This is a genomic window from Paraglaciecola sp. IT1134, assembly GCF_058068185.1.
The window spans coordinates 864,582-922,252 of record NZ_CM176486.1; the positions used below are offsets into that span (position 1 = coordinate 864,582).

Genomic DNA, 57,671 nt, shown 5'->3' on the forward strand with positions numbered 1-57,671 from the left:
CATGATACGGTTTTCATCGGTTATGTGGGTGGCAGCCAGCCCTGCAGCCGCCGGCTCTATGGCCAGGCGCATATCGACGAATTCAGAGATGATGGGCAGGGAGCCTTTACGCTCTAATATCCAGTTGAGAATATCAGGATCAGATAGATTCCACTGAGACTCGGGCAATACTATGGTGCCGCGCCTTGGGCGAGCATTTAGCATACCCTTGGCGGTCAGCATTTTTACCGCTTCACGAAGTACCGTTCTGCTGGCGTCAAACGACTCACATAGTGCGGCTTCGGCTTTTAACGGCTCTCCCTGAGGATGCTCCCCCAAGGCAATTGCCCTGCCTAACGATTGCACTATGTGGCGGGTAAAGTTGCCGCTAAACATTCTGCTGGCCATGTTATTTCCTATTTCTTGTTATTAATTGATTATTCATCATTGATTTTTTGACCCCGCTATTGCCAACTGGCAAATGGGTTCTTCTAGCCCCTGATAGGGGGTTTCGAATACAAATACGTTTCCGTCACTCGATGGGGGATTTTGCGACTCAGTTGACAAACCGTCAGTGGCTGAGGTGACAAAAAGATGTTGCAGACTGGGCCCACCGAAGGTTACGCAAGACGGTTGTTTGCAAGGCACGGCTAACGTTAATACCAGTTGCCCGTCGGGCGCGTAACGTTTAACACTTGAACTCCCCCACTGGGCATTCCAAAGAAAGCCGAGCGTGTCAACACATGAGCCATCGGGAAAGGCGTCGTCAGCTGTGTGCACCCAGGGGGTGAGATCTTTGAAATCCCCACTTAAAGGATCGAATTGGCCGCGGCTGATCAGATGTTGGGCCGAGTCGGCAAAATACATGGTTTTGCCATCCGGGCTCCAACATAGGCCGTTGGCAATGTGCACATTGCCCAGCATTTTTTTAACCTGAAAATCCTGATCCAGACGATACAGTCCGCCACGTAGATGACCCTGCCCTTCGAGCATAGTGCCGGCCCAAAAACGCCCTTGACGGTCTACCCGACCGTCGTTCATCCGGGTATGAGGTAAATCCGCCTCGATTTCACTTATCCAGAGTAGCTGTGCACTTTGTGGCTGAAAAAACGCGAAGCCGTTTTCAAAGGCACATATCAGCCAGTCTGGGTGCTGGGTCAGGCCAAACGAACAGAGTCGTTGCGGGCAAGCATAGCGCTTTATGTTGCCGCTAAAATCCCAATAGTAAAGTTGTCTGGCTAATATATCTGTCCAATAAAGGCACTGTAGGCGGTGATCCCAAATAACGCCTTCTCCCAGGGAATTGTGGACTTCGATTTGTGTGACCAGACCAATAGACTCATTCATCGGCGTTATCATTCCAGTTAATCGAGGCAAGAGCTTGTAGGCCTAATAAGGTTGCTTCTTCGCTACTGAAATGTTCAGTGGTGATACCCATATATTCCAAGGCTTCCATATATAAGCGGGCGATATGATCAGAGCCGATAACGGCCACATGGGAAAATATATGGAAATCCTGCATGGCGGCTTTGACATCACAACCAATCAGCAAACCTGACAGGTAACCAGCGGCTTGCGCATTGCTGTACTTATCAATCACCTGAAAGGCTCTGGTGGCGAATACGGTATGTAACAAATTGCTCGAGTCACGCATACCAACTTGCAAGCCATGGGTAAAACTGCTGTCACACCAAGTGAAATTTGACCCGGCTGTGAGCAATACGCTGTGGTGATTCAATACTTCATAGAGTTCACCCACCGGACTGGTGATAAATGAGGCAATTTTTTGCTCTTTAAGAAGGACCCATTTCGTATGGGTACCAGGCAAGCAGATAAGCCGTTCGTGACCACCCACGCTATGCTGGGATAAAAAACCAAAAATCTGGGTTTCTTCACCGCGCATAATATCCGGCAGTTTATGTTTATTTACACAAGATAAGCCGGGTAATATAGTGATTTTCACCCCTCGGGCAGTGAAATGCGTGGCCGCCGCTAACATATGTTGCTTGTCAGTGGGACAACTGACATAAGAAGTTTGTTTCCAGCCTATCTCTGCACCTACTGTGCCGATCAAAAACACCGGCACATTGCCATATTGACCGAACCAGGGCTGGCATAAGCTGAAAAACGCCTGTTCGGGCTCCTTTGCGTGTTTGATGCCAGGCCCAGTCGTGCGCTCCAATACGGTTAAGTTCTGCTGATTGAAACGGCACAGGTACAACCGACAAACACTGGTGCCCCAGTCGCCTAAGATAATAATGTCAGAGCGACGGGTCACCTAGGTACGGCCCGCATCAATAATGAATTGTTGACCTGTGATCATGGCGCTGTCTTGTGCGGCAAGAAATAATGCCAAATTGGCCACCTGAATGGGCTCCAAAGCCCCATGCAAGGCTACGGATTTTTGCCATTCCTTGTCGGCCTCGGGAGTCAGCCAAAGATCCAGTTGACGGTCAGTTGCCACCCAACCGGGAAGAATAGTATTGACCCTGATCCCGTATTCACCGTATTGGTTGGCCAATGACTTACTCAAACCGTTGAGTGCTGCTTTGGCAGCCACATAACCGGGCATTTGCTTGGGCCCAATCAATACGTTAATCGAACTGAGATTGATAATATTGCCGCTATGTTTGAGACGCATTAAACGCAGCGCACTTTGACAAGCAAAAAAAGTGGAATCCAAATTGATCGCCATACAATCACGCCAACCTTGTTGATCAATTTCTAAAGGAGAGTGACGTGTGTCATTTGCGACATTGTTGATCAGTATGTCCAAGCCATGATGTGAATCGTTGATGCTGGCTATAAATTTCTGCAAAGCATCGATATTTGTCATGTCCAAATGTTCAAAAGTAGGCCGTCTGCCCAGACTGGCATGCATTTTCTCACACAGCGCTAACCCTTTATCTTGTTGAATATCGATAAAGATAACGTCTGAATGCTGGCGCATAAAAGCTTCCACCATTACCGCGCCTATACCAGTGGCACCGCCAGTTATCAGTATCACCTTGCCAGTCAAACTGGGATAGATGGCAGAATTATTCATTGCTCACTCACGTGTTGAAATTAGGTTTCATTATTATAACAGCCATGATTGAATGCCTCATTGGCAGTAATGTCTCACGGTTTATATATAATATGATATTACTTATTTTCAATCTTAACTTACTTCATTTACATTTTTAACCTTCTCTTACATATCTATTCTTTGGACACTTTAGCCTGAATAACAAACGACTCACGCGGTCTAACGGCCAATTTTCAGAGGTGGGGTGACGCTATTCTGCGCCAGTGTTTAGTTTTTGCCTTGTTATCAAACACTTCCATCTAAGCCATGATTTCTGTGGTTTACCACCACCCAAAATTGAAAATTTTAACCCTTGACATGTTGGACAGGTGATACCTAAACTGTGCATCGTGGGTAAAAGTGGCGAAAAGTGGATCTGAAGGCTCATTTCTGATGAGGATCAGTTCAAAATCAGCAAAAAAACAACAATAGAAGGCTTGGGGAATGTTCCGCGGCGCTAACGCAATCAATCTGGATGTTAAAGGACGTGTCACGATACCTACAAGGTATCGTCAATCCTTATTGGATGATTGTCAGGGACAACTGGTCTGCACCATAGATACTCAGCAGCCATGTTTGCTGCTTTACCCACTTCCTGAATGGGAAGAAATCGAACTTAGACTTAGTCGTTTATCCAGTATGAATACCCATGAACGCCGACTTCAGCGTCTGCTATTGGGTTATGCCATGGAAGGTGAGATGGACAAAAATGGTCGTTTGCTACTCAGTGCGCCGTTACGCCAGCATGCACATTTAGACAAACAAATCATGTTAGTCGGCCAGTTCAACAAGTTTGAGTTGTGGGATGCAGAAGTATGGCAACAACAAATCCAACAAGATGTGGCTATTGAGCAGGAAGCGTCATTTGAGTTAACCGAGCGCCTGCAGGACTTTTCCTTATAATGAACATTGAATTTTCCCATTTATCCGTTTTGTTAAACGAATCCATCGACGGGCTTAATATCAAGCCTGAGGGTGTATACTTGGATGCCACATTTGGTAGAGGCGGGCATTCCCGGCAGATCCTCAGCCAATTGTCAGACAAAGGCCGTTTGATTGCCCTGGATCGGGATCCTGCCGCTATTCAAGCCGCACAGTCCCTGGCGGATGATCCGCGTTTTAGTATCCAGCATAACAATTTTTCCGAAATGGCATGCGTCTTAAAAGAACTGGGTCTGTATGGCAAAATTGATGGGATCTTGATGGATTTAGGGGTTTCCTCACCGCAGTTAGATGATGCACAGCGGGGTTTTAGTTTTATGCGTGAAGGGCCTTTGGATATGCGCATGGATCCCTCTCGGGGATTGAGTGCTGCCCAATGGTTGGCGGTAGCTGATGAACAGGACATCACCCAGGTCATTAAAGAATTTGGTGAGGAAAAATTCGGTAAACGTATCGCCCATGGCATTGTAAATGCCAGACAGGAAGGCGCCATTACCACCACTGCGCAACTGGCAAAAATCATCGATTTAGCCGTACCGGTCAAAGATAAATTTAAACATCCGGCCACCCGCAGTTTTCAGGCTATTCGTATCTATATCAACAGTGAACTGGACGAAATTCGCACCGGCCTCAAAGCGGCGCTTAACAGTTTAAATTCTGGGGGGCGACTGGCAGTGATCAGTTTCCACTCTCTGGAAGACCGTCTGGTGAAACGTTTTATCCGTGAGCAGAGCCGTGGTCTGCAAGTTCCCCACGGTTTTCCTGTGACCCAGGCACAAATTGATGCCGAAAAAGCCATGAAAGCCATTAGCAAAGCTATCAAGCCTTCGGCCGCGGAATTGAGCAAAAATGTGCGTGCACGTAGTTCGGTACTCAGGGTAGCCGAGAAACTATGACATCGACCGATACCAATTTTAAACTGGTCAATTTTTTGCTGACAGATTTAGCCCGCCATCCAGTGCGGGTTTTGTTGTTTCTATCGCTGCTGGTTAGCGCCGGAGCCGTGATCCTAAGTGCTCACCATAATCGCGAAATGTCCATTGCATTGGAACGTTTGATGCAGAAAAAAGATCAACTGGATGTTGAGTGGCGCAACCTTATTTTAGAACAAAGTGCCCTGACCGAACATAACCGAATTGAAACCCTGGTATCCAAGCAGTTGGATATGCGCCGTCCTGAAGCCGATGACGAAGTGGTGGTGAAAATCAAATGACACGTGTCAGCAAAACCAAAAATAACCCACAAGCCAAGCAGAATACTGCTCCTTTGGCGTTACAGTGGCGGTTTATATTGGTCGTTGGCGTGATATTGTTGGTATTTGTGGGTCTGTCTGCAAGGGCGGTTTATATCCAGGTTATCGATCCGGATTTGCTGATCCGCCAGGGTGATAGCCGTACACTGCGAACCCAGAACGTGCCGGTCCACCGGGGCATTATCACCGACCGCAATGGCCAAAAATTGGCAGTCAGTGTACCCGTGCGAGCTGTATGGGCCGACCCTAAAATGGTAGTCGAAAGTGGTTCTTTCGCCGACCAGCGGCGCTGGCAAGCCTTGGCTGAGGTATTGGGCCAAGATCATCAAAAATTAATTGCCCGAGTCAGTAATCCCAAAAAACGCTTTGTCTATATTCAGCGTCAGGTTTCACCGGCTATGGCTGAATACGTCGATCAGTTATCTATCAGTGGCGTATATTTGCGCGATGAATCTCGGCGCTATTACCCCACAGGTGAAGTATCTGCTCAGTTGGTTGGTTTTACTAATGTTGACGACCAAGGCATAGAGGGCATCGAAAAGTTATACAATGAATGGCTCACAGGTACCCCGGGAACCCGTAAAATTCGCCGGGATGGCAAAGGTCGTCAGGTTGAAATATTGTCACAGCAAGACGGTAAAACACCTAAAAATATTCAGTTAACCATAGATCAGCGGATCCAGGCCTTAGCTTACAAAGAACTGAAAAAAGCGGTGCAATATTACCGGGCGACGTCAGGTTCAGCAGTAGTACTAGATGTGCAAACGGGTGAAATTTTGGCCATGGTCAACAATCCGTCCTACAACCCCAATAATCGCAGTGACGTGTCGCCTCACCGTATCCGCAATCGTGCTATCACCGATGCCTTCGAACCTGGTTCATCGATCAAACCTATCGCCGTTTTGAGTGCTTTGGAATTCGGTGCTGCAGAGGTTGAGTCTGTAATCGATACCTCCCCAGGCTGGATGCGTCTGGGGGGCAGCATGGTGCAAGATTCGCGCAATTATGGCAAACTGGATTTGACTGGCATTATTCGACATTCCAGTAATATGGGCACCTCCAAATTGGCCTTGTCGGTACCCAAACAGTTTTTGATCGAGCAGTATTACAACATGGGGTTGATGAGTACCAGTGGCGCTAATCTGCTTGGGGAAAGCAGCGGGATTTTTCACGAGCGCAACCGTTGGTCGGATTTTGAATTAGCCACCTTGTCATTTGGCTACGGTCTGTCGGTGACTACAGTCCAGTTGGCTCGCATGTACAGTATTATTGGCAGTGGCGGCATTAAACGGCCGTTATCAATAGTGCACGGTGGCGCACAGGCTCAGGAGGAACGGGTATTTAGTGAACATGCGGCCAAACAAGTATTGGCTATGATGGAAAGCGTGATCCAAAAAGGTGGCTCAGGGCAAAAGGCCAGAGTGCCAGGATATAGGGTCGCCGGCAAAACCGGTACCAGTCGTAAAGCCGTGGCCGGCGGATACGGTGAACAATATGTCAATATTTTTGCGGGTGTAGCGCCGGTTTCTGATCCTCAACTGGCGGTAGTGGTCCTAATTAACGAACCCCGTGGTGATTTGTATTATGCCGGGGATACCGCCGCGCCAGTTTTTGCCAAGATTATGGCCAGCAGCTTGCAAATGCTTAACGTGCCGCCAGACGATAAAACAGTATCGTCCCTTGCATCATTAGTGGGGGGGACTGATGCCGGTTGATTTGACCAAACAGTTAACTTCCAATAGACAAAGTATCAAACCTTTGTTGGCCCAGTTTGCCATTGATGCGCCGGACATTGTGATTGACGGCCTGGTGCTGGACAGTCGTGAAGTGGCCATTCACAAGGTATTTGTGGCGGTTAAAGGTCATGAACGGGATGGTCGTGACTTTATCCCCCAGGCTATTAGTTTAGGGGCAAAGGTAATTTTGGCCCAATGTGATAGTCAAGACGAACACGCGAAGGTTGAGATGCGCGGCCAGTCGCTGCTCATTTCATTTTATCAACTGCCAGACAAGCTCTCTGCCCTGGCGGCAGCATTTTATGGCTATCCCGCCAACAAGTTGCAGATCATTGGGGTAACCGGAACCAATGGTAAAACCTCAACGGTGCAACTTACCAGTCAGCTAGCCGCCTTATCCGGCTTGCGAGTCGCCTCAATCGGCACATTGGGCTCAGGCATAATTGAACCCAATAACACTCAGGCCGACTTAAACCGTACGGTCAACACCACGCCCGACGCGATTAGCATGCATCAATTAATTGCCCAATTTGCTCAGGCCGACGTGGCCCAGGTGGCGCTGGAAGTGTCTTCCCATGCTCTGATCCAAAAACGTATCGGGGCATTAAAAATAGATGTGGCCGTGTTTACCAATTTATCCCGGGATCATCTGGACTACCACCACTCCATGCAAGCCTATGCCCAAGCAAAACGCCAGTTGCTAGAGCAGCAGGGGCTCAGATATGCAGTAATCAATGGTAATGATAACGAGAGTCAAAACTGGCTCGAGGCTGTGCCTGACGAAGTAACAGTGGTCGTTTTTGGCGTAGAGCTGAGCGTCACGGATGTTTTATTTGAACAAAAATATTGTTTTGCCCAGAATATTCAGTACCTCGCAGACGGTTGCCGTTTCAACCTGATCAGTTCCTGGGGACAGTGCGACATACAGCTGTCGTTATTAGGGAAATTTAATGTTTTTAATGTCTTGGCGGCTATTACTGCCCAACTTTGTCTGGGGTTGCCATTGGCACAATTGACAGCGGTTGTGGGGCAATTACGGCCGGTAACGGGTCGAATGGAGTGTTTCGGCAGTCCAAATCAAGCCAGTATAGTCGTGGATTATGCCCATACCCCGGATGCCCTTGAACAAGCCTTATTGGCATTGCGTGCGCATTGCCAAGGGAAATTGTGGGTGATATTTGGTTGTGGCGGCGATAGAGATAAAGGTAAACGTTCACTTATGGGGGAGATCGCAGAAAAACGGGCAGATAGCATCATTATCACCAATGATAACAGCCGTTCAGAAGACCCCCAAGATATCGCCAACGACATTTTGTCAGGTTGCCTTAATCCTCACAGGATAGCCGTAGAGTTAGACAGACGCCGGGCGATCGAAAGTGCCCTGGGACAAGCCAACAGTGGTGACCTTATTTTAGTGGCCGGTAAAGGCCACGAAGATTATCAGATCATAGGCAATGAGACACTGGCTTATGACGAACGACTTTTTGTAAAACACTTGTTTGAGAGGAATATATCATGATCCCGGTTTCACTTACTTGGATAGCTGACAAGGTGCAGGGCCGCATCCTTAATGACCCGCAAAACATTGCCAGCGCAACCCTAATCCAGGGAGTAAGCACGGATACCCGCACCATTGGCAAAAATGATTTGTTTATTGCGCTGCAGGGGCCGAATTTTGACGGCCACAAATTTATTGAGCAGGCGCAGCAAACTGGCGCCCTGGCGTTTATCGTGGCCCATAAAGTTGACAGCCAATTGCCACAAATATTGGTATCAGACACTAAGCAGGCATTAGGTTTATTGGCCAGCGCAGTCAAACAGAGCGTTAATCCAAAAACAGTCGCCATAACCGGCAGCAGTGGCAAGACTACGGTCAAAGAGATGGTGGCGGCGATCTTATCCCGTCGCGGCAAAGTGCTCTGTACCCAGGGGAATTTTAATAATGACATAGGTGTGCCGCTGACCTTGCTGCGCTTAGAAAGTGATCACGAATTCGCAGTGGTGGAACTGGGTGCCAATCATCTGGGTGAAATCGCCTATACCACTGAATTAGTTAAGCCTGATGTTGCTACCATAGTCAATGCCGCTGCTGCGCATCTGGAAGGTTTTGGAAGCCTGTTGGGTGTCGCTCGGGCCAAAAGCGAGATTTTCCGGGGTTTGGGCAAAGATGGTTTAGTATTACTCAACGCTGACAGTCAGTTTTATGCCTTCTGGAAGGGTAAGTTTGATCATTTACGTATGCAAAGTTTTGCCACCTCCGCTGCGGCGGATTTCCAAGCCCAGGATGTAGTAATGGGCTTAAATGGTTGCGCTGATTTTTTATTGCGCAGCCCTGAAGGGTCGGTATCCATATCCTTACCCTTACCTGGCGTGCACAACGTGAGCAATGCCTTAGCGGCCGCCGCACTTTGTCTCGAAGTGGGTGCGAGTTTGGAAGACATCAAAGATGGCCTGCAATACATGGCGCAAGTCAGTGGGCGTTTGCAAGTCAAACAACTCACCAGCCAAGTCAAAATACTCGACGATACCTATAACGCTAATGTGGCCTCAGTTAATGCTGCCATAGATTTATTGGCCAGTTTCGCTGGTCGCCGGGTATTGGTGCTCGGAGATATGGCTGAACTGGGCGAACGGGCGCGCTTCTACCATCAGCAAGTGGGGGAGTACGCTCTGGAAAAAGGCATAGATCAGCTGTATAGCGTTGGGGTACTAAGCCAAAGCGCCAGCGATGTGTTTGCTAAAAACGGTCGGCATTTCAGTGATAAAACCGCGTTAGTCGAGGCGTTAAACGAGTGTTTAAGTGGCGAAAAACGCGATATCAGTATTTTAGTTAAAGGATCTCGCAGTGCGCGCATGGAAGAGGTAGTAACCGCCTTGGAGAACTCCCCCGTGGGAAAGTTTGAACGTTTTCGGGAGCAGATTGCATGTTGATCCTGCTAGCCGATTGGCTGCAACAATTTCATCCTGGCTTCAGGGTGTTTTCCTATCTGACCTTGCGGGCTATTTTAAGCACACTGACGGCCTTGTTAATAGCCGTATTGATAGGTCCCAAAATGATCCGCTGGTTGCAACACATGCAGATCGGTCAAACCGTGCGTGATGATGGTCCCCAATCTCACTTGGCTAAATCTGGCACGCCTACTATGGGTGGCTTGTTGATCCTGGCAGCCATAGTGGTCAGTGTTTTGTTATGGGCGGATTTGTCGAACCGTTATGTATGGGTCACCCTAGTGGTGGTTGTGGGTTATGGCACGGTCGGTTTTATCGATGATTATCGCAAAGTCGTACGCAAGGATCCCAAAGGGCTGATTGCACGCTGGAAGTACTTTTGGCAGTCCGTGATCGCCATAGGTGTGGCTTGGTATCTTTATGCCAATCAGCAAAATCCGGCGGAAACCGCGTTACTGGTGCCATTTTTTAAAGATATCATGCCGCAAATGGGCATATTTTTTATGTTGGTGACCTATTTTGTGATTGTAGGCACCAGCAACGCGGTCAATCTAACCGATGGTCTGGACGGTCTGGCTATAGTGCCTACCGTGATGGTGGCCGGGGCCTTTGCTATTTTTGCTTATGCCACAGGTAACATCAATTTTTCGGCTTATCTAAACATCCCCTACCTGCCTCTGACCAGTGAACTGGTCATAGTCTGTACTGCCATAGTGGGGGCAGGGTTAGGATTTTTATGGTTTAACACCTATCCAGCCATGGTCTTTATGGGCGATGTGGGCTCATTAGCTTTGGGCGGTACGCTGGGGGTGCTAGCCGTTTTGGTGCGCCAGGAAATCGTGCTGATCATTATGGGTGGCGTGTTTGTGGTGGAGACCATGTCGGTAATTTTACAAGTCGGTTCGTTTAAATTACGCGGTCAACGGATTTTTAGAATGGCACCGATTCATCACCATTATGAGCTTAAAGGCTGGCCTGAACCTCGGGTGATAGTGCGTTTTTGGATCATTTCAGTGATCTTGGTACTCGTTGGTTTAGCCACCTTGAAATTAAGATAGGAGAGGGTGAAATAAAATGGCGTTTGCAACTCTGAAAAATAAAAATGTCGTAGTAGTGGGACTTGGCCTTACGGGCCTGTCTTGCGTGCGCTTTTTATTGGCTCAGAAAGCGAAAGTCAGCGCCATGGATACCCGACCCGCACTTGCTATCCAGTTGGATATCCCGTTGCAGTTGGGGGAATTGGACGAGCAGCGTTTAATCACCAGTGATTTAGTGGTAGTCAGTCCCGGCGTCAGTTTAAGCGAACCGGCAATTGAAGCGGCAATTAAGGCTGGCATCGACGTCATCGGAGATATCGAACTTTTTGCCAGATTCAACTGTACGCCTGTGTTGGCTGTGACGGGCTCAAATGGCAAATCAACGGTGGCATCTTTACTTGAGGTGATGTTCCAAGCGGCGGGAACGAAGGCGCTACTGGGAGGTAATATTGGTATTCCTGCGCTGGAGCTACTGGATAAAGACGCGGAATTTATTATCTTAGAGCTGTCCAGCTTTCAGTTGGAAACCCTAAGCTCACTGCGTCCACTAGTGGCCTGTATGCTCAACTTAAGTGATGATCATTTGGACCGCCATGGCAATTTGGCTAATTACCGCCAGGCAAAGTTAAAAATATACCAGACCGCCAAGTATGTTGTATCTAATCGCGATGATAGCAGTACCTGGTCGCTAGATGCTCAAGCAGACCTGCTGTTTGGTTTGAGCGCAACCACCGCAGGTTTTAGCTGGGATCAGGCCAAACAAAACATATTGTTTGATGGAGAAATTTTCCTCACCAGTGATGAATGTTTGTTAGTGGGTAAACATAATATGCTCAATATCCAAGCCGCAGCCGCCATGGCTATGCTAGCTGGTTTGCCTCTTGAGGCCATTAAACAAGGCGCAAAAACCTTTGGTGGCCTGGCTCATCGTTGTCAAACTGTATCTATGTATAATCAGGTGCGCTGGATCAATGATTCTAAAGCCACGAATGTGGGGGCGACCGTTGCTGCCATCTCGGGTTTGCGAGGCAGTGGTGCTGGCAAATTATTATTAATAGCCGGTGGTGACGGCAAAGGTGCCGATTTTTCGCCATTACGCCAACTATTCGCCCAGTCTGTGGATGTGCTGATCACCTTAGGTAAAGATGGTGCGCGCTTAGCACAACTCAAACCCGGCAGCCACCAGGTAGTGAGTCTTGATCTCGCGGTACAACTAGCGGCTAAACTTGCCAAACCCGCGGATATAGTGTTGTTATCCCCAGCTTGTGCCAGTCTGGATATGTTCACTAACTATGAGCAACGTGGTGAGCATTTTGCCACAGCGATAGAGGGGCTGGCTATATGAATATGTCCCAGGCTGCCAATCCCCTGCGTTTGATGTTTGCCCAGCGCCATGATGCCGTTAAACCTTCATGCAAACCTTATGACGTTAGTCTGTTGTTATTGGCCTTGGCGTTATTAACTATTGGTTTGGTGATTGTCACCTCGGCTTCTATGCCTGTTGGCGCCCGTCTGTTTGACAACCCCTTTCATTTTGCCATCCGTCACGGCATTTACATTATCTTGGCCATAGGCAGTGCCTTGGTGGTGATGCAAATTCCCATGCAATGGTGGCGGGTCAGCAATGTCTGGTTATTGTTATTTGCCTTAGTGCTGTTAATTGCGGTCTTGCTTGTCGGACGAAGTGTCAACGGTAGTACCCGTTGGTTGGCAATAGGACCAATAACCATCCAGGCTGCCGAACCGGCTAAATTATTTTTCTTTTGCTATCTGGCAGGTTACCTGGTCAGACGTTATGAAGAAGTCACGGAAAATATTAAAGGTTTCCTCAAACCCCTGGTGGTATTTTTTGCCCTGGCAGTATTGCTGTTAATGCAACCGGATTTAGGCACGGTAGTGGTCATGTTATGCACTACCATTGGTTTGCTCTTTTTAGCCGGTGCCAAGTTATGGCAATTTTTCGGCTTGGCTATAACAGGTAGTCTGGCGGTGACTTTTCTGATCATGTTCGAAGAATATCGCATGAAACGTATTACCTCATTCCTTGATCCCTGGGCGGATCCCTTTGGCAGCGGCTATCAGCTAACCCAGTCTTTGATGGCTTATGGCCGGGGTGATATTTTCGGCCAGGGTTTGGGCAACAGCTTGCAAAAACTCGAGTATTTGCCCGAGGCCCACACAGATTTTATTATGGCCATCCTCGCAGAAGAACTGGGATTTGCCGGGGTATTAACAGTATTGCTCATCATGTTGTGTATCGTGCTCAAAGCCATGAAGATGGGCAGCCTGGCACTGCAAAAAGAACGCCCTTTTGATGCCTACCTGGCTTATTCCATCGGTATCTGGTTTAGTTTCCAGACGGCCGTGAATGTAGGCGCCAGCGTCGGAATATTGCCCACCAAAGGGTTAACTTTTCCCTTGCTCAGTTATGGCGGGTCTAGCCTGATTGTAATGGCTGTCGCCGTGGCGTTGCTGGTGCGTATTGATTTTGAAATGCGGGTGGATGGTATCCAGGCAATAGATACAAGTGGTAAAGCTAAAACGAAACGTTCTGCTGCAGAGGGCAAAAAGCAGGTTGCAACTGTGCTCGATGACGTAGCTTACGCCGTGAAGGATAAAAAGAACTTTGCCAAGGATGGTGAGTCAGATGAATAAGACCTTATTAGTGATGGCTGGGGGCACCGGAGGCCATGTCTTTCCGGGTCTAGCCGTTGCTGACGCCCTGACAAAACTTGGCTGGCACATTCATTGGCTGGGCACTGCCCAGCGTATGGAAGCGCAAATCGTGCCCAAAGCTGGGTATGCCATCAGCTTTATCGATATTGCTGGTGTCAGGGGTAATGGCCCCTGGCGTTTGATCAGTGCTCCGTTCAAAATACTTAAGGCCGTGTTTCAAGCACGTAAAATTATTCGCCAAGTGCAGCCGGATCTGGTTTTGGGCATGGGCGGGTTTGCCAGCGGTCCGGGAGGAGTAGCGGCATGGCTGGCAGGTATCCCTTTGCTGTTGCATGAACAAAATGCCGTACCCGGGGCCACCAATAAATTATTAGCGCGTATGGCAACTAAAGTGATGACCGGCTTTGACCGTACCTTTGTTGCCCAGCGCCGGGCGCAGACGGACACCAAATACCTATGGGTAGGCAACCCAGTGCGGGCCGAATTTAGTGAACTAATGAGCAAAGGCAGCGTGCATTCACCTCTTAATATATTGGTAGTGGGTGGCAGTCTGGGCGCCAAGGCTCTGAACGAAGAGATCCCTAAGACTCTAGCCGTTTTTTCTGGTTTCTCTGTTCGCCATCAATGCGGAGCCGGACATTTGGTCTCAGTGACGGAAAATTACCAGTCTCAACTCCAACAGGGCTGCACTTGGCAGGCCTTGGAATTTATTGACGATATGCCAGAGGCATACCAGTGGGCAGATTTGGTGATTTGTCGCAGCGGTGCTTTGACCGTGGCCGAAGTTGCGGCGGCGGGTGTGGCGGCAATCTTTGTACCCCTGCCACATGCGGTAGATGATCATCAAACCAAAAATGCTCTGAGTCTGGTCAATCGCGGTGCCGCGTATTTATTAACGCAAACAGAATTACAACAGGGCGGGTTAAGCAGCATTTTACAAGAGTGTTTTAACCAGCCTCAACAGTTATTAGACATGGGCAAGATGGCCCGTAAATTAGCCAAATTAAATGCAGTACAGGATGTGACACATTGCTGCCAGATGTTAGCGGGGAAAGGGCAATGATAAAACCCGATAAAATTCATTATCATGTGCCAGAAATGCGCCGCATCAAACATATCCACTTTGTTGGTATAGGCGGTGCGGGCATGGGCGGGATTGCAGAAGTATTACTTAACGAAGGGTATCAGGTATCCGGTTCTGACCGGCAGGCCAATGGTATGACCGATCGTTTGTCGGCATTAGGGGCGACCATTTTTTTCGGGCACCAACCGGACAATGTTAGCCTGGCTAATGTGGTGGTGGTGTCCAGTGCTATCGATCCGACCAACCCTGAGGTGCAAGCCGCCAATGAGTTGCGTATTCCAGTGATCCGCCGGGCAGAGATGCTGGCTGAGCTGATGCGTTTCCGTCACGGTATTGCCATAGCCGGTACCCATGGTAAAACCACTACCACAAGTTTGATCGCTACTATTTTTGCTCACGCAGAGCTGGATCCAACCTTTGTCATAGGTGGCCTGCTCAACAGTGCCGGTACCAATGCCCGTTTGGGTTCGAGTCGTTACCTGATTGCCGAGGCTGATGAAAGTGACGCGTCATTTGTGCACCTGCAGCCTATGGTGTCAGTGGTGACCAATATAGAGCCGGATCATATGGAAACCTATCAAGGGGATTTCCTCAAGATGCAGGCTACCTATATCGACTTTTTGCATAATTTACCCTTTTACGGCCTGGCGGTCTTGTGTATCGATGATCCGGTGATCACCCAATTACTGCCGCAGATCAAGCGTAAGTACCTCACTTATGGATACAGCGAACAGGCTGATGTACGTGCCAGTAAGGTGACACACGGCTTCAATCAAAGTGAATTCACACTCATACGTCAGGGGCATCCTGAGGTGCAAGTCGTCGTCAATATTCCGGGCAAACATAACGTGCTCAATGCTTTGGCGGCGATTGCCGTGGCCACCGATGAAGGGATAGCGGACCAGGCCATCGTTGCGGCCCTGGCCAGTTTTTCCGGTATTGGCCGGCGCTTTGAAATGTTGGGCGAATTCCCTATGGGTGACGGTGATACCCTGTTGGTCGATGACTACGGCCACCACCCTACCGAAGTGGAGGTAACTATAGCCGTGGCCCGAAATAACTGGCCCAACCGCCGCTTGGTAATGGCTTATCAGCCCCATAGATATAGCCGTACCCGGGATTTATATGAAGATTTTGTGCGGGTCTTGTCTCAGGTGGACGTCTTGTTGTTGTTAGATGTTTATCCCGCAGGAGAAGAAGCGATCGACGGAGCAGACAGCAAGTCCCTGTGCCGTTCTATCCGTCAGCGCGGTCAACTGGAGCCAATATATGTGACCGACAAAGACGAATTACCCAAGTTACTGGCGGAAGTCTTGCAAGATCAGGACATATTGATGACCCAAGGGGCAGGTAATATAGGGCAGATTGCCAAACAACTACAGCAAATGAAACTGGATAAAAATGCGTTGTCTCAAGGATGGACGCTATGAGCCAAGCCAAGACAACAAACCAGGCTTTTGGCAAAGTGGCCGTGATGTTTGGTGGCAGCTCGGCGGAACGTGACGTTTCTTTGATGTCAGGCCAGGCAGTACTCGACGCCCTATTAAGTCTTGGCATTGATGCCCACGGATTTGATCCCGCAAAGCAGAGTTTGACCGAGTTAGTGGCAGCGGATTTCCAACGCGTATTGATCATGTTACATGGTCGCGGCGGCGAGGACGGCTCTTTGCAAGGGGCGTTGCAGCAACTGAATGTCCCTTATACCGGCAGTGGAGTACTGGGTTCGGCGCTGTGTATGGATAAAATTCGCAGTAAACAGGTATGGCAAAGCTTGGGGCTGCCCACCGCAAATTATGAAATTGCCGATAAAATAGACTTTGATGCCAGCGCTTGCGAGGCTATAATGGACCGCTTAGGGAACGTGGTTATGGTCAAGCCTGCACAAGAAGGCTCCAGTATCGGGATGGCTAAAGTTTCCAGCGCAGAGCAACTTGCGACTGCGGTTCAACACGCCTTTAAATTTGATGATAAGGTCTTGTTGGAGCAGTTTATTCAGGGTTCCGAGTACACAGTTAGCATACTCGCGGGTAATACTTTGCCCTCAATTAGCATGTCTACCCCCCGAGATTTTTACGATTATACGGCTAAATACCAAGCCGATAGTACTCAGTATTTTTGCCCCAGCGGATTATCTCATGAGCAGGAAGCCTTTTTAGCAGATTTGTCACTCAGAGCCTTCGATGCTTTGGCGGGATCCGGCTGGGGACGGGTTGATTTTATGCAGGACATGTTAGGTAAGTTTTATCTGCTGGAAGCTAATACTGTGCCGGGTATGACCAAGAAGAGTTTAGTGCCCTTGGCGGCCAAACAAGCAGGAATGAGCTTTGCCCAGTTATCGGCAGCGATATTGGCCACGGCTGATTTAGCAAAATGAGTGAGGCTTTAGCGCAAAATCAGCCTCCAACCAGCTACCGTTTTGTCGGTGGCATGGTATTTTTGCTGATTTTACTCGGTGTCATTATTTATGGTGCGCTGGCAATTAAAAGCTGGTCTGAAGATGAGCAACAGGCGCCGCTGAACGAAGTATCAGTGTCGGGAAAACGGTTGTATATCGAGGATATACAAATCGAGCGCCTAATTCGCCTATCGCAACCGGGCAGTTTTTTCGAACTGGATGTGGAGCAGGCACACAAAGACGTAGAGGCGATGCCTTGGGTGTATCGCGCTTCGGTACGCAAGAGATGGCCTAACAGCCTGAAGGTTTATGTCGTCGAGCAAAGTCCAGCGGCGCGCTGGAATGATGACTTATTGTTAAATCAGTATGGTGAAACCTTTGATGGGGCTATTAGCGCACAGCAACCATCACCGCTTATACCGAATTTATTTGGTCCTGGGGGCAGCGAACAAACTGCACTGCAAGGCTACCGAGCGATGCAGGCGTTATTAAAAGGGGCCGGACTTTATATTGACGAACTGGTGCTAAGCGAACGTTTTGCTTGGAACCTGAAGTTACAAAATGGCATCAGTCTGAATTTAGGACGCAAGGAATTTATCGACCGTCTGCAACGTTTTATCGATCTCTACCCCTTGTTGATCAAGCAGGAAAAGGCAGTAGATTACGTCGATTTACGTTACGACACAGGATTTGCTGTCGGGTGGAAACTCGCAGTCAAACAACCACAAGAGAGTTAGTGATAGTGAGAACAACACAAGATGTCTAAAGTTGCGGATAGAAAGCTGATTGTTGGCTTAGACATTGGTACCAGTATGGTCAAGGCCGTGGTCGGTGAATTGCTCGACAATGGCGGGATCAGTGTGATCGGCGTCGGCAGTCATCCAGCCAGAGGCATGGATAAGGGTGGAGTGAATGATCTGAACCTGGTTGTACAGTCTGTACAACGGGCGATGAGCGAAATGGAGTTAATGGCAGACTGCCGGGTATCGTCGGTTTATATGTCTATCTCAGGGCGACATGTGCAGTGTCAAAATGAGAGCGGCATGGTGCCCATAAACAACAAAGAAGTCACTCAGGAAGATGTGGATAATGTTATTCATGCCGCCCGCTCTGTGCCCATTGCCGCTGAACGCCGATTGCTGCATGTATTACCGCAAGAATTTACCATAGACGTGCAGGAGGGGATCAAAAACCCCATAGGCATGTCTGGGGTGCGCATGGAAGCTCAGGCCCACATTATTACTTGCGCAGACGATATGGCGAAGAACCTGGTGAAGTGTGTCGAACGATGTGAGCTCACCACAGATCAGCTGATATTCTCGTCTTTGGCGTCCAGTTACGCGGTGTTAACCGATGATGAAAAAGAATTGGGTGTGTGTGTGGTCGATATCGGCGGCGGCACTATGGATATGGTCATCTATACCGATGGTGCCATACGCCATACTGCTGTTATACCAGCGGCGGGAAATCAGATCACCAGCGATATTGCCAAGATTTTCCGCACACCGATTAGCCATGCAGAAGATATTAAAATTAGTTATGCCTGTGCCCTGAAAGATATGGTCAGCATGGAAGAAAATATTGAAGTGCATAGCGTGGGGGGCAGACCGTCTCGCGCCATGTCCAGGCATACCCTGGCAGAAGTGATCGAGCCGCGTTATCAGGAATTATTTGAATTAGTCCAGGCTGAAATCCGTGGCAGCGGCTTCGAAGAACAAATTGCTGCAGGTATAGTATTAACGGGTGGGACGGCGAAAATGGAAGGTGCCGTGGAATTCGCAGAAGAGATTTTCCAAATGCCGGTCAGGGTTGGCCATCCTTTGGGAATGAAAGGATTATCTGAATATGTGGAAGATCCGACCTTTGCCACAGCCATTGGTTTGTTGCAATACGGAAAAGAACACCTAAGCGCAAAAATTGCGGCTAAAAATAAAACGTCTGATGGCGTTTGGGAAAGAATACAGAGTTGGTTTAAGGGTGAGTTTTAAACTTCATCATTAAAACAGATAAAAGAACTACAGGCTGTAAACGTTAATTGTTTGCTTGTCTTAGCGCAAAAACCGGAGAGTAAAAAATGTTTGAATTAATGGATAGCCATAACGAAGAAGCCGTCATCAAGGTAATAGGTGTTGGTGGGGGTGGTGGTAACGCAATTGAGCACATGGTGGCACACAGTATTGAAGGCGTGGAATTTATCGCCATCAATACCGATGCCCAAGTATTGCGTAGCTCATCTGCCAATATTACCTTGCAAATAGGTTCAGGAGTAACCAAGGGCCTGGGAGCCGGGGCGAACCCTAATGTCGGGCGTCAAGCCGCAGAGGAAGACCGGGAAACCATCCGCCAGGCCATTGAAGGCGCGGATATGATTTTCATCACCGCGGGTATGGGCGGAGGCACAGGTACGGGCGCCGCACCTGAAGTGGCTAAAATCGCTAAAGAGCTGGGCATACTCACGGTCGCCGTGGTCACTAAGCCTTTCCCTTTTGAAGGGCGTAAGCGTACGGATTTTGCTGAGCAGGGTATTGAAGAATTATCCAAGTATGTTGATTCCCTCATCACCATCCCCAATGAGAAATTGCTCAAGGTGATGGGCAAAGGCACACCTTTACTGCAAGCCTTTAGTGCTGCAAATGATATATTACGGGGTGCTGTGCAAGGCATAGCCGAGTTAATTACTCGTCCTGGACTGATCAACGTGGATTTCGCCGATGTGAAAACCGTTATGTCTGAAATGGGAACGGCTATGATGGGCAGTGGCTCCGCCAGTGGTGAAGACAGGGCTGAAGAAGCATCTGAAGGCGCTATTGCATGTCCGCTGTTAGAAGACATAGATTTGTCGGGTGCTCGGGGTATTTTGGTTAATATTACCGCCGGTCCGGATTTCTCAATCGACGAATTCGAAACTGTGGGTAATGCAGTCAAAGCCTTCGCTTCTGAGAATGCGACAGTTGTAGTGGGTACGGTTATCGATATGGATATGACCGACGAACTGCGCGTTACAGTGGTAGCAACGGGCATAGGTGCAGAACGCAAGCCTGATATTTCTCTGGTATCGAATCGCAGTGCACGGGTCAGTGCCGACAGCAATGAATTTGCTTTGCACGTGCAAGCTAACGGTACCGATAATATGACGACTAGCGTCACAACCGAAAGACATCGCACGGTTGCCAGTGAAGATCGGGTTGATTCTGGGCATGATTTAGAATATCTGGACATTCCTGCTTTCTTGCGCAAGCAGGCTGATTAGCAGTAGGTTAAATGGAATCTATCCAGGAATCTTCTGTCATACAGTAGGTTAGGCTCGAGTAAGTGGTAAAATGGTGATTCACTTGATTTTAGTGAATATGACACTATTTTGACAACAGCGCCTATAGTTTCTATAATGTGTGCCGCTTTTTATGGGGTTAATACTTTGAGCCAAGAGAGAGATGATTAAACAACGTACGATCAAACAATCTGTTCAAGAGACGGGGATTGGTTTGCACAAAGGTGACAAGGTCACTATGACTCTCCGGCCTGCGCCGGCGAATACGGGTATTGTATTTCGCCGGGTTGACCTTGAGCCTTATGCCGATATTCCTGCTCGGGCAGATGCGGTTGGTGACACTATGCTGTGTACCTGTTTAAGTAATGCTGACGGCGTCACTATTTCGACCGTGGAGCACTTGGCATCCGCTCTGGCTGGGTTGGGCATAGATAACATCATTGTCGAAGTCGATAGTGACGAGTTGCCGATCATGGATGGCAGCGCCAGCCCCTTCATCTTTTTATTACAATCTGTGGGCATTGAAGAGCTAAATGCTCCCAAACAATTTATTAAGATCAAAAAAACGATCAGAGTCACAGACGCTGACAAGTGGGCCGAGTTACGGCCCCACGACGGATTCAGGGTCGATTTCAGAATCGATTTTGATCACCCGGCGATCAGCCAGACCCGCCAGCATATGGTGCTGGATTTCAATTCATCCTCCTATGTGGATGAAGTCAGTCGTGCCCGGACCTTTGGTTTTATGAAAGATCTGGAGTATATGAATGCCAACAACCTGGCGCTGGGTGGCAGCATGGCCAATGCGGTTGCATTGGATGAGTATCGGGTGCTCAATCCCGAGGGCTTGCGTTATAGCGACGAGTTTTTAAAACATAAAATACTCGATGCCATAGGCGATCTTTATTTGGGTGGACATAGCATAATTGGTGAACTGGTCGCTTATAAAACCGGACACGGGTTGAATAACAAGTTACTGAATGCCTTGTTGCAAAATCAATCCTGTTGGGAATTTGTCAGCTACGACAACAGCGAAGAATTACCGATTCGTTTCGCGTCACCAATTCTAGCGAATTAAGCTTAAGATTATTTGAATGCCGCGTTAAGCGGCATTTTTCGTTTAGATGTTCAGGCATTATTTATTGTTGGCCCTTTGCTAAAGTGCGGGTTAGCGCGAGATGTATAGTACCCACGAGGACAATATTCGATAATGAGTTTGACGTTACTTTATCGCACTAAAAAAGCCAGATATCTGTTTCGGCCGACTAAACGCCAGACTATGAGTTGTTTTCTGGTAGTCTGCGGTTTATTCCTGATATCCAGTCGATCCACTGATGCGCCTCAGGAAAAGCTGGCGCGCATCGCTCTGGCGCAGTCGGGCTTCGAGCAGCAGCAACGTGAACTGAACGAATTAAAAATCGCTACTGAGCAGCAACTTAGTCGTATAGTGAATAAATTAAGTGAAATTCAAAGCCAAATGGTTAAGGTCAATGCCTTGGGGACGCGTCTGGTGGAAGATGCTGACCTCAATCCACAAGAATTTAGTTTCAGTCTTGAGTCATCATCTGATCCCCTGACTGAGGGCCCTCACACCACGGAATTAGTCCACACTAACCTGCTTTCGCGTATCGACATCATGGTGGATGAAGTGAACAGTAAAGAGCAGCAACTCAGTGCTCTTGAATCTATCCTGATGAGTCACCATATCACTGAACAAAGTGCTTTAGCTGGACGCCCCATTGCGGCTGGATGGCTGTCGTCTTATTACGGTATTCGCACCGATCCTTTTACTGGCCAGCCGACTATGCATAAAGGCCTGGACTTCGCTGGAAGCGAAGGTGAATCTGTTGTAGCAACAGGTGCGGGTATAGTAACTTGGGCGGCGACGCGTTATGGTTATGGCGAATTAGTCGAAATTGATCACGGTAATGGATTAGTCACACGTTACGGTCATAATAAGCAGCTTAATGTTAAAATAGGCGACGTGGTGACTAAGGGACAATCCGTAGCCCTGATGGGTAACACCGGCCGTTCCACCGGTGCACATGTGCATTATGAAGTAATAAACAAAGGGCAACCTCAAGATCCATTGCCATTTGTTTATCGGGATTAGGTTTATCGACCCCAGCCTGTTATTTTAAGACTCGATTTTGGGATATGCGATATGCGATATGCGATATCCGAATTTAGGTATTAACGACAATCGGCCCTCTTTGAGCCGATTGTTTTATTTTTAGTCATGATATTTGTCTTTTTTTGGCGTATATCGTTATTCACTTATTAGATTGGAAGCTGTAAATCAATGTTTTCGAGTATTCTGACCAAAGTTTTTGGTAGCCGTAACGACCGAACTTTAAAAAAATTAGCTAAAACCGTTGAACAAATTAATCAGCTTGAAGGGGAATTTGAAGCGCTCAGCGATGAGCAAATCAAAGGTAAAAGCACTGAGTTTCAAACACGTCTGCAAGGTGAGCAAAACACTGATGACCTGTTGCCTGAAGCCTTTGCCTTAGTACGAGAAGCCAGTAAACGGGTTTTTGCCATGCGCCATTTTGATGTGCAAATGCTCGGTGGGCAAGTGTTACATGAGGGGCAGATTGCCGAGATGCGAACCGGTGAAGGTAAAACCCTGACCTCGACTTTGCCTGCTTATTTGAACGCAATTACGGGCAAAGGCGTACATGTGATCACAGTCAACGATTACCTGGCGCGCCGTGACGCAGACTGGAGTCGGCCCTTATTTGAATTTTTGGGTTTGACGGTCGGTTGTAACATTCCGGGTTTATCACATGAGCAAAAGCGTGAAGCCTATGCCGCAGACATTACCTATGGCACCAACAATGAATTTGGTTTTGACTATTTGCGCGACAACATGGCCTTTACTCCCAAGGACCGCGTACAAAGAGACCTTCATTTTGCCATAATCGATGAAGTCGATTCGATCCTTATAGACGAAGCCAGAACCCCATTGATCATCTCCGGCCAGGCGGAAGACAGTTCAGAATTATACCGTCAAATTAACCTCATCATTCCGGAGTTGCAGCAGCAAGAAAAGGAAGATGAGGAAGGCGAAACGGGGGATGGTGATTTCACCATTGATGAAAAGGGTAAGCAGGTTCACTTGACCGAAAAAGGTCAAATTCAGGTGGAAGAGATATTACAGCGAATTGGTCTGTTGCCTGGGGATGAGTCCTTGTTTGCCGCCGCCAACATTTCCTTGTTGCACCATGTCAATGCTGCGCTGCGGGCTCACAAGCTGTTTAGCCGTGACGTGGATTACATAGTCAAAGACAATCAGGTGGTGATAGTAGACGAGCACACCGGACGTACTATGGAAGGTCGTCGTTGGTCTGAAGGACTGCACCAGGCAGTTGAAGCCAAAGAATTGGTAAATATCCAAAACGAAAACCAGACCCTGGCGTCGATCACCTTCCAAAATTACTTTCGCCTATATGACAAATTGTCCGGTATGACAGGTACTGCCGACACAGAAGCTTTTGAGTTCCAAAGTATTTATGGACTGGACACAGTGGTTATTCCTACCAACCAACCTATGGTCAGAGCAGACAAAGCCGATTTGATTTATCTCACTGCTGAAGAAAAATACGAGGCCATAGTTGAAGATATCAAAGACTGTGTAAAACGGGGGCAACCCGCCCTGGTGGGTACGGTATCCATTGAAAACTCTGAACTCATTTCAAATATTCTGAAAAAAGCCAAAATCACCCACAAGGTTCTCAACGCCAAATTCCATGAACAGGAAGCGGATATAGTAGCCCAGGCGGGTAAACCCGGCGCCATTACCATAGCCACCAACATGGCTGGTAGGGGAACGGATATAGTCTTGGGAGGTAACTGGCAAGTGGCCGTTGAAGGGATCCATGACCCCAAGCCCGGCACAGTTGAAAAAATCAAAGAGCAGTGGCAAAAAGACCACGATGCGGTTATTGCATCTGGTGGCTTGCACATCATAGGTACAGAGCGCCACGAATCACGACGCATCGATAACCAGTTGCGCGGTCGTTCCGGGCGTCAAGGTGACGCCGGGTCGTCACGTTTTTACCTGTCTTTGGACGATGCCTTAATGCGCATTTTTGCTTCAGAAAAAATGGGCAATATGATGAAACGTCTGGGCATGGAGCGTGGTGAAGCGATTGAACACCCCTGGGTAACCCGCGCCATCGAAAACGCTCAGCGTAAAGTTGAAGGCAGAAACTTCGACATGCGTAAGCAACTACTTGAATTCGATGACGTGGCTAACGATCAACGTAAGGTTATTTACGAGCAGCGTAACGAATTACTGGACGAAGGTGAAATCAGTGGCACCATCGAAGCCATCCGTGTGGATGTGGTCGAAGGCATTATAGATCAGTACATTCCTCCCCAGTCCCTGGATGAAATGTGGGATATTGCCGGCTTGGAGACGCGTTTTAAAAGCGAATTCTTACTCGATATGCCTATCCAGGCCTGGTTAGATGAAGATGACAAATTATTCGAAGAGAAGTTACGGGAACGTATACTGGAACAAGTAAACACTGCCTATAAAGCCAAAGAGGCGATAGTCGGGCCGGATGTGATCAGACAATTTGAAAAAGCTGTCATGTTGCAAAACCTTGATAGCCATTGGAAAGAGCATTTGGCTGCTATGGATCACTTGCGCCAAGGGATTCACTTGCGTGGTTACGCGCAAAAGAATCCCAAACAGGAATATAAACGTGAATCGTTTGAGCTTTTCACGGAAATGCTAGAAGCCCTGAAAGTGGAAGTAGTGACTATTCTAAGTAAGGTTCAGGTTAAGGCCGAATCGGATGTTGAAGCAGTGGAAGAAAAGCGGCGTCATGCCGATGAACAACCGAAAAATTACGAACACGGATCACCTAGTCAACCCAATCAATCCAGTCAGCCTGAACAAGCAAGTAACCCCTTGCGTGAAGGCCCCAAGGTCGGGCGTAACGACTTGTGTCCTTGTGGTTCAGGCAAAAAATACAAACAATGCCACGGTAAATTAAGCTAAGTCTTGATTTAGGGTAAAGCCAAAGTCGGGTTGATTCTGCATAGAATAACCCGACTTTTTTATATCAGCACAAAAGGCTAACGATATGAGATTAGTGGATGTCGCCGTTGGGGTGATCAAACGTGACCGATACATATATATCAGCAAACGCGCCGACAGGCTGCACCAAGGGGGAAAATGGGAGTTTCCCGGTGGCAAACAAGAAGCTGGCGAAACGGTGCAGCAGGCGTTGGTACGGGAGCTTCACGAAGAAGTGGGCATAGGTGTGATGAAGCAGCGGCAGTTTTTACTCATCGAACACGATTACGGCGATAAAAAGGTGCGGCTACACGTTCAACTGGTTGAAGATTTTACCGGTGAGCCTCAGCATAAAGAAGATCAGGTTGGTATGTGGGTAGAGATCGACCGTTTGCAGGATTACCCGTTCCCGGCGGCCAACGCCCAAATTGTGCAAAAATTGCTAGAAATTTAACTAACTGGACGTTGGCTCGCCACTTGAACTGACAGAGCTGAACATAGATTCAAACTAGGCTGACAGGCAAGTCTGCGCGATGCGGACATTCGCACCTATCTAGTTTAAAAGACGGTTTAGATTCAAAGCGGTCATTTCATCGGCTCTGACTCCACAGGTTTTTATCACGTTATCCTGTATTCCCTGCGAATCCTATAAAATCAATGTCTATTGAATATATGAGGTATATTGTTTATTCTTTCTGAACTCTTGCTGCTCGTTTTTTGCGCTAAGCTACTCGAATTTAGAATTATACATATTACAGCGCGTTCCGCAGCTTAGGTCATAACATAATTAACCCCTATCGTTTTACCCCACACATATAAGAGAACTCTCTATGCCAGGACCTAATCGACAAGTCAAACAGCGCCTGAGCGAGCTTGAGTCGCATTTAAAAAATGAAAATAAACTGCTGGTAGAAGTAGTGAAAAGCTTTCGCAGTCTCGACCGGGTTGCCTACCGCCTAGGTTTGTTAAAAACCAGTCAGTCTTTCGCTTTTCATGTGCCTTGGTGGCCGATGATATCTATTCTTGGAACTTTTTCTGCGGGTAAGTCTAGTTTCATCAACCGCTATGTTGGCGCTAAATTACAAGAAAGTGGTACGCAGGCGGTAGACGATAAGTTCACCGTAATGTGTTATTCAAAAGATAAAGAGTCGCGCAGTTTACCTGGCATAGCGCTAGACGCCGATCCACGTTTTCCTTTTTATAAAATGCGTGAAGAGTTAGACAAGGTATCTCAGAGCGAAGGCGCACGTATTGATAGCTACTTGCAATTAAAAACCTGTCCTAGTGAGCAGCTAAAAGGTCAAATACTGATAGATTCGCCGGGCTTTGATGCTGATGCACAACGAACCGCTACCTTGCGTATTACCGATCACATTATGAACATGTCTGACTTAGTGTTGGTATTGTTTGACGCTCGTCGCCCTGAGCCTGGCGCGATGCGCGATACTTTGCAGCACTTGGTTGGCGAAACGGTAAGCCGCAGTGACGCGAATAAATTTTTATATATTCTCAATCAAATTGATACAACCGCCAAGGAAGATAATCTGGAAGAAGTGGTAGGCGCTTGGCAACGTGCGATCGCTGAAAAAGGCCTCACTGCTGGTAAATTTTATACTATATTCAACCCCGATCAGGCGCGACCAATTGAAGACGATAAGGTACGGGAGCGTTTGGAAGCTAAAAGCAACGCGGATATGGCAGATATTCACGCGCGCATCGGTCAGGTTAAGGTGGAGCGTTTCTACCGTATTATCGCTAATTTAGAACGCACCGCACATCAAATAGAAGATGAACTGGTGCCGCGCTTAATAGCGCTAAAGAAAAAGTGGCGTAGAGGCGTAGCTTGGCGAAGTGTTGTGTTTCTATTGCCCCTTATCGTCGGTATTGTAGCCGCAGGCGTCTATGGTCATTTATATGATGCACCGTGGTGGAATTGGGCTATTAGTTCATGGCAAACAGGGCTTATTGTAAGTGTGCCAATAGTTATTGTGTTGCTTTGGATTTATGCACAAATCAAAAAGCGTGCCTCGGTAAAAATTAGCAAAACTATCCCCGTTAATGCCAGTGATCTTGGTGCAGAACGACGTGAAGGCATGATAAATGCGTTCAAACGCAACACTGGTTTCTGGAACAGTATATTGAGCACCAGCCCAGTTGGCTGGGGTTGGCGTTCCAAAAAGGCACTGCGACAAGTGCTTAATAACGCCGACCGCTACGTGCAAGAACTGAATAACAATTATACAGACCCTTCAGGCCAGCAAGAAAGCGCTTTAACAACGACAGATAAAAATGCTGAGTTGGATAAACCGTCAGCAGACGTGGCTAACGCGGCAAAACCTGCTGAGGAAACAAAAATAATTTAAATGATGCTGTAATTGGCAGCCCTCACAGTTTGAGCTGCCGGTCAGTCTACTAATATTATATTAGGTTGGCGGCTTAACGGGTTGTGGTGGCTGAAACTAAGTTTGGGAAAAGTGTCAGACAATTGCAAATACGGCTCGACGATAAAGACGGTTTAATTCGACTGGACATAAATTTCCGATAACAGGCTGATACCGAGTTAATTTTTATGAATTGCAGTGTTAGCAAGGCATACAAAGTACAAACATAAATTATTAGGTTTGCAGTATTTATGCTTAAGTGAGCCCTGGATTAGTGCATGTCAAATAACTCATTGCCCATTTTGTTTGAAGTGTCTTTTTTTAAGGATGTTTACCTGCCAGCCCCAATGCAGTGCACCAAGTCGGAGAAATACAGTACTAAAAATCGACCCCAGAATACACCAAAGGTAGGGTGCGCCTAGTTGAAACAATGCGGCATATGTCAGGCCCCCTGAGATGCACGTTAAAGCATATAGTTCTTCTTGCATAACTGACGGCACTTCTCTGCATATTACATCCCTCATAAGCCCACCAAATATACCCGTTGTCGCACCCATTGTTATTGCTATGAGCATTCCCGTGCCTTCGATTAAGGATTTTTCAATTCCTATAATGTTAAATATTGCCATGCCGAACGCGTCAAGAAGCAGCATGTAATAATTTGATACATGGGGTAAATAGCGAATAAAGAGAATAGCAATAATTGTGGCTGTATATGTTGAGTACAAGTATTCTGGATTATCAACCCAGAATACGGGCTGATTTAGCAGCACGTCACGAAGTGTTCCCCCACCCAAAGCTGTGATCGAAGCTACAACCACAACGCCAAAGCCACCAATATTTTTCTCATAACCCATTAAGGCCCCCGAGACAGCAAAAAATGCCACCCCTATTAAATTTAATAAGTGAAAATAGTCATCTGTCATTGTGACCTCTTATTACTTTATGCGGCAAGTAGAGCGAGCAAGCTCAGTTTATTTATCCAAGGTTTTTATTTTTGTCAGCGTGTTTATCAGCTGATATCTCTTGGCTTTCCCCATTAAGTTCTGCGCCTAAAAGAAAAATGAACGAGCCTAAATATAGCCAAAGCAAAGTGATGACCACCGCCGCAATAGCCCCATACTCTTCGTCGTACTTTGCAAAATTCTTAACATATAAAGAAAATGCAACAGAACAGATAATAACTAAAATCGTGGAAAAAATGGCGCCTGGAACAGAATCTTTAATAAGCGGACGCTCATCTCTGGCTGGTGCGTAGCGATAAAGCAGTAAAAACAGGCCCATTAATACACCGACTAGCAAAATCCAACTAAGAATAAGCGTTAAGTACTGAGCGGTGCCTTGGGATAGAAAATAATTCACTACAATGGGTAAAACAACAGCGATAACAATAATCAGAATCGATACCAAGCTGGTCACCAGGGTTAGTGCCAAGGTAACTAAATTTATTTTTAAAAACCCCCTATTCTCATTTTTTTCGTAAGTGATGTTTAATCCTTGTGCTACCGCTTTCATGGCTTTATTAGCACTCCATAATGAAAGCAAAATACCCACAATCAAACCCAAAGTGAGCGTTGAATTTTGGTCGGTGGCAACATCCTTCATGCGGCTAAAAAGCAACTCTTTTACTTCCGCAGGAATAAAACCGGTAATAGTACTAATATTCTCTTTTACTGTACCCGCATCAGCCACCAATCCGTATAAGGATATAGAGGTGGCAATCGCTGGAAACACCGATAGAAATGCGTAAAAGGCCACACCCGCGGCCACAAGTGACAGATAATGTTCGTTGATTCTTGCGTAAATGCCCATCCCTAATTGCTTCATATTCTTTAACATTGGTTTTTACCCCTGGTAATAAAGGATGACATCTAAGGTGATACAAAGACGAATAACTACCTACTAATTAAACAGACAGTGCCTGACCGTACTGATGCACTAAAACGACAAACCCGCTGTAAACGCAGCGGGTTTGTAATTATACGAAGTTCATAAAAAATGTTACTCGCGATAATAGGTTTTTACCGAGTTGTACCAAGTATTATCTGCACTGCTGGGCCAATTGTCTTTATCAAAACCTGGCGCTTTCTCTAACTTTTCTTTAGGCACATCTAAAATCAAACATTTTTTTTCAGTATTTAGACTCATCTGCTCTAATGGCACAGCAAATAATTTGTCTCCCATACCCAAAAATCCACCAAAAGAGACAACCGCGTAATTCACTTCTCCATCAGTTGTGTCGATCATAAGCTCTTCAACTTTGCCTAGATCTTCGCCTTTGGTATTTTTAACTTTGTCCCCAATAATTGACGATGCTGAAATAATCATAATGCATACCCTTAGTTATCAAAATTTAAAAGTTAACGTGTGGCCTACAAATATAAAAAGCCAAACTCGCTAAATATAATCCACGAAACGTGCCAAAAAAATAATTTTGTTCAACTTAAAGTTTGGCAGCAGCAAACGTATCGCAAGCGGTTAAGTCCCCAGATGCAAATCCTCGCTTAAACCACCGTGCTCTTTGCTCACTACTGCCATGAGTGAAAGAATCTGGCACAACTCTCCCGCCCGCTTGGCGCTGTAGGGTATCGTCCCCAATCGCTGCGGCAGCTTTTAATGCTTCGTCTATATCACCCGGCTCCAACAGGCCCCGCTGAGTATTAGCATGGAATCCCCACACCCCTGCGTAACAGTCTGCTTGTAGCTCTTGGGAAACAGAAAGACGGTTTACAGTTGCCTGGTTTTTGTTTCGGCCCATCTTTTCCACTTGCTGAGAAATGCCCAATACAGTCTGTACATGGTGGCCCACCTCGTGCGCCAACACATAGGCTTGGGCGAAGTCTCCAGGAGCACCGAATCGGTCGCCCAGCTGATCATAAAATCCCAAATCAATATAAATTCGCTGGTCCGCCGGACAATAAAATGGGCCCATCTCCGCTCTACCGGTGCCACAGCCAGAGCGAGTTTCGCCCCGATACAGGATCAGATCCGGTTCTGTGTAATCTTTACCCAATGTCTGAAAAATTTGCGTCCAAGTGGTCTCTGTGTCGGCCAAAACGACCGACACAAATTGGACTAATGTTTTTTCCTCCTCTGTTTGGACAATGGTTTTTTGTGGATTAACAGTCGGGGATGCTCCGCTTAAAGATGATCCCCCACCTGAGTAAGCCTGAAACAGCCAAGCTCCCCCACCTACCAAGGCAACCACCAACAAGCCTTTAGTGCCAAATAAACGGTGCACAATCGGCACAAGCTGAAAAATGCCCAGTCCAGCCCTGCTGGACACGGCTCGATTACCGCGCCGGTCCTGCACGTTTGAACTTTGTCTCCTGCCCTTCCAACGCATAACCTTAATTCCAAATGTTTATAATGGCTCTGTTTACGCAAAGCTCGTTCCACTATTGCGATTTCGCATCGTCATCATTTTAGGAAATGGAGGCGATGGCCTGCCAGATTATGCATACTTAACTGAATTGGCAGGTGAGTTTATTCAATAGAATGTTTTTTGAAACATAATCCAGAAGTATTTTTTGCGTGGTATCGAGGACTTTTGAAAATGTCCGTAAATGGCACTTTTGAACCCCACAGAATCCATAATGTAACGTCTGCTTAAATCGACTAGGGCGGGTCAAATAGTGTGATATTATTTTGTAAAATACGATTCTTTATTGTCGGTTTACATCTGTGGGACATCTGACGAAGCAGAACATCGGCTGCATGCCCTGATGCTTGGAAAATGCAGGTGTAACAATCAACAACGCTTAAGACGAAACCTATAAAAGGAAGAACAGACAATGACTAACGATAGAAACTACAAAAAAAACAAAATCGGTAATCACGTGCTTAAGCCTGAAACAATGATGATGTCCTATGGTTATGATCCGCAATTATCTGAAGGCTCGGTTAAACCGCCGGTCTTCTTAACTTCCACATTTGCCTACCAAACACCGGAAGAGGGCGAAGAATCCTTCCATATCATGGCTGGGCGTAAGCCCGCACCACAGGGCAGTGTTGGCGGCCTTATCTACAGCCGCTTCAACCACCCCAATGTAGAAATCATCGAAGACCGTCTGTCTCTCTTCGAAGGCTCAGAGTGCTCCGTAGTTTGCTCCAGCGGCATGGGCGCAATCAGCGCCATACTGCTCGCTTACTTGCGCCCCGGTGATGTGATTGTCCAAAGCGCGCCCCTTTATGGCGGCACCGAAACCCTCATCCGCAAATTTCTGCCTGAATTTAACATCGAAACCGGCGAATTCCATGACGGTCTGGACGAGGCGGGCATGCTCACCTCCCTTCGTGATGCTGGCAAAAAAGGCCGTGTTGTCATGGTGTTCGTTGAATCACCAGCCAACCCAACAAACGCTCTCGTTGATTTCGAAGCGCTAAACCGCGTGCTAGATGTCATCGAGACAGAAACAGGTCATCGCCCAATCAGTGTCTGCGATAACACCCTTATGGGTCCCGTCTTCCAACAAGTCGTACCCCAAGGCATCGATATGGCCATGTACTCACTGACTAAATATGTCGGCGGCCACAGCGATCTTGTCGCTGGTGCCGTCTGCGGCAGCCGTAAAATGCTGCGCTCAGTTCGCGCTACGCGCGGCGCTCTTGGCCTCAATCTCGACCCACATACAAGCTGGATGATCTCCCGCTCACTCGAAACCTTAAGTATCCGCATGGAACGCGCTGCCAACAGCGGCCGTAAAGTGGCACAATGGATCGCGGATAATTCCTACATAGGTGCAAAAATCCTCCACCCTGACTTTATCGAAGATAAAGCCTACCAAGCCGTCTATAAGCGCCAATGTTCAGGACCTAGCTCGACATTCTCTTTTGTGTTGGACGTGTCAAAATCAGACGCCTTCCGCCTGATCAACAATTTGTCTATTTTCAAATCTGCCGTCAGCCTCGGCGGCAGCGAAAGCCTCATCTGCCACCCAGTAAGCACGACTCACTCGGGCGTGTCTGCGGACTTGCGTGATAAATTCGGCGTAACCGACGGCCTTATCCGCCTCTCAATCGGTCTGGAGCACCCAGACGATCTCATCGCCGATCTAGATAACGCCTTCTGCGCAACCTTCAAGGATACTAAAACGGCGTAAAACTTTTCTGAAATTAACAGCAAAGCGATGATAACGAATCGAAGAAGCGAGTTTTTGCGTGTTATTGTCATGTCAGCCTAAATGCGGGTACTTGGGCTGCAATCATGAAGCAAAACTGACTATGCGAATAGCTTGTGGCTGACCAAAAAAAGAGATGGGTGACTTAGCTGAATGAAACGGATAGCGGTTGTTAGCCAGTCTGCTATTAACGCAAAGCTAAAATACAAAATAGGCTTTGAATGGCGTAATGACTGGCTTCTAATCGCACCTACTTGTCTGTAATATTTGGTCGTGTTCTCATTTTCATATGTGTCAGGAAAATGCTGAATACGCCACGTGATTGTTTTTGGTTAGCCTGAACATCAAGGCAAGTGTCACCACTGAGCCAAATAAGCTATATTGTAGTTTCCCTTGCATGGCAACGTTCAACCTGGGAGTTAGGGCTATATAGGTATATTTAATGGGGCATGCAAAGGGTGGGCGGCCCTTTCGACCTTTTCCCCAAAATTAATTGGTGGTGTTTGTGGTTAAAAAAAGCAATAAATCGGCAAACTTCAGTATCTCTCGTTTTGTCAAACCCATCATAAAAAGAACTCAGATCTTTGCTGCCAACAAAAAAGCCCATTCTGTGGCCGAGCAATTTGCAGATGCTTTTAAACCGCATATCGCCCAATCCACACAAGCTAAAAAACAGGCCTATAAAATCCGCTATCAGATTTTTTGTGAAGAGCTGGGCTACGAGCCCCATAACGAACAAAAGTTGGAGTCTGATCAATTTGACGATTATTCTACCCATTGCCTGTTGACCCATAATAGCTCGGCTCAAACTGCTGGAACGGTCAGAATAGTCAGACCGGGCAACAATGAACAATTGCTCCCCATACAACAGTTTTTAAGCGACACGATTTACTCGGAAAAAATTCATCCCAATGATTTAAAGCCCCATAAAATATGTGAAATATCCCGATTGGCCGTGGCTCCTGAATTTAGGCGGGCGTGGAAAAAATATTCCCTAAATGATAATGCCAGTAAAACGCATATAAGTGCAGCAGAATTGCGCTGTGTTCCGTTTATTGCCGTTGGTTTGTATTTATCGGTGTTATCTGTGGCACTGCGAGAAGAGATTAATCACTGTTTTGTAATGGTCGAGCCAAGGCTGGCCAAGAGTATGCGTTATATAGGTTTGCCTTTTGAACGCATCGGGCCTGTGGTGCATTACAATGGTAAGCGAGCACCCTACTATATAAAAACTAACCGGGTGCCATTGAAACTGAAATATGGTTTTAGCAAATTATTGCGTAACATTGACGGGGTATTAAGCGACAATTAACTTGATTGGTTGAGCGTCAACTATCTTGACCGGTCGTTCTGTTAAGGTTCGACACTGAAATTCGGAGGGGATTTAGTGTCGGGTAATCACATCACAGAAAGACAAATCAGGTTATATATGAAGTTACGTAAGGATTTCACCCAAGAAGTGGCTACAGCAAAAGTCGGCATGTCAGTTAGCACCGGACACCGAATTGAAAAAGAACGGCACCAACCTAAAAAAGATAAACGAGATTGGCGAACTAGAGCAGATCCGCTTGCACCAATATGGGATCTCATTGTGTTGCCATTGTTAAAACAAGACGCCGAAATAAGTCCTGTTGGCGTGTTTGATCATTTGTGCGAGTTTCATGCGGATGTATTTAGCTCTTCATCGAGACGCACGCTAGAGCGCAGGATCAAGCAATGGCGTCATTTACATGGCGCAGCTAAGGACGTGATGTTTATGCAACATCATGAGCTTGGAAAGCTAGGTATATGCGACTTCACACATGTTACAAGCCCCGTCACGATTGATGCAAAACCCTTTAAACATATGCTGTTTAATTACCGGCTACCCGCTAGTGGTTGGACATTCTCGCAAGTTATTTATGGTGGTGAAAGCTTCGCGGCATTCTCCGATGGTTTGCAAAATGCATTCGCTAAAAGCAAAGGCGTACCTGCTGAGGTGCGCACCGACAGCTTAAGCGCGGCATACAAGAATAATGGTACGGTTGAGGATTTTACTCAGCGCTATCAAGAGTTGATGACGCATTATGGATTTGCTGGCACACGAAATAATACCGGTGTTGCTCATGAAAATGGTGCCATTGAATCGCCCAACCGTCATATTAAATCGCAAGTTGAACAGGCACTAAGAGTGCGAGGCTCGTTCGATTTTAATTGTCGCGCCGATTACGAGACCTTCATTGAAGGCGTGACCAGTCGTCGCAACAAACGCATTGCGGCCAAGTTCGCACAAGAGCAGCGACAATTACACACCTTACCTGCCTATAAGAGCGTCAATTACTCGCAAGAATACGTGCGGGTTACGCGCACAAGCACGGTCAATATCAAACGAGTCATGTATACGGTGCCGTCTAGACTGGTGGATAGTCGACTGAAAGTGCATGTATATGATGATCATATCGATTTACTCTTAGGCCAAGAATTCACCTACCGTTTAGAGCGCGTTTACGCGCCAGGCTCTTCACGTAAACGCAGCGTCAATTACAAACATGTTATTGACGCGCTCGTTAAAAAGCCCAGAGCATTTAGATGTTCACAATGGCGAGATGAGTTACTGCCTAACGAAGACTACCGAACGATATGGCAGTATGTTGAGGCGACAATGAAAGCCGATGATGCCAGCCATTACATGGTTAGAATACTGCATTTAGCGAGTAAAGCAGATAATGAAATGCGGCTAGGTCGCTTTATTACTCACCAGTTAAGCATAAGCCGTTTACCCAGCTTGTTTGACTGCCAAGAACGCTTTAGCACCAAGCCCAAAGACATTCCACAAGTCAACGTGATGCAACACAAACTATCCCAATATCAATCGCTATCGCAAGGAAGTCATCATGAATAGTGCAACCGCTTCATTACCGTTGATGCTAAAAAGCCTCCGCCTAAGTGTGTTTAGAGAGCAATGGGAAACCATCGCAGAAAAAGCGTTACATGACCAATGGCGGCCAGAACAATACTTAAGCGAGTTGTGCCACATAGAGCTGGCGAGTCGCACCGACAAGCGACAATTACGTTATGTAAAAGAATCGAACCTGCCATCAGGAAAGCACTTAGGCGGCTTCGACTTTACTGCCATCGAAGGGGTGAATAAAGCGCGTATGTATGAGCTGGCCGACAATCATGACTGGGTAAAACAAGGAGCCAATTTATTATTGTTCGGTGCCAGTGGCGTTGGCAAAACACACTTAGCCAGTAGTCTAGGTTATAGCCTGATTGAAGCAGGTATCCGTATCAAATTTTACTCAGCCACAGCCCTTGTACAGCATCTGCAAGAAGCAAAACAACTACTGAAATTGCAGGATGCATTAAACAAGCTCGATAAATACCAAGCACTTATCATTGACGATATCGGCTATATTAAAAAAACCGAACAAGAAACCAGTGTTCTGTTTGAACTAATTGCCCACCGCTATGAAAGACACAGCCTAATCATCACCTCAAATCAATCATTCGAAGATTGGGATGAGCTGTTTACCGATACCGCAATGACCGTAGCCGCCATAGATAGGCTGGTTCATCATGCACACATTATTCAATTAGTAGGAGAAAGTTACAGAAGAAAAGCGGCCATGAAAGAAGACGAAGAAAGCAGAAGTAACCGGTCAAGTTAATTGACGCTCAACCGGTCAAAGTAGTTGACGCTCTATAGACGGGGCGTTGTTCCCCGAAGATTAATATCCCCAGAGCACGAGCTGCACTGGAGCCCAAAATGGATAAAGGGGCAGAGTGATTTTCCCATTAAATCACTCCGACCCCTTTTTCGCTGATATGTCTGACAATCAATCAGGGAAATACGTCTAAAAAAACCGATCTATACCCAATCGACCAAATAAAAGAATAGAGGGTGTTTAGACTACCGCGAGCAATACGACTGCTGACATAAAAACGACTGTTGGAAAATAGCCGGATTAACATCAAAAATCTTTATTAAGTAAGACTCTGTAAAGCAAATTACTTGGCTCTGTGGCGCATACCAAAACCAAGCAAAGCCAATACAAACATCACAAAAACTGATGGTTCAGAAACAACAGTTGCCGCGCCTAAACTTAGCTCACCTTCTGTAAAGAACGTCGTGGGAACAGTTTTTATGTCGAATATTTCAAAGAAGTTATCAATTGCTGGATCTAAAGCAAACACATCGTATATTCCAAAAATTCCGATATTTAAACCAGCTACGTCTACGTCAAAGTCTAGGTATTCAATTCCGGCGAATACATCATCTGTGTCGACAACGGCTAAGAACGAAAGAGTATCAGTGACGTTTTCGCCAAAAAAACTAAAAGATTTGAATTCAATAAGTTCTTGCTCGCCAATGGTGCCATTTTCGAATAAATGAACAGTGATTTCACCCACTACACTGCCTTCGAACAGTACATCGTGTGAAATAAGTGTAGCGTGAGACGATAAACTAAAACCGAAGGCCGCAACAGCTAGTGAGGCTGTAAAAATAAATTTCTTTAGGTATGTCATTTTTATTTTCCCAATAAATTAATTAAACGACTACATCATTTTTGATGCTGCCTTAATGAGTATAAACATAATATGTTTACAAAGGTATGGTGAAAGCGCTGCTATTCTTGTAAGCTGCCCTTTAACAATATGTTAAGAGTTTGTATCGATAAGTATGCTTGAACGTAATGTGAATCTTAATGTGTTGATATTATTGAATTTAATTTGTTAATAAGCACAGGGCTTTATTGCATTGTGGAAGCGGTCGAAGCAATTTTTAATTCAATAGAAAATTGAAATAGAATTTAACGTGCCGGATATTGCTAGCTAAAAACAGTAAATCTGGCGATTAGGAGAAGCATGCAATGAAGTTTAAACACGCACTTATGTTCTTTGCCTCCGGACTGTTGTTTCAGCCAACCGTTCAGGCCGTGAATTTGTTAGACGAGAATTTTTTCGGTTTTGAAGGGCCTATCGTTATCGATGGTAGTCCGGCCAACTGGTTTATTGCTGGTGTCGCGCTGCCTACCGTTTATGCTATTGGTACAGAAATGCCTAATACGGGCGCTAATAGTCTTAAATTTAGTCATGAAGGTGGCGTTGCCGTTAACGTTACTGCCTTCTCACCTGCTGGTACTGTGGAGCTTCAAGAGCGCACTGAATACGTGATTTCCATGGATGTATGGATAGAGCCCGGTAGTAAAGTGGGGCGAATTCGTCCAATTTTAGAAAGTCCATTTCATTTCATTACCCCGATTAATTTGGATGATGTTGAACAAGGCCAGTGGGTAAACGTTACCAGTGCTCCTTTTTCTAGAGATGCGGCTTCAGACAACTCTGACCGGTTAAGATTACAAGTCAGATCCGGCGATATGTTAGATGGAACAGGCACACTGTTTGTCGATAATGTCGCAATAGAGGCCTATGAAGAAGGAGCAAATGAAGCGTCACCTGCTCCTTTTTCCAACCGTTTAAGCGATAATTTGTCTGGTTTTGAACCAACAAGCCCTAACTGGTTTCTTGCCAACCCAGCAGGCCCAGGTAGTTTTACCCAGACAAATAATACTGGTGGCGGCACTGACAGGGTGAAAAATGGTGTTGGTGCATTGGTATTTGAAACTGACGCTAAAACGACGGCCTTTAAAACCGCCTTTTCTCCTTTTGGCTCTTTAAATATGCTGCAAGGGGATTTTACGGTTTCAATGGATATCTGGATTGAACCGGGTTCTTCCATTAACGCTGTTCGCGCCATTCTCGAAAACCCATTTACGCAGGTCCAGCCTTTTAACGTAAGTAATGTGGTTAGAGGTCAATGGGTCAGAATTACGTCATCTGTGTTTACGCGTGGGGCGGTTTCTGGCAAAAACGGTGCAGGTGTAGATAACGATCGACTTCGAATACAGGTTCGCCCCGACGATATGGATGATGGTAGCGCCAAGTTTTATATCGATAATGTGTCGGTTCAGGAAAATAATCCTAAAGTACGGTATGTACAAGGTCTTTCTGTTACGCCTTCACAAGCGACTATCTTTAAAGATGTTACAACTCAATTGGCTGTAACGTTAACGCCAGGAAACGCCACAAATCCAAACATCATTTGGAGCTCAAGTGACGGCTCTATTGCCACTGTTGACGACAATGGTGCAGTAACAGGTATCGCCTTAGGCACCGCCACGATTTCAGGTGTGACTGAAGATGGTGGATTTTCTGCGTCAACACAAGTCACGGTTCGTGTATACGAAAACTTCGTTGATGATCCTGGTTTTGAAAGTGGGGCTTTTGAAGGATGGACCGGTGTTTCGGGTCAAGCAATCATCATCAATAATGTCAATAATGTGCGTTCAGGCACTTATGCACTCAGAGTAAACGATAATAACGGAGAAACGGGTTATATCGAACGCGTTGTGGATGGTCTTATCGCTGATACTCGTTATTCGGCCTCTGTTTGGACTAGAGTGGTGCCGAACAACACATCAGCCACCTTTGGCGTTAAAAACTACGGTGGTGTAGAAAAAACCACCGCAATTAACAATAGCCAATATACCCACTCAACCATTAGCTTCAAGACAGGTGAAACCGATACCACCGTAACACTATTTGTTGAAAACAGTGATGCGGCAAACATCTTTATTGATGATGTGGAAGTATTAGTAGAGCCTGTAATCCCGGATCTTTATGATCCTGCGTTTTATGATCGTCATGCCACGACTTATATTGGTCCAATTGATCAAGGTGTATTTTTAAGCCTAATGCAAAAAGTCAACGAAGCGCGTGATTTGCTTTCCGCGAAAATTATCGAAGCTGAAGAAGCCGCAGTTAATACCGATTACGCACAAGTTACCGCACAAACCGTTGATTTGTTCAAAAATTCCTTTGCGCCTTATGATCGTCAGAACCCACTAGCAATTGAAGAAAGATACAATCGTTTGTTTTTCACTCAATTTGATCCTGTTGGTGCTGCTGGCTTGCCATTTGATGAACTGGCTGACAGCTTGATCATCATTGAAACGGCAATCGATGAATTGCAGCAACAAATTGACGGTGAAATTGTCCTGGCAACACCACCTGATTGGGAAAATGGTACCGCGTCAATTGAAGGAAGTAATTACCTGTTGGACGGCAAACCAGTTCTGGCCAGCAAGTTTTTCTTCCAACCTGACGACGATGGATCACTAGAAGCCTTTGGCCAAAATGGTGAAAAATATATTGCTGTGCAAGATTTGGAAGACGGTACTACGGTCAGAGATGTTCGCGTGAACTCCTTTGTTCGCGACCTCGAACGTGAAGTTGAGAAGAATAAATTCCCGATGCAAATCTTTGTCGGTCATATTGTTCCGAACAACAGCCCTTTACGTGATATCGACCCAAGTGCGTTTGGGGCTGGTCATCGTATGTTTACCGATTATGATATTGATAATCCCTCAGTTCGTGGCTGGTTGGGTACGTTGTTTGAAAATCTGGTTGAGCCAAACATCGATATCCTCGGCGACAATGCCCGCGTTTATATGTTGGCTAACGAACCTACCTTTGGTTTTCGTGAAGGCGGCGCTCACTCTGAAGATGGCTTATCAGATTTTACCTTTTCGAAATATGAAGCTTGGTTAGCAGAAAAATACACCACTATTGCAGATCTAAACGCTGTGTATGGTACTGACTTTGCTGATTTTAGTGAGCTTTCAGAAGCTTATGAAATGCCGCTACCTCTTGAATTGCAGGGCGGACCAGTTTGGTATGACTGGAATAAGTTTAACATGAGTCGCGTTAATGACTGGTTTACGTTCCTGCATAACACCGCGCATCAAGCTGATCCGAAAGCGAAAACCCATATCAAAGTATTGGGTGAGCGTTCTATTCATGGTACCTACGCAGACGAAGGTTATGATTTCGAATATATCGCTAAATTAGTCGATATCCCTGGTTCTGACAACCAAATGAACCCACATGATGCTGAGTGGGATGTACGTTTGGATCAGAGCTCCCGTGACCGTTATCAACTGGAATGGCGCAAGCAGGCTATCATGTTAGATTTCAATAAATCGATCGCACCTGACAAACCTTTCTATGATTCAGAATGGCACTCGTTATCCGGAGCCAGATGGCGTGACTTCCATATGACCAAAGAGTATGTACGTGCTGCTTTCTGGTTAGCCGCAACTCAAGGCATGGATTCAACCACCTCTTGGGTTTGGAATAGAAGAGCTGACGGTTCTGTTGATTTGCGTGCGGACTTCGCTGGTACTTCTGCTAATCAACCTATCCAGTTAGATGCATATGGTCGTACCTGGAAAGAAATCAACGCGCACGGTGAAATTTTCATGAACTTGGCGCCCGTTGAAAGAGCATTTATGGTGTACTACAACAAAGACAGCCATATCCAAGACAGCACCTATACAGCTGAAATGTCTAACGTGCACGAAGCGCTTAAGGTAACCAATCTTCCTGTCGGATTTACGACTCCAACTGAATTGGCCAATATTGATAAAACTAAGCAAACCGTGATTGTTCCTCCTACACAGTTCATTTCTAATAAGGATTTGGCAAAGTTAATCGCGTTTAGCCACAGTGGTGGTCGCCTTGTTGTTGTTGGCAGTGGCGATAACTTTGCGAAGACGGAAGTAGGAGCATCAAGAAATCCAAACATGTTAAATGCATTATCAACATTTGCGACGGTCGAATATGCTGAAGTATTCACTATGGCTGCTGCATTTAAGTCAGCACTTGCTTCTGTTGCCCCTGAAATGTCTGCGGGTGTTGAAGTGACTGATGTCGGTGGTAATGTTGCATACGGTGTACTTGCTGAACAATTTAATGATGCCGAAACAAGCGATACATACGTTTCGCTTATTAACGTTAGTCAGCAACCCTTGACCGTTAACTTGACTATTTTTGGTAAAACGCCAGATACAGTGACAGATGTTATCACCAGTCAGGAAGCGAGCAGTGAACTTACGCTCGAGCCTATGGCCGTGAAATTACTAAAACTTAAAGCCGGCCCCGTTCCAGCTCCTGGCGACCTTGATGGTGACGGCGATATTGACTTTGCTGACATAACCAACTTGTCTCGTTTATTACGCAGTGGTCCTGTTATAGACTTGCGTTATGACCTCAATGAAGATGGCGTGGTATCTATATTGGACGTAAGAGTACTTCGCACACTTTGTACTAGAACAAGGTGTTCTACCAGAGGTTAATTAACCCTAAGTAGTTGCCGATAATAAAAAGCGCGCTATGAAAATAGAGCGCTTTTTATTTGTTTGCCCAGCGAAGCTGGCAAACCCGTCCACTTGAAAGATAGGGGAGTCACCCTGAATAAGGGGAAGATAATTCGAATGGCAAGTGCGTCACTGGCTAACGGTGGGGTGTAAAGGAAGCCATAGGAAGCGAGCGATACACAGTGCAAGTGAACCTGTTTCGGCGGGATTGGAGGATAAGCGTGCAAAAATCGCAACGTCCATTACTTAATTTACCTTGTTCACCATACAATGCCATGTAGTTTAGTACCACAGTTACAACTAGCCAGTTAACGTTGTTGCTGCTGGTGTTGTTACTAGTGACGTATCACGGCGCATATTCATCAACGGCACACCAAATCTGGCTGCATAGGTAAGCGGGCACCCTATTATATAAAAACCACCCGGGGGGCCATTGAAACTAAAATATGGTTTTAGCAAATTACTGGGTTACATTGACGGGGCGTTGTTCCCCGAAGATTAATATCCCCAGAGACTATCTTTACTGTCAGTACTACGGCCCAAAAAAAAATCAAACTACAGGTTAACGGGTCACGACGCCCTCTGTCGTTCCTATTAATACTAGATCTGCGCCGCGCTGGGCGAACAAACCGTTGGTAACCACACCCACTATGTTGTTGAGTTGTCGCTCAAGCTCCACGGGATTTAATATGGTCAGGTTGTGTACATCCAAAATAACGTTACCATTATCCGTTACCACGCCCTGGCGATAAACAGGATCTCCGCCGAGTTTGACAATTTCCCTGGCGACGTAGGAGCGAGCCATGGGAATAACTTCAACCGGCAAAGGGAACTGACCAAGCATAGGCACTTGTTTAGTGTCATCTACTATACAAATAAACTGTTTAGCTACCGCAGCAACAATTTTTTCCCGGGTCAAAGCGGCTCCGCCACCTTTTATCATATGTTTATGTTCGGTAATTTCATCAGCACCATCTACGTAGACATCCAGGCGGTCCACCGAATTAAGATCCAGTACCTCAATGCCCAATGATTTCAGGCGTTGAGTAGAGGCATCCGAGCTGGATACTGCGGCGGTCATTCGGCTTTTAATGGCGCCGAGAGCGTCGATAAAATAGTTCACTGTCGAGCCTGTGCCTACACCCACAATTGCATCGTCGGGGATATGTTCAATCGCAGCAAGGGCAGCGGCTTTTTTCTTATCATCTTGGGTCATTTGCAGTCTCAAGTTAGGCATCAATAGGAATAGTATACCTAAGCTCCAGCCAAAATGTAGCTATACCCTTCATCCTTGAAACTGCATATTTGTTTGTTACTCTCATTCACCCCAATCGATAACTGAGGTTGCGCTAACCGGGTTACGCTAACCGGGTTGCGCTAACCGAGTTGCGCTGAGTGGACCAAACTTATGTGGTCTCACTCATTTGTCGCCGTGAAGCAAATTCAATGATTTTGGCGATATGCGATATGCGATATGCGATATCCGATATGCGATATGCGATATGCTATCTATTTGGGACGGTATTAGTCGGTTGAACCAATATAAATATGCCCGGGGGTGATAATTTTTTGCAGGGGGACATCCCAGTGGTTTGCGTTTAACCCCGTTTCGTCCAGCTGACAATCATGGGCTGCACCAACCACCGCCGTGCCAAGACCATCCCGTCTGATAGGGGCAAGGGTACGGTCGTAAAATCCACCGCCCATGCCAAGACGCTGGCCTAGTCGGTCGAAAGCTACCAGTGGCGCCAAAATCATGTCCAGCCGATGTAATGGAATAATATGGTCGCAGCGCAATGCGGGTTCCGCTATACGGTATCGGTTCAACACCATAGCGCTGCGGGCTGTGTATTTAACAAACAACAGGTGACCCGTACAAAATGGATGCAACACCGGTACACATACCTGCTTATTTACAGCCCAGCAATATTCTATTAATAATTGCAGACTAATTTCGCCGTCACTGGCCAAGTAACAGGCAACATGCTCGGCCCGTTGGAAACATTCATCAGCAAGACATTGTTGTAATAGGTCCTGACTGGCTTGTACTTGTTGCGTGGCGCTTAAGCTATTGCGCCTGGCTTTATATAATTGCCGAGTCATATTTTGTAATGAACGTTTGATTGTTAGCAACGATTTAATCCGTTACTGGAGATTGCGCTTGGCAGGTATTTATTCAACACTTTGATTAATTTGACACGCTCTATGGGTTTGGTTAAATAATCTGACATTTGCGTGGAATTATCCGGACCATCCCGGCTAATATGTGTTTGCTCGAATGTATCAGCCGATAGTCCCACCACAGGAATAGCCGGGAATAGCTGTTTGATGCGTCTTGTGGTTTCAATACCATTAATGCCGGGCAAATGGATATCCATAAAAATCAGATCATAGTTGTTTTCGATAACCCGCTTTAATGCCTGTTCACCGCTGTCGGCAAGTGTTATAGCGAAACCCATAGATTCAAAGATGGCCTTTGCGACCTCCTGATTAATCAGGTTATCCTCGACTAACAATATAAGCGAATCGGTGTTAGCCACAAGTTCACTGGGTTCCTGAGGTGGCATATCAGTCACGTTGAGCTGCAGATGGGGTAAGGTGACCTTAAATAAACTGCCCATACCTTCCCGGCTCGACAGGTGGATACTGCCTTGCATTAACTTTACTAAACCCTTGGTGATAGATAAACCCAATCCGGTACCTGCGTGATCTTTAACCTTACCGACCTGTTGAAACTTGTTGAACAACCTTGCCTGATCTGCTTGAGCAATACCTATACCGCCATCTTTAATGGCTAATATCATTTGCCGGTTACTGTTAGCCACGCTAACAGTAACCGGCTTACCTGCGGGGGTGAACTTGATGGCATTACTAATTAAATTGATCAGTATCTGACTGACTTTGGCTTCATCCATAACAAGGTATTCCGCTACATCGTCGTCAATGTGTAAATTGAATTGAATGTCTTTGGCTGCAATTGAAGCGGAAAACATCCCCGCGACTTGCTCAAACAACTTACGGCAGTTCACTTTGCCTAGATGTAATTGCATTTTGCCTTCTTCAATTTTACTCAAATCGAGTACGGCGTTAATAATGCTTAATAATCGTTTGCCGCTGTAATCGATGTGTTCGAGGTAGCGGGTAAACTTGGCGGAAACACTGTGTTGCTGGCTTTCGTCAAGCATCAGTTGGCTAAAGCCAATGATGGCATTTAAAGGGGTGCGCAGCTCATGGCTCATATTCGACAAAAACTCAGTTTTATGTTGATTAGCCTCTGTAAGCTGGCGATTTTTTTTACGTAACTCCAAGTTTGCCATCACAGAACGACCGAGGGTTTCCAGCGCTTGACGTTGTTCAGGGGTTAACGTTTTAGGTTGATTATCTATGGCGCACAGGGTACCGATTGCATACCCCTGGGGAGTAATTAACGGAAAGCCGGCATAAAAGCGGATGTTCGGTTCTGCAGTAACCAGAGGATTATCAAAAAAACGCGTATCTTGCAGGGTATCGCTGACCTCAAAAATATGTTGTTGATGAATGGCGTGGGCGCAAAATGCAATATCTCGTGAAGTTTCTTCAACGTCCAGGCCGACCTTGGATTTAAACCACTGGCGGTCAGGGTCAATCAGGCTGATAAGGGCAATGGGCGTGCAACATATTTCGGATGCGAGCTGCGTCAAATCATCGAATGCTTTTTCCGCCTCAGTATCCAGTACGTCATATTCAAAAAGCGCCCTTAAACGTGCAGACTCGTCAGGTGTAGGTGGAGCAGTTTTCATAGGCTGTTATTTCAACGCCGTATTTCAGTGATACAAATGCGGCGTGAACATCTTTATATAGAATTAATAGGTGTCAAGGTATAACTGGGTCAGCCGTGTCTTGTCAACCTTGACCGCCACATCTATCTGTTGAGCGTTTAACCACAAAGGACTAGTGGTGGTATTTTCGGGAGCGATAATGGTTTGTCCAATCGTCAGTGGGTCAGTTGCCACCCTGGCGTGACCACGCTGGATCTCAAACAAAGTTGGATCCACCAGATGGGCAATGGGCATAGCATCATGGAAAAAACACACTCTGTCTTCGCGGTTCTGAGAATAAAAATCCATGTAAAACTGCGCCGCATCGTGTACAAAGCCACCCAGTTTTGCATTGTTTTCCCGTAACTGCGTCAAAAACTCCGGCTGGAAGGGTAATGAATTGGTGACGTCCAGGCCAAACATAGTTAAATTCCAGGCTGCGCCAAACACGATCTCGGCGGCATAGGCATCATTCCAGATGTTGGCCTCGGCCACAGGGGTCACATTGCCAGGGACAAAGGCTGCACCACCCATAATAGACACGCCTTTTAATAACTTAGGCAATTCAGGCTCCAGACGCAGGGCCAGGGCCAAATTGCCCAGGGGACCAATAGCCACTACCGTGATTTCGCCTGGAAACTGGCGAGCCATATCGATAATAAACTGCGCAGAAGATCGGGGATCCAGGGCTCGTTTCGAAGGCGTTGGATGAATGTTACCGAAACCATCGTCACCATGCACAAAGTGGGCATACTGGGATTGTGGACCTACCCAGGGCATGCCTACGCCTTTGCACACTGGAATATCCTGACCCGCCAGTTCGCACAAGGTCAGGGCATTTTGCGCTGCCATTTCCACCGGTACATTTCCGTAGACTGCGGTTAAACCAAGTACCTCGATATCCTTGCATTGAAAGGCGAAAAAAATTGCCATCGCATCGTCAATGCCAGGATCAGTATCCAATATAATTTTGTGGCTCATAGGTGTCTCATTCGTAAGATATTAACTGTTATGTTTGGCTAAAAAGCGATCAACTTGTTCGGCGTCAGGTATTGATTGCGCGGCACCTAACTGAGTGACCGCGATGGCCGATGCTGCACAAGCCCGAGTCAGGGCCGATTTAGCCGCGCAGTGATCGCTGTAAGCCGATAAGAAAAAGCCGATAAAGGTGTCACCCGCGGCGGTGGTGTCTATGGCATCTACCACAAAGGCTTCGACTGTTATTTTGTTGTCTTTTCTGAGCATGCAGGCACCCCTTTTGCCCAAGGTAATAATCACCTCGGTCGTGGGCCAGTCCTGGCGGAAATAGGCTTCTATCTGTTCAAGGTCGGTGCAGCCCGTTATTTCTTGGGCTTCGACTTCGTTAACAATTAATAGGTCTATACAATCATGGGGTAATTGTTTCACTGAGGCCGTCATAGGTGCAGGATTGAAGGCGACTTTCAGGCCTTTTGCCTTGGCTTGTTTTAACACGTCATCGATGGCGTTGGTTTCGTTTTGGGTTAATACCCAATCCGGTGACTTGGCATCGTCCAGGGCCTGCATGATGTCCTGGTTGGTTAGTTCATGATTAGCACCACCGAACAATACTATGGCGTTTTCACCAGAGGGGGTAACTTGGATAATGGCATGGCCTGATGGGCTGTCGGTGCAGGAAACATACTTACAATTGATGTTATGTTTGATCATCACCTGCTTGAACGGGGCATCTTCCTGGTTGATTTTACCTACGTGTCTCACGTCTGAACCGGCTTTGGCCAGGGCTATAGATTGATTGGCGCCCTTGCCACCAAGTAAACGCTGGTAATTACTAGAGGCAAGGGTTTCCCCCGGCTGCACAAAGTGCTCAACTTGATACACATGGTCCACGTTAATAGAACCAAAATTAATAATGGCCATAAAGGATAATCCCCAGTGTTATTATTACTTTTGCCATTATTCTAACCGAGTATTAACCAGGATAAACCTAATAAGTGAAAATTTTGGTGTTCTTTTTAGGCAAAAAAGTCGCGCAAGCGTTTCAATAGTGGTTCTTTTGAAACAAAGGGTTCTTGATTGACAGCAAACAACCGAATTGAAACTGTCGCGCCGTGTCCCCACGGCCACCAAGCTAACATGACCTGAAATGGCTCTGTGCTTTGTACGGCAAATAGTTTTTGGCTTTTATTGATTTTGGCGTATTTTGCGGCCAGATGGGTGATCAATTGTGGGGCTCGTTTCACGCTTTTTGCGTCCCATTCGACAGCCATGTGCTGGCGGATAATCGCGAGAATAAGGGGGGTTTTATCGGCGGAAAACTCAGCCAAGAGGGCCTGATTAAAGCCGTCGTATTTCCATTTTACGATCTCATCCAGGGCCTGAATAAGCGCACTGCCGTTGGCGCGAATATGTTGTTCGTGATCCATATTTTTCATTTATCGTGTGGTTAACAGACCCGGACACCCCAGGCTGTTGAAAATCAACGAGTTTATGTCCACTGAGCAAAAGTGGCTAAACATAAATTAGTCAAGGATCTCAAGTAAGGGGGTGTCTCCCAAAATGCCGCTGTCTAGTGTTCGCCCGTGAACCGAAAGTTCAGGGCGGAAGTATCATCATTGCCGCAGGCTCCTCGATACGAGCCGAGTTTGCACAATAGCAGTGGAATCAACTTCCTAGGTAAAAAGCATCGGCCAGGGACATAACTAAACTGGCAAACATTCCAGGAGACATAGAAAACTTTCAAATTGTACGCAATACCATGATGACCATAACACGGCAATCGTTCGCTGGCTGCCAAAACGTGGTAACTATTAGCTAAATAACCGGCATTTTCTCATGTGCGATGTCATGCTGGCCGACATTATAATATGTTATGGCTGGGATATATACCTCTCAGATTTGTGTTTTTATCTAATATAGGCATTGCTGGGCATGCCTTATGGACGATGCTAGAATTAGACGATCCACTAAATGAGACTATCTCTTGAACAATCAAAATCAACAGTTTGAAAATTTGACGGCGTTAATGGAAAGACACAATATTCTGGCCTCAGCCGCAGAAATACAAGGCATGTTTTGTGGCATGCTTGGGGCGGGTATGGCCCTTGAATCCCAAGATTGGTTGGAGCCTATCGCTGATTTTATTCATCAAGGGGAAATATTGCCAACGGATATCCAGCAAGAATTCAGACGGCTGTATGACTCGACTTGCCAGCAATTGGTGGAATCAGATTTTGCCTTGGTGTTATGTATGCCTGATGACGCCTCGCCAATCAATGATCGAGGGCAGGCACTGCTGGGTTGGGTACACGGCTTTATGCTGGGTTTCGGCCTGTATCAGGACGATTTGACAGCCTGTTCGGAAGACGTCAAAGAAGCCCTGGAGGATTTCTCCGAAATAGCCCGTATGGACGAAGAAATGGTCGAGGGTGAAGATTCGGAACACGCCCTGTTTGAAGTGCTGGAATATGTCAGGGTGACCGCAATGTTATGTTTTAACGAATTAGGTAAATCTCCTGAGCAACAACAAAATCAGCCAAAAACTGTGCACTAGGGCGGTAGACTCAGATGTTCGATAAGGATACATTTCAGTATCGCCGCCAAACTTTGCTTAGCCGGATGCAACCCAATAGCCTTTGTCTCGTCCCGGGCGCTAATTTACAGGTCCGTAGTCGTGATACCCATTATCCTTTCCGTCAGGACAGTTATTTTCAGTATTTAAGCGGATTTCCAGAGCCACAAGCCTACCTGGTGTTATCCAATGCCGAGAAATTCCCCAACGGGTTGTGTATTTTATTTTGTCAGAGCAAAGATCCCCAAAACGAAACTTGGCAGGGTCGACGTTTTGGTCCCCGTGAAGCTAAAAAACAGTTTGGGCTGGATATGGCGTTTGGCGTGGACGAACTGGAAGACAAATTACCTGAAATTATGCAGGGGCATGAACATCTGTATTTTGCTCAAGGCGAATATGGCGATGCGGACGGCTTAGTTTTTAGTTGCCTGGAAGCTATGCGTGAAGCGCCCAAACAACAAATGCAACCGCCGGGCAGCATAAACGATGTGCGGCCGTTGCTCGACGAAATGCGCCTGTTTAAGTCATCTGGCGAGATCGCGCTGATGGAACAAGCCGCGCGGATTTCAATGGGGGCGCATCTTAGGGCTATGAGCTTTACGATGCCAGGGCACTACGAATATCAGCTGGCGGCAGAGATCCATCATGAATTTGCCATGCATGGAGCGTTGCATCCGGCTTATGGCACAATAGTCGCGGGAGGCAAAAACGCTTGCATCCTGCATTACACCCAAAACAGTCAAGTACTTCAGAGCGGGGATCTGGTATTGATTGACGCGGGCTGTGAATGGCAAGGTTACGCTGCGGATATCACCCGCACTTTTCCAGTGTCCGGTAGCTTTAGTATTGAGCAAAAATTGTTGTACCAATTGGTGCTGGATGCGCAATTGGCGGCCATTAAATGGCTCATTCCGGGCAATACCCTCAAACAAGCCACAGACTGCGCCATCGAGGTTATTACCCAGGGACTGATTAACCTGGGATTGTTACAAGGTGAGGCGAGTCGCAATATCAGGCAGCAGAGTTACCGACAGTTTTTTATGCACGGGTTATGTCATTGGTTAGGATTAGACGTGCATGATGTGGGGGGCTATAAGGTTGCGGATCGGGACAGACCCCTGGAGATAGGCATGGTACTGACAGTTGAACCTGGTATCTATATTGCCCAGGATGCCAAAGTAGACCCCCGTTGGTGTGGTATAGGTATTCGTATTGAAGATAATCTAGTGGTCACTGCCACCGGGCACAAGATCCTCACCGCTGGCGTGCCTAAGCAGATTGCAGAGATAGAAAAACTTATGGCAGACAAAACAAGGTTGGCAGGTTAATGCAAAGTTATGATGTGGTAATAGTGGGCGGCGGCATTGTGGGCCTTACTTTGGCCCTTGCCCTTAAATCCAGCGAATTGTCGGTGGCACTGATCGACAGCCAGACCGGGGACGAACCTTTGTCACAACAGCCAGAGCTGCGGGTCAGTACGTTCACACTGGCCAGTGCACAAGTACTGCGCAACCTTGGGTGCTGGCAAAATCTGGATTCTCAGCGCATGTTGGCTTATGAACACATGGCCGTATGGGATCAGGACAGTTTCGGCAAAATCCAATTTTCACATCAAGATGTCGAGCAACCCTATCTGGGTTATGTTATCGAAAATAAATTAGTGCGCCGCAGCTTATGGCTAAAAGCCGCCGAAGCACAGCACATTGCTATATTCGCCCCCCACAAGATAAGCAAACTGGTTTTTGGCCAACAGGAAAGTTTTATTAGCTTGGAGGATGGCACCATGTTGACGGCCAGGTTAGTGGTGGGAGCCGACGGCGCCAATTCCTGGGTGCGTCAGCAGGCGAATTTTCCGTTGACCTTTTGGGACTATGAACATCAAGCGATAGTGGCGACCATTAAAACCCAGTTACCTCACGGCAAAACTGCCCGTCAGGTATTTACCGCCAGCGGACCCCTGGCATTTTTACCCCTGTGGGATGACCACCATTGTTCTATCGTCTGGTCCCAACAAGATAGCCAAGCCAGTCACTTATTAGCCCTCAGTGACACTGACTTTAACAAGGCCTTAATGGCGACCTTTGATAGCCAGTTGGGTTTATGTGAGCTGGTCAGCGAACGGCGAAGTTACCCCCTAACCATGCGTTATGCACGGCAATGGGTAAAAGATCGGGTAGTCTTAGTCGGAGACGCGGCGCATACCATTCACCCTCTAGCAGGACAGGGGGCCAATCTCGGTATTCTTGATGCCGCAGCCCTGGCTGAGCAAATCATCGTTACGGTGGAACAAGATAAAGATTTTGGTTTAGCCAAAAACCTGCGCCCCTATGAACGCTGGCGTAAGACGGAAACGGTGAAGATGATCGCCACCATGGAATCATTTAAACGGTTGTTTGCCGGTGACCATCCGCTGAAAAAACTGGTGCGGGACATAGGTTTAGATGGGATCAACAAACTTCCTGTGGCTAAACGCATGATTATTCGCCATGCTATCGGTCTTGACGGCGAGTTACCTAAATTGGCGACCCGTACGCAAGTGGTATGATAATCATCAACGTCAGTCCGAATTAATAACCTAAATCTTCCCGACTTATCTTATGTTGGGGGATAACACCGCCTGATTAGGCACTTTTTTGAAAAGGAATTTATTATGTTAAAATCCATATTTTGTCTGCCCGTGGCAATTTTATTAGCGGGTTGTGGCGCTACGTCACCTCCACCCTATGAAAAAGAAAAAGCACCAGAAGATCGTGAGTATGAACAGGGCGCCACTGGTTTAGTTCAGCAACAAAAAGATCAAAATATTATTATGAAAAAAGAGATGTCAGAGCAGTGCGAACAAGCCCGGCTGGATTTGGCTGTAGCGGAATCGGAAGGGCAAACCGACACGGTCGAGCATTTCAAGTCGGTGATTAAACAAAGCTGCAAATAGCGGTGTAAAGTGAAAGACCTAAAGTCATGACGCCAGCAATTAACTTATTAATAAAACAGAAAATAAGTCATCAGGTACTGCAGTACGAGCATGATGCAAACGCCGACTCTTTTGGTCTGGAAGCGTCTGAAAAATTGGGCTTGGCGGCACATCTTGTGTTTAAAACTTTAGTGGTGCAGTTCGATACCCAACAATTATGTGTGGCTATTTTGCCGGTTGATAAGATGCTCAGCATGAAGCTTATTGCTAAAGCCGGTTTTGCCAAAAAGGCACATATGGCAGATAAAGCACAGGTGGAGCGGGTAACAGGCTATGTGCTTGGGGGCGTCAGTCCCCTAGGGCAGAAAAAACGGTTAGTGACTTTCATTGATGAGTCCGCGGCAGCCCTTGTCACTATGTACGTAAGCGCGGGTAAACGGGGCCTGGAAATCGCTGTCGCCCCGCAAGATCTTAGGCGTGCGTTGTTCGCAAAATTCGGACATATTTGCCAATAACCCCATTGACATTGATGAGCCAATTTAGGGGGTAATTGCGAGACCTGCATTCAATCCACATGAGTGTGTTTGACACCCGCTAATATTTGGTTATCGAGAATAAAGCGTAAATCATCGCATAATGAACCATGTGAGTAGGTCTAAGTGAATGCAGGTACATGCTTTTTAGCATACTTGGCAAAATCGATATCACTCCACCAGAGGGCAAAACCTCTTTCCATTCTTTTAGTAAGGTATTTAGACATTCATGAGGTAATATTTAAATCGATAATACATGCCTTTCTTCTACCGGAGCCATATGACTGAACTCATTCCCATTTTCATTTTCTTTTTTGCCGTAATTGATCCTATCGGTACAGTGCCGGTTTTTTTGGCTACCACCACAAGATTTGACGCAAAAGCGAAACGTCATATTGCTTACAAAGCCATATTTGCAGCCACAGGGATTTTACTGTTTTTTATTGTTGCCGGTGAGTATGTTCTTTCGGCAATGGGGATCCCGCTGTCCGCGTTTGAAATAGCAGGGGGTATTGTGCTTTTTCTGTTTGCTTTAACCATGATTTTTGGTGAAGGTAAAGCAAATAGAGAATTACGCATGGCAAAAACGGTCACCGAAACTGCCATCTTTCCACTGGCCGTGCCATCTATCGCTAGCCCCGGAGCAATGCTCGCGGCGGTGATGCTTACCGAAAATGCTCGTTATAGTCTGATTGAACAGGCCACAACCACGGGTATAATGCTTGTGGTGTTGTTACTCACCTTGATTTTGCTGCTAACGGCGGGGCCGATCCATCGCTTGATCGGCAATGGCGGCGCGAATATTATCAGTAAAGTTATGGGGCTCATTTTAGCTTCAGTGGCCACTGCTAGTGTTCTTGAAGGGATTAAAACCTACTTTACTTTATAAAACTTGAATGTAAATTCAACCAAGGTTTGTTTGTTTAACCGAATAGAGCCGGTCTCAGAGTCGTTTATCTGTTGCTATTAAAGGCAATACATTGGTATTTGACTAATCAACCGGGTTTGCTCCGGGGTTTCTACGCCATATCCAATATACAAGAAAGGTCTATTTTAAGTTGGCCAAGGGGCCGGTCATGAGTTGTGATAGGGAAGAGTAACCCGTACCGAAGTCGTCCAGGGTGATGCTAATACCCAGTGCCTTAAGCTCATTTAAGATGTACAACGATCGGTTCTGATCTTCTATGACGGCATTTTCGGTCAATTCTAAAATGGGTCTGTCACCGTCGATAACATGGTGCTGCAAGGCCCGCTAAATGTGACCGACCCATCCTTTGCTTGGTATGTCGCTGACGGATCAATTAATTTGTAACTTTGGGCTAAGACCCTGGTTTACGCCATTTGGCTAAACGGGCTGGGATCAAATACGTTTTCTGGCTAGCCAAAGCAGGGTTAGAGCGGCGATTAACCCCAGATAAAAATACAACTTGTGCACTGCAGAGTATCTTAGTTTGGCCTGCGCTTTGACCGCGAATTTCGCGACTTTCCCGCTTGAAAGGTGTTTATCCGCCTGTTGCCAGGCAGGCCATGCCAGGCCTGGGTAGAGATAACGTATTTGATCATCTAATTTTATGGACGTTTCGTCACTGGGGGCGAAAAGCCTAAATTGCTGCCAGCCTGCTTGCACAGCCCAATAATGAGCGCACTGGCGGGAATCATTAATCACGCTGCTCTGCAGGATAAGCGGCAGGGAGGGGGCATTCACCTCAAAGCCACTCATAGTAGCGATCAAATTGCTGCCCTTGGCGGACAAATCTGGGGCGTAAGTATTATGCGCACAAATTTTCTGTAATGGGCCAGCATAGGCCAGCCGGTTATCTGGTTCTGCCTGCCAATAGCTGGTTTGCCGGTTGCGGGCGATATGCTGGATTAAATGTTGCCAATATTGGCTGTATAGCTGGGTATGCCCACCGGTTTGCCAACTATAACTATTCTTAACCAGTGACACGGCGACTTGTCCCAGCCCTTGTTGAGCGTTGACCACCAAGGCTTGCTCTGCGTCCCCCTTGACTAGTAGTTCTCCCTGAGGAGCAGACAGTTCGCCCGCAAGCCATGAAATCGGCGCAGAGTTGGTCATTTGCTGCCAGTGAGCCGCAGTTGGTTCAGAGGTCATGTCTTTGGTGCTGGGGATCAGGGTGATGGCAGGTGACAGATTATTAAGGATTGCCTCGTTGGCCGTTAACAAGTCCCTGTCGGCCAAAATCAATACTCCTAAACCTTGAGTTACTGCCATTGCCAGTTGTGCACGTTGAGCATTATTCAGGGACACCAGACCCCGCCCATCGATGAGCAGCAGATCATATTTTTCGAGGTCTTGTAATTTAAAAAAAACCTCCGCTGTCAGGGCGTTATTCGGATCTGAAACACCGGTTTGTCCGTCTGCATTAAGCTGTTGGCTAATAAATTTTGTTTGGCTGATCTGAGTGACTAGAGTGAGTCGATTGCCAAAATGAGCGGCCCAGTTTTTCAGGTGGCGGGTCTCAAATGAAGGCGCAGACTGCCAAATCGCCACAGACTGAGGGGGGGGATAACTGACGTTCACGGCTACGGGCTCTATAGCTACAGGGGACTCAGTCCCGGCAATAAACACCTTAAGTTTATACATCCAGGAGCCCAAGGTTTTTGGCGTTACGCTAAAGGAGAAGTTTTGTTGTGGGCCAGGCTCCTGTTGCTCAACGGTCTTGCCAGCGGGATCTACCAGCGTCAGGCTATATTTCGCATCTATGCCAGCGGGATAAAGCGCTGTTTGCAGCTTGCCCGTTATAATAAGGTTTTCCCCCAGCATCAGCTGTTTTTGCCAGCTGAGGTTTATGGGCCCGTTCAGGTTAGGAGACGAGATGAACGTTATGCCAAGTTTACTGGCCTTAGGAGAGCCCCAGTTTGGGTGACTGGCATATAACTGCTGCCATTGCCCAGCGGTTAAGCCATCACCTATGACGTTCAGTTGTTGCAAGTCCGGCCGAAGTTGGGCAATTTGTGCCACTGAATCGAGGTAGGTAACGCTGTCACTTAAACTCATTTGGCTTGGTGATTTATCCGTCAAGCCAGTTTGTGCTAGCCCCGGTTGAGGAGGCCCCGTGTCATTCAAATAATACAGAGTAGCATCTGGTGCTAACTTAGGTATTTTGGCCAGCTGTGCGCCGGTTATACCTCGGGTAATAAGAGTGGCACTTTGGATCCCCACAGTGCCAATTTTTACCTCTAGGATCAGGCCCGCTAAGGCCACAAAGGCCAACGTGTTAAGACTCAGCAACAGGACCCGTTTAACCATGCTTTGGTTAGTCAGGCGGAGGTAAATCTGATAATTACTGAAGAGCCACGCGGCGAGTAAAATCACACCAAGCATTACCCAGTAGGGCATCTGCATTCCCAGAGGGGGAGCGATAATGAGGGGCCCTAAATCTATACTCATGGGACAGCCTTGGATTGCTGGCGCAAAAATTCGGCATAGTTTTGTATGCCTGGGCTAAGGTCGGAATAAGGCCGTTGTCTTGGTGCGGGTGCTGCCACAGTACTTGGCAGCAATTGCCATAATTGGGCCTGAAGTTTGCTGGCGCACTGTACGCAGTGGTCAGGTTGCCAGCTATTGGCCAATTCTATCTTTTCTAAAATCGCTACATCGTCAATTAAGCCAGGGCGCTGAACCAACATACCCTTTAATACCTTTTTCGCCGCCGTTATTAACGGCTGGTCTGAGGGATTAAAAGCATGTCGGGTTTGGTTTAGGCGCTGTAAGAGCGCCGACAGATGTTGGCTATCGCTTTCGTTAGGTGGTGTCTGCGCCTTACTCCGGTAGCTTAATATTTCAGTTAAGTCCCCTAGATAACGGCGTTTTTCGGTGACCGGGGGTGGTTCAAACCCCAAACGTTTTACGTATATGCGTTCGGCATTTTTTGCGCGATTTAGCCAGACCAAGGCTTCTTTTTCAAAGGGCAGGGCCTCGCCAGGGACGTTTTGCAGCAGTTTTCCCTCTGCCTGCCACATATTGGCTATGGCCCGTTTCATTAAGGCTTTAGGACTTTTCTGACCAATATCGCCTATATCTGTATCCCCATGGGCATGGCCATACTGGGCAATGGTTGCGTCCAAGCCGGATTTGTCAACGCCCAGGGAGCCGTTTGGTGGCTGGGGGTGCTGATGGCCGCCGGTAACCTGCTGCGCAACGACCTCATGGGTTTGTTTGTCCTCGGCATGTTCGCCATCATTGATGTGGATCTCCGGCAGACCCACGCCATCTTCCATGGTGTGTGCACCTGTGCCATCATCCACTTCGTCACCGAGGAATTGGCCATATTTATGTTTCAAATCGCTCTGCTCTTGGCCTAATTGCTGTGAGGTATGCTTAAATTTATTCTGACTCAGTTGATTTTTTTCGGCAATAAGTTGTTCGGTTTCGATAATTATTTGTCGTTGACTCTTAAAATACTCGGGTACTATGTTAACCATGGTGCCGTCGCTTAACATTCTCTGGGGCGTGTCTTCTAACCAACGTATTATCTTGGTGCTTGAACGACTCAGTTGCCCCTGTGGTTCGTGGTTATCCCAGACCTTGATGCTAAAATACAGCTCGTCCCCTGGCTCCATACCCATCTCAACAAGTTGCCAGCGTTTAAAATAGTGACTTTTCCCAGCAATTAGCTGGTGGCTGTCAAACTCAAAAAGCTGGTCGCGAAATTTCACACTTTCGCCAGACCCCTTGGCAATAGAGGCAACTATTTGAATTTTTCCGAGGCCCAGATCATCGCTGATCTGAACCTGGCTA

Annotated in this window: 49 protein-coding genes and 1 other RNA gene (2 of these 50 cut by a window edge); 31 read left to right on the plus strand and 19 right to left on the minus strand. The window is 46.9% G+C overall.

The genetic code is table 11. The features are described from left to right. The 4 genes in view from AC3RV5_RS03855 to AC3RV5_RS03870 are tightly spaced (at most 36 nt apart) and all read right to left on the minus strand, a layout consistent with a single transcriptional unit that may run on beyond the window. Window positions 1-387: the 5' portion of a FadR/GntR family transcriptional regulator gene (locus AC3RV5_RS03855; protein WP_489730655.1), read on the minus strand. 348 nt of this gene lie to the left of the window's left edge; the window shows 387 of its 735 coding nt (coding positions 1-387); it begins with the start codon at window positions 385-387; its stop codon lies beyond the left edge, outside the window. A gap of 36 nt (window positions 388-423) precedes the next feature. Further along, entirely contained in the window at window positions 424-1,326 is a 903-nt protein-coding gene (locus AC3RV5_RS03860; protein WP_489730656.1) for an SMP-30/gluconolactonase/LRE family protein, read from the minus strand. Then, on the minus strand, window positions 1,319-2,257 hold the full coding sequence (locus AC3RV5_RS03865) for a 2-dehydro-3-deoxygalactonokinase (protein ID WP_489730657.1): 939 nt from the start codon (window positions 2,255-2,257) through the stop codon (window positions 1,319-1,321). Before AC3RV5_RS03865 ends, AC3RV5_RS03860 begins: the two co-directional genes overlap by 8 nt. Beyond that, window positions 2,258-3,025 carry an SDR family NAD(P)-dependent oxidoreductase gene (locus tag AC3RV5_RS03870; protein ID WP_489730658.1) on the minus strand — a complete coding sequence of 256 codons (768 nt, stop codon included), beginning with the start codon at window positions 3,023-3,025 and terminating at the stop codon, window positions 2,258-2,260. 465 nt (window positions 3,026-3,490) lie between these two features. Here AC3RV5_RS03870 and mraZ point away from each other — a divergent pair, with 465 nt between their 5' ends. From mraZ to AC3RV5_RS03970, 20 genes are all read left to right on the plus strand, one after another. Beyond that, on the plus strand, window positions 3,491-3,949 hold the full coding sequence (gene mraZ / locus AC3RV5_RS03875) for a division/cell wall cluster transcriptional repressor MraZ (protein WP_489730659.1): 459 nt from the start codon (window positions 3,491-3,493) through the stop codon (window positions 3,947-3,949). Further along, entirely contained in the window at window positions 3,949-4,884 is a 936-nt protein-coding gene (rsmH, locus tag AC3RV5_RS03880) for a 16S rRNA (cytosine(1402)-N(4))-methyltransferase RsmH (RefSeq protein ID WP_489730660.1), read from the plus strand. The genes mraZ and rsmH overlap by 1 nt, the downstream gene beginning before the upstream one ends. After that, window positions 4,881-5,201 carry a cell division protein FtsL gene (gene ftsL / locus AC3RV5_RS03885; RefSeq protein WP_489730661.1) on the plus strand — a complete coding sequence of 107 codons (321 nt, stop codon included), beginning with the start codon at window positions 4,881-4,883 and terminating at the stop codon, window positions 5,199-5,201. Before rsmH ends, ftsL begins: the two co-directional genes overlap by 4 nt. Next, window positions 5,198-6,955 (plus strand): penicillin-binding transpeptidase domain-containing protein, encoded by a 1,758-nt coding sequence (locus tag AC3RV5_RS03890; RefSeq protein WP_489730662.1) that lies wholly within the window; start codon window positions 5,198-5,200, stop codon window positions 6,953-6,955. Before ftsL ends, AC3RV5_RS03890 begins: the two co-directional genes overlap by 4 nt. Next, window positions 6,945-8,495, plus strand: a complete 1,551-nt coding sequence (gene murE / locus AC3RV5_RS03895; RefSeq protein ID WP_489730663.1) for a UDP-N-acetylmuramoyl-L-alanyl-D-glutamate--2,6-diaminopimelate ligase — start codon at window positions 6,945-6,947, stop codon at window positions 8,493-8,495. Before AC3RV5_RS03890 ends, murE begins: the two co-directional genes overlap by 11 nt. After that, window positions 8,492-9,907, plus strand: coding sequence for a UDP-N-acetylmuramoyl-tripeptide--D-alanyl-D-alanine ligase (locus AC3RV5_RS03900; RefSeq protein ID WP_489730664.1), 1,416 nt, complete (start codon window positions 8,492-8,494; stop codon window positions 9,905-9,907). The genes murE and AC3RV5_RS03900 overlap by 4 nt, the downstream gene beginning before the upstream one ends. Then, window positions 9,901-10,983: a phospho-N-acetylmuramoyl-pentapeptide-transferase gene (gene mraY / locus AC3RV5_RS03905; protein WP_489730665.1), complete on the plus strand. Its 1,083-nt coding sequence runs from the start codon at window positions 9,901-9,903 to the stop codon at window positions 10,981-10,983. The genes AC3RV5_RS03900 and mraY overlap by 7 nt, the downstream gene beginning before the upstream one ends. A 16-nt stretch (window positions 10,984-10,999) precedes the next feature. Continuing rightward, window positions 11,000-12,307 carry a UDP-N-acetylmuramoyl-L-alanine--D-glutamate ligase gene (gene murD, locus AC3RV5_RS03910; RefSeq protein WP_489730666.1) on the plus strand — a complete coding sequence of 436 codons (1,308 nt, stop codon included), beginning with the start codon at window positions 11,000-11,002 and terminating at the stop codon, window positions 12,305-12,307. Next, on the plus strand, window positions 12,304-13,617 hold the full coding sequence (gene ftsW / locus AC3RV5_RS03915) for a cell division protein FtsW (protein WP_489730667.1): 1,314 nt from the start codon (window positions 12,304-12,306) through the stop codon (window positions 13,615-13,617). The genes murD and ftsW overlap by 4 nt, the downstream gene beginning before the upstream one ends. Further along, entirely contained in the window at window positions 13,598-14,701 is a 1,104-nt protein-coding gene (gene murG / locus AC3RV5_RS03920) for an undecaprenyldiphospho-muramoylpentapeptide beta-N-acetylglucosaminyltransferase (RefSeq protein WP_489732093.1), read from the plus strand. The genes ftsW and murG overlap by 20 nt, the downstream gene beginning before the upstream one ends. Continuing rightward, window positions 14,698-16,152, plus strand: a complete 1,455-nt coding sequence (murC, locus tag AC3RV5_RS03925) for a UDP-N-acetylmuramate--L-alanine ligase (protein ID WP_489730668.1) — start codon at window positions 14,698-14,700, stop codon at window positions 16,150-16,152. Before murG ends, murC begins: the two co-directional genes overlap by 4 nt. Beyond that, on the plus strand, window positions 16,149-17,096 hold the full coding sequence (locus tag AC3RV5_RS03930) for a D-alanine--D-alanine ligase (protein WP_489730669.1): 948 nt from the start codon (window positions 16,149-16,151) through the stop codon (window positions 17,094-17,096). The genes murC and AC3RV5_RS03930 overlap by 4 nt, the downstream gene beginning before the upstream one ends. Continuing rightward, complete coding sequence (locus AC3RV5_RS03935) at window positions 17,093-17,854, plus strand: cell division protein FtsQ/DivIB (protein WP_489730670.1); 762 nt, start codon at window positions 17,093-17,095, stop codon at window positions 17,852-17,854. The genes AC3RV5_RS03930 and AC3RV5_RS03935 overlap by 4 nt, the downstream gene beginning before the upstream one ends. Window positions 17,855-17,875: 21 nt before the next feature. Next, on the plus strand, window positions 17,876-19,105 hold the full coding sequence (ftsA, locus tag AC3RV5_RS03940; RefSeq protein ID WP_489730671.1) for a cell division protein FtsA: 1,230 nt from the start codon (window positions 17,876-17,878) through the stop codon (window positions 19,103-19,105). Window positions 19,106-19,191: 86 nt separating this feature from the next. Then, the gene (gene ftsZ / locus AC3RV5_RS03945; protein WP_489730672.1) at window positions 19,192-20,367 is read left to right on the plus strand and encodes a cell division protein FtsZ; all 1,176 of its coding nucleotides are present in this window, start codon (window positions 19,192-19,194) and stop codon (window positions 20,365-20,367) included. 181 nt (window positions 20,368-20,548) lie between these two features. After that, window positions 20,549-21,463, plus strand: coding sequence for a UDP-3-O-acyl-N-acetylglucosamine deacetylase (gene lpxC / locus AC3RV5_RS03950; RefSeq protein WP_489730673.1), 915 nt, complete (start codon window positions 20,549-20,551; stop codon window positions 21,461-21,463). Window positions 21,464-21,595: 132 nt separating this feature from the next. Beyond that, window positions 21,596-22,498, plus strand: coding sequence for a peptidoglycan DD-metalloendopeptidase family protein (locus AC3RV5_RS03955; protein WP_489730674.1), 903 nt, complete (start codon window positions 21,596-21,598; stop codon window positions 22,496-22,498). Between the two features lie 189 nt (window positions 22,499-22,687). After that, complete coding sequence (gene secA / locus AC3RV5_RS03960; protein ID WP_489730675.1) at window positions 22,688-25,399, plus strand: preprotein translocase subunit SecA; 2,712 nt, start codon at window positions 22,688-22,690, stop codon at window positions 25,397-25,399. Window positions 25,400-25,484: 85 nt separating this feature from the next. Then, on the plus strand, window positions 25,485-25,871 hold the full coding sequence (gene mutT / locus AC3RV5_RS03965) for an 8-oxo-dGTP diphosphatase MutT (RefSeq protein WP_489730676.1): 387 nt from the start codon (window positions 25,485-25,487) through the stop codon (window positions 25,869-25,871). 376 nt (window positions 25,872-26,247) lie between these two features. Continuing rightward, window positions 26,248-27,780 carry a dynamin family protein gene (locus tag AC3RV5_RS03970; RefSeq protein WP_489730677.1) on the plus strand — a complete coding sequence of 511 codons (1,533 nt, stop codon included), beginning with the start codon at window positions 26,248-26,250 and terminating at the stop codon, window positions 27,778-27,780. Window positions 27,781-28,088: 308 nt separating this feature from the next. Here AC3RV5_RS03970 and AC3RV5_RS03975 read toward each other — a convergent pair whose 3' ends face one another. The 4 genes from AC3RV5_RS03975 to ypfJ form a co-directional block, all read right to left on the minus strand. After that, window positions 28,089-28,724 carry a trimeric intracellular cation channel family protein gene (locus AC3RV5_RS03975; protein WP_489730678.1) on the minus strand — a complete coding sequence of 212 codons (636 nt, stop codon included), beginning with the start codon at window positions 28,722-28,724 and terminating at the stop codon, window positions 28,089-28,091. 52 nt (window positions 28,725-28,776) lie between these two features. Beyond that, window positions 28,777-29,637, minus strand: a complete 861-nt coding sequence (locus AC3RV5_RS03980) for a YihY/virulence factor BrkB family protein (protein ID WP_489730679.1) — start codon at window positions 29,635-29,637, stop codon at window positions 28,777-28,779. A 162-nt stretch (window positions 29,638-29,799) separates the two neighbouring features. Then, a complete protein-coding gene (locus tag AC3RV5_RS03985) occupies window positions 29,800-30,126 on the minus strand; it encodes a PRC-barrel domain-containing protein (protein WP_489730680.1) in 327 nt (108 codons plus the stop codon). A gap of 115 nt (window positions 30,127-30,241) precedes the next feature. Continuing rightward, window positions 30,242-31,144, minus strand: a complete 903-nt coding sequence (gene ypfJ, locus AC3RV5_RS03990) for a KPN_02809 family neutral zinc metallopeptidase (RefSeq protein WP_489730681.1) — start codon at window positions 31,142-31,144, stop codon at window positions 30,242-30,244. Window positions 31,145-31,592: 448 nt separating this feature from the next. Between ypfJ and AC3RV5_RS03995 the strand changes: the two genes are divergently transcribed. The 4 genes from AC3RV5_RS03995 to istB all read left to right on the plus strand — a co-directional run bounded on the left by AC3RV5_RS03995 (window position 31,593) and on the right by istB (window position 36,568). Next, a complete protein-coding gene (locus tag AC3RV5_RS03995) occupies window positions 31,593-32,900 on the plus strand; it encodes a cystathionine gamma-synthase family protein (RefSeq protein WP_489730682.1) in 1,308 nt (435 codons plus the stop codon). Window positions 32,901-33,423: 523 nt separating this feature from the next. After that, window positions 33,424-34,230 carry a PEP-CTERM/exosortase system-associated acyltransferase gene (locus AC3RV5_RS04000; protein WP_489730683.1) on the plus strand — a complete coding sequence of 269 codons (807 nt, stop codon included), beginning with the start codon at window positions 33,424-33,426 and terminating at the stop codon, window positions 34,228-34,230. A 75-nt stretch (window positions 34,231-34,305) separates the two neighbouring features. Further along, entirely contained in the window at window positions 34,306-35,799 is a 1,494-nt protein-coding gene (gene istA, locus AC3RV5_RS04005; protein WP_489728391.1) for an IS21 family transposase, read from the plus strand. Further along, the gene (gene istB, locus AC3RV5_RS04010; protein ID WP_489728390.1) at window positions 35,792-36,568 is read left to right on the plus strand and encodes an IS21-like element helper ATPase IstB; all 777 of its coding nucleotides are present in this window, start codon (window positions 35,792-35,794) and stop codon (window positions 36,566-36,568) included. Before istA ends, istB begins: the two co-directional genes overlap by 8 nt. Window positions 36,569-36,908: 340 nt before the next feature. Here istB and AC3RV5_RS04015 read toward each other — a convergent pair whose 3' ends face one another. Continuing rightward, the gene (locus AC3RV5_RS04015) at window positions 36,909-37,427 is read right to left on the minus strand and encodes a hypothetical protein (RefSeq protein WP_489730684.1); all 519 of its coding nucleotides are present in this window, start codon (window positions 37,425-37,427) and stop codon (window positions 36,909-36,911) included. A 344-nt stretch (window positions 37,428-37,771) separates the two neighbouring features. Here AC3RV5_RS04015 and AC3RV5_RS04020 point away from each other — a divergent pair, with 344 nt between their 5' ends. Continuing rightward, a complete protein-coding gene (locus AC3RV5_RS04020; RefSeq protein ID WP_489730685.1) occupies window positions 37,772-42,097 on the plus strand; it encodes an Ig-like domain-containing protein in 4,326 nt (1,441 codons plus the stop codon). Between the two features lie 583 nt (window positions 42,098-42,680). Here the strand turns inward: AC3RV5_RS04020 and rpiA are convergent. The 7 genes from rpiA to ssrS form a co-directional block, all read right to left on the minus strand. Further along, window positions 42,681-43,334, minus strand: coding sequence for a ribose-5-phosphate isomerase RpiA (gene rpiA, locus AC3RV5_RS04025; protein WP_489730686.1), 654 nt, complete (start codon window positions 43,332-43,334; stop codon window positions 42,681-42,683). Window positions 43,335-43,642: 308 nt separating this feature from the next. Further along, on the minus strand, window positions 43,643-44,251 hold the full coding sequence (locus AC3RV5_RS04030; protein WP_489730687.1) for a 5-formyltetrahydrofolate cyclo-ligase: 609 nt from the start codon (window positions 44,249-44,251) through the stop codon (window positions 43,643-43,645). After that, the gene (locus AC3RV5_RS04035) at window positions 44,245-45,897 is read right to left on the minus strand and encodes a hybrid sensor histidine kinase/response regulator (RefSeq protein ID WP_489730688.1); all 1,653 of its coding nucleotides are present in this window, start codon (window positions 45,895-45,897) and stop codon (window positions 44,245-44,247) included. The genes AC3RV5_RS04030 and AC3RV5_RS04035 overlap by 7 nt, the downstream gene beginning before the upstream one ends. A gap of 63 nt (window positions 45,898-45,960) precedes the next feature. After that, window positions 45,961-46,896: a nucleoside hydrolase gene (locus AC3RV5_RS04040; RefSeq protein WP_489730689.1), complete on the minus strand. Its 936-nt coding sequence runs from the start codon at window positions 46,894-46,896 to the stop codon at window positions 45,961-45,963. A 21-nt stretch (window positions 46,897-46,917) separates the two neighbouring features. After that, the gene (locus AC3RV5_RS04045) at window positions 46,918-47,814 is read right to left on the minus strand and encodes a ribokinase (RefSeq protein WP_489730690.1); all 897 of its coding nucleotides are present in this window, start codon (window positions 47,812-47,814) and stop codon (window positions 46,918-46,920) included. Between the two features lie 95 nt (window positions 47,815-47,909). Next, window positions 47,910-48,320 carry a hypothetical protein gene (locus AC3RV5_RS04050; protein ID WP_489730691.1) on the minus strand — a complete coding sequence of 137 codons (411 nt, stop codon included), beginning with the start codon at window positions 48,318-48,320 and terminating at the stop codon, window positions 47,910-47,912. Window positions 48,321-48,441: 121 nt separating this feature from the next. Further along, window positions 48,442-48,623: non-coding RNA, 6S RNA (gene ssrS, locus AC3RV5_RS04055), on the minus strand. 296 nt (window positions 48,624-48,919) lie between these two features. Between ssrS and AC3RV5_RS04060 the strand changes: the two genes are divergently transcribed. The 6 genes from AC3RV5_RS04060 to AC3RV5_RS04085 all read left to right on the plus strand — a co-directional run bounded on the left by AC3RV5_RS04060 (window position 48,920) and on the right by AC3RV5_RS04085 (window position 53,798). Then, the gene (locus AC3RV5_RS04060; protein WP_489732094.1) at window positions 48,920-49,447 is read left to right on the plus strand and encodes a UPF0149 family protein; all 528 of its coding nucleotides are present in this window, start codon (window positions 48,920-48,922) and stop codon (window positions 49,445-49,447) included. 14 nt (window positions 49,448-49,461) lie between these two features. Next, window positions 49,462-50,793 (plus strand): Xaa-Pro aminopeptidase, encoded by a 1,332-nt coding sequence (gene pepP / locus AC3RV5_RS04065; protein WP_489730692.1) that lies wholly within the window; start codon window positions 49,462-49,464, stop codon window positions 50,791-50,793. Further along, window positions 50,793-52,010 carry an FAD-dependent monooxygenase gene (locus tag AC3RV5_RS04070; RefSeq protein WP_489730693.1) on the plus strand — a complete coding sequence of 406 codons (1,218 nt, stop codon included), beginning with the start codon at window positions 50,793-50,795 and terminating at the stop codon, window positions 52,008-52,010. Before pepP ends, AC3RV5_RS04070 begins: the two co-directional genes overlap by 1 nt. Window positions 52,011-52,115: 105 nt before the next feature. Continuing rightward, complete coding sequence (locus AC3RV5_RS04075; protein WP_489730694.1) at window positions 52,116-52,397, plus strand: hypothetical protein; 282 nt, start codon at window positions 52,116-52,118, stop codon at window positions 52,395-52,397. A 26-nt stretch (window positions 52,398-52,423) separates the two neighbouring features. After that, a complete protein-coding gene (ybaK, locus tag AC3RV5_RS04080) occupies window positions 52,424-52,891 on the plus strand; it encodes a Cys-tRNA(Pro) deacylase (RefSeq protein WP_489730695.1) in 468 nt (155 codons plus the stop codon). Window positions 52,892-53,189: 298 nt separating this feature from the next. Then, window positions 53,190-53,798, plus strand: a complete 609-nt coding sequence (locus AC3RV5_RS04085) for a MarC family protein (RefSeq protein ID WP_489730696.1) — start codon at window positions 53,190-53,192, stop codon at window positions 53,796-53,798. A 159-nt stretch (window positions 53,799-53,957) separates the two neighbouring features. Here AC3RV5_RS04085 and AC3RV5_RS04090 read toward each other — a convergent pair whose 3' ends face one another. The 3 genes from AC3RV5_RS04090 to AC3RV5_RS04100 all read right to left on the minus strand — a co-directional run. After that, window positions 53,958-54,155: an EAL domain-containing protein gene (locus tag AC3RV5_RS04090; protein WP_489730697.1), complete on the minus strand. Its 198-nt coding sequence runs from the start codon at window positions 54,153-54,155 to the stop codon at window positions 53,958-53,960. A gap of 114 nt (window positions 54,156-54,269) precedes the next feature. Further along, window positions 54,270-56,321 (minus strand): hypothetical protein, encoded by a 2,052-nt coding sequence (locus AC3RV5_RS04095; protein WP_489730698.1) that lies wholly within the window; start codon window positions 56,319-56,321, stop codon window positions 54,270-54,272. Beyond that, window positions 56,318-57,671, minus strand: the 3' portion of a protein-coding gene (locus tag AC3RV5_RS04100; protein ID WP_489730699.1) for a hypothetical protein. Its footprint extends 932 nt past the window's final position; the window shows 1,354 of its 2,286 coding nt (coding positions 933-2,286); its start codon lies beyond the right edge, outside the window — the gene reads right to left on this strand; it ends in the stop codon at window positions 56,318-56,320. Before AC3RV5_RS04100 ends, AC3RV5_RS04095 begins: the two co-directional genes overlap by 4 nt.

What these genes read in the sequence shown, in the direction of transcription:
- AC3RV5_RS03860 (WP_489730656.1), bottom strand. Translation starts at nt 1,326, where the DNA reads ATGAATGAGTCTATTGGTCTGGTCACACAAATCGAAGTCCACAATTCC.
- AC3RV5_RS03870 (WP_489730658.1), bottom strand. Translation starts at nt 3,025, where the DNA reads ATGAATAATTCTGCCATCTATCCCAGTTTGACTGGCAAGGTGATACTG.
- mraZ (WP_489730659.1), top strand. Translation starts at nt 3,491, where the DNA reads ATGTTCCGCGGCGCTAACGCAATCAATCTGGATGTTAAAGGACGTGTC.
- rsmH (WP_489730660.1), top strand. Translation starts at nt 3,949, where the DNA reads ATGAACATTGAATTTTCCCATTTATCCGTTTTGTTAAACGAATCCATC.
- ftsL (WP_489730661.1), top strand. Translation starts at nt 4,881, where the DNA reads ATGACATCGACCGATACCAATTTTAAACTGGTCAATTTTTTGCTGACA.
- AC3RV5_RS03890 (WP_489730662.1), top strand. Translation starts at nt 5,198, where the DNA reads ATGACACGTGTCAGCAAAACCAAAAATAACCCACAAGCCAAGCAGAAT.
- murE (WP_489730663.1), top strand. Translation starts at nt 6,945, where the DNA reads ATGCCGGTTGATTTGACCAAACAGTTAACTTCCAATAGACAAAGTATC.
- AC3RV5_RS03900 (WP_489730664.1), top strand. Translation starts at nt 8,492, where the DNA reads ATGATCCCGGTTTCACTTACTTGGATAGCTGACAAGGTGCAGGGCCGC.
- mraY (WP_489730665.1), top strand. Translation starts at nt 9,901, where the DNA reads ATGTTGATCCTGCTAGCCGATTGGCTGCAACAATTTCATCCTGGCTTC.
- murD (WP_489730666.1), top strand. Translation starts at nt 11,000, where the DNA reads ATGGCGTTTGCAACTCTGAAAAATAAAAATGTCGTAGTAGTGGGACTT.
- ftsW (WP_489730667.1), top strand. Translation starts at nt 12,304, where the DNA reads ATGAATATGTCCCAGGCTGCCAATCCCCTGCGTTTGATGTTTGCCCAG.
- murG (WP_489732093.1), top strand. Translation starts at nt 13,598, where the DNA reads ATGGTGAGTCAGATGAATAAGACCTTATTAGTGATGGCTGGGGGCACC.
- murC (WP_489730668.1), top strand. Translation starts at nt 14,698, where the DNA reads ATGATAAAACCCGATAAAATTCATTATCATGTGCCAGAAATGCGCCGC.
- AC3RV5_RS03930 (WP_489730669.1), top strand. Translation starts at nt 16,149, where the DNA reads ATGAGCCAAGCCAAGACAACAAACCAGGCTTTTGGCAAAGTGGCCGTG.
- AC3RV5_RS03935 (WP_489730670.1), top strand. Translation starts at nt 17,093, where the DNA reads ATGAGTGAGGCTTTAGCGCAAAATCAGCCTCCAACCAGCTACCGTTTT.
- ftsA (WP_489730671.1), top strand. Translation starts at nt 17,876, where the DNA reads ATGTCTAAAGTTGCGGATAGAAAGCTGATTGTTGGCTTAGACATTGGT.
- ftsZ (WP_489730672.1), top strand. Translation starts at nt 19,192, where the DNA reads ATGTTTGAATTAATGGATAGCCATAACGAAGAAGCCGTCATCAAGGTA.
- lpxC (WP_489730673.1), top strand. Translation starts at nt 20,549, where the DNA reads ATGATTAAACAACGTACGATCAAACAATCTGTTCAAGAGACGGGGATT.
- AC3RV5_RS03955 (WP_489730674.1), top strand. Translation starts at nt 21,596, where the DNA reads ATGAGTTTGACGTTACTTTATCGCACTAAAAAAGCCAGATATCTGTTT.
- secA (WP_489730675.1), top strand. Translation starts at nt 22,688, where the DNA reads ATGTTTTCGAGTATTCTGACCAAAGTTTTTGGTAGCCGTAACGACCGA.
- mutT (WP_489730676.1), top strand. Translation starts at nt 25,485, where the DNA reads ATGAGATTAGTGGATGTCGCCGTTGGGGTGATCAAACGTGACCGATAC.
- AC3RV5_RS03970 (WP_489730677.1), top strand. Translation starts at nt 26,248, where the DNA reads ATGCCAGGACCTAATCGACAAGTCAAACAGCGCCTGAGCGAGCTTGAG.
- AC3RV5_RS03975 (WP_489730678.1), bottom strand. Translation starts at nt 28,724, where the DNA reads ATGACAGATGACTATTTTCACTTATTAAATTTAATAGGGGTGGCATTT.
- AC3RV5_RS03980 (WP_489730679.1), bottom strand. Translation starts at nt 29,637, where the DNA reads ATGTTAAAGAATATGAAGCAATTAGGGATGGGCATTTACGCAAGAATC.
- AC3RV5_RS03985 (WP_489730680.1), bottom strand. Translation starts at nt 30,126, where the DNA reads ATGATTATTTCAGCATCGTCAATTATTGGGGACAAAGTTAAAAATACC.
- ypfJ (WP_489730681.1), bottom strand. Translation starts at nt 31,144, where the DNA reads ATGCGTTGGAAGGGCAGGAGACAAAGTTCAAACGTGCAGGACCGGCGC.
- AC3RV5_RS03995 (WP_489730682.1), top strand. Translation starts at nt 31,593, where the DNA reads ATGACTAACGATAGAAACTACAAAAAAAACAAAATCGGTAATCACGTG.
- istB (WP_489728390.1), top strand. Translation starts at nt 35,792, where the DNA reads ATGAATAGTGCAACCGCTTCATTACCGTTGATGCTAAAAAGCCTCCGC.
- AC3RV5_RS04015 (WP_489730684.1), bottom strand. Translation starts at nt 37,427, where the DNA reads ATGACATACCTAAAGAAATTTATTTTTACAGCCTCACTAGCTGTTGCG.
- AC3RV5_RS04020 (WP_489730685.1), top strand. Translation starts at nt 37,772, where the DNA reads ATGAAGTTTAAACACGCACTTATGTTCTTTGCCTCCGGACTGTTGTTT.
- rpiA (WP_489730686.1), bottom strand. Translation starts at nt 43,334, where the DNA reads ATGACCCAAGATGATAAGAAAAAAGCCGCTGCCCTTGCTGCGATTGAA.
- AC3RV5_RS04035 (WP_489730688.1), bottom strand. Translation starts at nt 45,897, where the DNA reads ATGAAAACTGCTCCACCTACACCTGACGAGTCTGCACGTTTAAGGGCG.
- AC3RV5_RS04040 (WP_489730689.1), bottom strand. Translation starts at nt 46,896, where the DNA reads ATGAGCCACAAAATTATATTGGATACTGATCCTGGCATTGACGATGCG.
- AC3RV5_RS04045 (WP_489730690.1), bottom strand. Translation starts at nt 47,814, where the DNA reads ATGGCCATTATTAATTTTGGTTCTATTAACGTGGACCATGTGTATCAA.
- AC3RV5_RS04050 (WP_489730691.1), bottom strand. Translation starts at nt 48,320, where the DNA reads ATGGATCACGAACAACATATTCGCGCCAACGGCAGTGCGCTTATTCAG.
- AC3RV5_RS04060 (WP_489732094.1), top strand. Translation starts at nt 48,920, where the DNA reads ATGGAAAGACACAATATTCTGGCCTCAGCCGCAGAAATACAAGGCATG.
- pepP (WP_489730692.1), top strand. Translation starts at nt 49,462, where the DNA reads ATGTTCGATAAGGATACATTTCAGTATCGCCGCCAAACTTTGCTTAGC.
- AC3RV5_RS04070 (WP_489730693.1), top strand. Translation starts at nt 50,793, where the DNA reads ATGCAAAGTTATGATGTGGTAATAGTGGGCGGCGGCATTGTGGGCCTT.
- AC3RV5_RS04075 (WP_489730694.1), top strand. Translation starts at nt 52,116, where the DNA reads ATGTTAAAATCCATATTTTGTCTGCCCGTGGCAATTTTATTAGCGGGT.
- ybaK (WP_489730695.1), top strand. Translation starts at nt 52,424, where the DNA reads ATGACGCCAGCAATTAACTTATTAATAAAACAGAAAATAAGTCATCAG.
- AC3RV5_RS04085 (WP_489730696.1), top strand. Translation starts at nt 53,190, where the DNA reads ATGACTGAACTCATTCCCATTTTCATTTTCTTTTTTGCCGTAATTGAT.
- AC3RV5_RS04095 (WP_489730698.1), bottom strand. Translation starts at nt 56,321, where the DNA reads ATGAGTATAGATTTAGGGCCCCTCATTATCGCTCCCCCTCTGGGAATG.